The organism is Pantoea sp. 18059, assembly GCF_902706165.1.
Classification (GTDB): domain Bacteria; phylum Pseudomonadota; class Gammaproteobacteria; order Enterobacterales; family Enterobacteriaceae; genus Pantoea; species Pantoea agglomerans.
Genome location: NZ_CACSJS010000011.1, coordinates 1 through 56904, shown reverse-complemented (window position 1 = coordinate 56904; position 56904 = coordinate 1). Strand labels below are relative to the sequence as shown.

Below are 56904 nucleotides of genomic sequence, written 5' to 3'. Positions count from 1 at the left end.
TCCGCTGCCGAGCTTTAACTCGCCGATTGCGCGTCTGGTGCAGGAGTATCCGATCAAATCGCATTCGGTGGTGGCGCACATCCGCCAGGCGAATCGCGGGCAGGTGTCGCTGGAAAATACCCACCCGTTTACCCGTGAGTTGTGGGGCCGTAACTGGACCTATGCGCACAACGGGCAGCTCAGGGGCTATCGGCAGCTGGAGACCGGCACATTCCGGCCGGTGGGCGAAACGGACAGCGAGAAGGCGTTCTGCTGGATCCTGCATCAGCTGGCGACGCGCTATCCACGTACGCCCGGCAACTGGCCTGCGGTATTTCGTTTTATCGGGGAGCTTGCCGGCACGTTGCGGCAGAAGGGCGTGTTTAACATGCTGCTGTCAGACGGCCGTTATCTGATGGCCTTTTGCTCCACCAATCTTTACTGGATCACCCGTCGCGCACCCTTTGGCCGGGCGCAGTTACTGGATCAGGATGTGGAGGTCGATTTTCAGCAGCACACCACGCCGCATGACGTGGTGACGGTGATTGCTACGCAGCCACTGACGGCCAATGAAACCTGGCAGCGGATCGTGCCAGGTGAATGGGCGTTATTCTGCCTTGGAGAGCGCCAGGAATGAACGTGAAGCGGCTTCGGGACTGGCTAAAACCGGTGCCGGGCTGCTGTTCATCACATACTTACCGCTGGCGACATTGACCATCGGCGGCTGATGATATTTAGCAAAGTAAGCATATCCCGGCTGCAGCTGCTGCCAGAAACTGGCATAGGTGGAGTAGCGGTGACGCTGCATATTGCTGTCGGTCATGCGGAATGGATAGATGCTGATGCTGATATCCTGCTGGCCGTTACGCAGCGCGGCATTCACATAGGTAAAAATCTCATCCATATAGGCGTTAGTCATGGCATAGCAGCCAATCGACTTACAGTCGCCATGAATCATCAGGTAATTGCCGCTGTAGCCCTGATTACGATCGTACTGATTCGGAAAGCCGATGTTGATCGCGCGATAAAACCGGCTATCCGGCTTCAGCTGATTCAGCTTCACGTTGTAAAAACCTTCCGGGCTTTTGAAATCGCCTTCACGGCGTTTCGGGCCGAGGCCGCCAGAAAAGTTACAGATGCGGTAGGTGTCCAGCAGGCGGTATTCGTTACCGATTTTGCCGTAGAGTTCGAGCGTGCGTTCTTCCTTGAAGATCTGGATATAGACCGGGGTGCCGAGTAACTGCTTCTTTAATTCTTTGCTGACCGGTGCCGTTGAGACGGGTTCGGGTGTCATTGCCATGCTGAGGGCTGGCAGTAAAATCATCGCAAACAGGAGTGCGATTTTGCCCATGCTGTGTGTACCTTGAGGTGAAGAGAACATGACGCAAAATGTGCGTCTCTGTTTGCATTATCGGAACTGTCCGCTACCGCAGCGCAACATTAAACATTGTCTGTTTTTTTAGCAAGACGGCGTCAGCCAAATTCGCGATTTACTGAAGGATATTCGACCAGAAATTTGTAAACTTTAATCGTCAGCGCGACAAATATTGCAGTTACCCCTGCCAACTGTATACTTATCCAGTGCCGGAGGGGGTATGCGTAAAATCATTCATGTCGATATGGACTGCTTCTATGCCGCGGTGGAGATGCGTGATAATCCCCAGCTGCGCGACATCCCGATCGCCATTGGTGGCAGCCGCGAACGTCGCGGCGTGATCAGCACCGCCAACTATCCGGCGCGCAAATTTGGCGTGCGCAGCGCGATGCCAACCGGCATGGCCCTCAAGTTATGCCCGCATCTGCGTCTGCTGCCAGGACGCTTCGACGCCTATAAAGAAGCCTCCGCGCAGATCCGCGACATCTTTACCCGCTATACGCCGCTGATTGAACCGCTCTCCCTTGATGAAGCTTACCTGGATGTCACCGACAGCCCCCACTGTCACGGCTCTGCCACACTGATGGCGCAGGCGATCCGCGCCACCATCTACCGTGAAACCGGGCTTACCGCCTCAGCGGGCATCGCCCCGATTAAATTTCTGGCGAAGATCGCCTCTGACCTCAATAAGCCGGACGGCCAGTTCGTGATTACCCCGCCGGAGATGTCCGGTTTTCTGCTGACTCTGCCGCTGGCGAAGATCCCTGGCGTCGGCAAGGTCTCGGCCAAAAAGCTGGAAGAGATGGGGCTGGTGACCTGTGGCGACGTGCAGAAGGCGGACTTAGCGCTGCTGTTAAAGCGCTTTGGTAAGTTTGGCCGGGTGCTGTGGGAGCGCAGCAATGGCATTGATGACCGCAGCGTGATCGTTGAGCGCGAACGTAAATCGCTGGGGGTTGAACGGACGCTGGCGGAAGATATCAGCGACTGGGATGCCTGCCTGGAAATTATCGATTTTCTCTACGCCGAACTGGAACGCCGGCTGACGCAGATCCGACCTGACAAGCAGGTGGCGCGACAGGGCGTCAAACTGAAGTTCAGTGATTTTCAGCAGACGACCCAGGAGCATATCTGGCCGGTGCTGAATAAAGAGGACATGATTTCCATCGCCCGTAAAACCTGGGATGAGCGTCGTGCCGGGCGCGGCGTGCGGCTGGTGGGATTACATGTGACGATGGTGGATCCCCAGCTGGAGCGTCAGCTGCTGCTGGGTCTGTAACCGTCAGCCTCACCGACCGGCAAGGCTGACATCCGATTACTTCTTATATTTCGCCGCCAGGGTCGCAAACCACGGTGCGACGAAATCCTCATTGCTGCCCCAGCCCGGAATGATCTTGTTCAGCGACGCGACGTTCACCGCGCCAGGCTGGCTGTTAAGCTGCTGCTGAGAGATCGATGCCGCTTTAAACTGATAAGTCGCTGGCGTCTCTTCACCGGCAATTTTCTTCGCCACCAGACGCATATTCACCGCGCCAATAGTTTTAGGATCCACCGCTACCGTCTGCACCCACGGGCTGTTTTTCTCGCGCATCAGCTGCAAATCCTGGTTCGAGACATCAATGCTGTAGAGCTTGATCTCGGTACGGCCATTCTCCTGCAGCGCTTTGTAAGCGCCCTGGCTGAAGGCATCCCAGGCACCCCAGATGGCGTCGATTTTGCCTTTCGGGTATTTCGCCAGAATCGCGCCAATTTTATTGGCGGTGTCGCCCTGAACGTCAGTTGAAACCGCACCAATCGACTCAAGCTGATGAATGCCCGGATTCTCTTTCAGCAGTTTTTCATACACCACCTGACGGCGTTCCATCGGCGGGAAACCGGCAACCCATAGCTTGACGATGTTCGCCTTGCCGTTGAAATCATGGATGAGCTGGCCCAGCGACAGCTGCGCCAGTGAAGCGTCATCCTGCGCGGTGACGGTGACGCCCGGGATCGGGCTATCCACCGGCGTATCAAACACCGACAGCTTAATGCCTGCATCGGCAATGCGCTTCACCAGTCCGCTGGCGTAGGGCGCTTTACCGTGCGACAGCACGATGCCGTCATATTTCTGGCTGATCGCCTGATTCACGAAATCCTGGAAGCGCGCATCGTCGCCATTGCTGAGGAAGGTGCTGACCTTGAAGCCAAGCTGGCGACCCTGCTGAATGGCACCGGCAACAAACTGGGTGGTGTTGTCATCGGAGCCGAGATTGCGGATCACCGCAATACGGATCGGGCCATCATGACTGGCGATAGCCGCAGGCACCGGCGTGACGGTATCCGCGAAGGCGGCGCTGGCGTTCAGCAGGCTCAGGGCCAGCAGCGAGAGTGTTATTTTTTGCATTGTTATCAACTCCGGTAAACGCGCCTCAGCGGCGCTGGATATAGGTGATCGCCAGTGCTAAAGCCAGCACCAGCCCTTTAATAATGTCCATGGCGTAGTAGGGAACAGAGAGCATCACCAGACCGTTCTGCAGCACGCCGAGGATCACCGCACCGACCAGCGTGCCCAGCGCATTCGGCTTGCCGGAGCCCGCCAGTGAGAAGCCAATCCACGCCGCCGCGACGGCGTCCATCAGGTAGCCGCTACCGGCGTTCACCTGCGAGGAGCCGATACGCGAGGCGAGCAGAATGCCGCCCAGACCGGCCAGCAGTGAGGCGATCACATAAGCCAGCACCCGATAGCGGGTGGTGCGGATGCCGGAGAGGCGTGCCGCTTCCGGATTGCCGCCCAGCGCATACATCCGGCGACCATGTTTAGTCAGTGAGAGCGCCAGCTGCGCGGCGACGGTGACGACCAGCATGATGATGACGATGGTGGGCACCTGGCCGAGCAGGCCAAACGCCGCCGGAATGGTGCCTTCCGCCATATCACCGCTCGGCAGCACCATGTTCTCGGTGATCGATCCGCCAAAGCTGTAGGTCATCGCCACACCCTGAATCACGAACAGTGTCGCCAGCGTTGCCAGCATGTCGGGAATGCGCAGGATCACAATCAGAAAGGCGTTAAACAGCCCGACCAGGGTGCAGAGCGCCAGGGTGAGCAGGATGGCGGTGGTAGTGCCGAAGCCGTACCAGACAAACAGAGAAATCACCAGCGCATTGGCCAGCGAGGCGGTCGATCCGACCGACAGATCAAAGCCGCCAACGGTCAGCGAGATCGAGACGCCGATCGCAATCACCGTGACAATGGCAATTGAGCGCAGAATATTGATGATGTTGTTGGGTTCAAGGAAGCTGTCGGAGGCGAGACCAAAGGCGGCGATCAGGATCACCACCGTGAGCAACATGCCCCATTTATAGAGAAAGTCGAACAACTGGTGACGCCACGGCGAGGCTGTCAGATTCAGGCTGGTTTCTTTGCTGCTCACGCAGGGGTTCCTCCGGTGGAATAGAGCAAAAGCGTCTCTTCGGTGACGTCGCGTGCAGCCAGCTCGGCCACAATGCGTCCATCCCAGAGCACGCAAATCCGGTCGCATAAACCGACCAGTTCAGAAAACTCTCCCGACGCGTAAATGATGCCTTTCCCCTCGCGCGCCAGGTTATCGATCAGGGTGAAGAGTTCGGTTTTGGCTTTGATATCGACGCCTTTCGTCGGCTCATCGAAAATCAGCACGTCGGCGTTGTTGCGCAGCCATTTGCCTATCGCCACTTTCTGCTGATTGCCGCCGGAGAGACGGCGCAGCGTCTGTGCCGGACCGGTGGTGCGCACCTGCAACTGCTGGATAACCTGCTCCGCCCAGCGCCACGCCTGGCGATGGCCAAACAGGCTCCAGCGCGAAAAGCTGTCGTCTGCGCTGACGCTGAGGTTCATTGCCACCGACTCATCAATAAAGATCCCCTCTTTGCGCCGCTCCTCCGGCACCAGCGCCATGCGGCGACTGACGGAGTCATGCGGCGAACGGGGCTGCCACGGCTGGCCATGCAGTTCACCGCGACTGACGCGGCTTTTGCTGGCACCAAACAGCGCCTTACAGAGTTCGGTTTTACCGGCACCGGCCAGGCCTGCAATGCCCAGAATTTCCCCTTTGTGCAATCGTAGCGAGATATCCTGCAGCAGTTGCTCATCATGAAGACCGTCAATCGCCAGCAGCAGCGGCTGAGTTTGCTGCGCACGACGGGCCGGGAAGATATCGGTGAGCTGATGCCCCAGCATCTTCTCCACGATCTGCTCACCGCTCAGTGCCGCCATCGGGCCGGTTTCGATCAACCGGCCATCACGCAGCACCGTCAGCTGGTCACAGATTGCTTTCAGTTCATGGATGCGGTGAGAGATAAACACCACGCCGATGCCGCTGGCCTGCAGGCGACGCACCACAGCAAACAGCCGCTCACTTTCATGCTGATCCAGCGGGGCGGTGGGTTCATCCAGAATCAGAAAGCGGCAGTGGTGTGACAGCGCGCGCGCCAGCAGAATTTGCTGCTTTTCAGCCAGGGTACAGCGCTCCACCAGCCGGTTGACGTCCAGCGCCACGTCGAGCTGAGCCAGCAGCGCCCGCGCCTGACGCCGAACCTCGCCCCAGCGATAGCGGTGGCCAGGCTCTGCCAGCCGATCCAGCAGAATGTTTTCCGCTACGCTGAGCTGCGGCACCAGCGCCACGTCCACTTCCTGCTGAACCAGATGGATACCCAGCCGTTTCGCATCACGCGGCGTACGGATGGAGACCGGCTCACCATCCAGCAGGATCTCGCCGCTGTAGTGGCTGTGCGCACCGGAAAGGATCGCCATCAGCGTTGACTTGCCCGCGCCGTTAGCGCCGGTCAGTGCATGTACCGAATGGCCGTCACTGCGGAAATCCACCGACGATAGCGCGGCAAACCCGCCAAAAGCGATGGAGATGTTACGCATCTCAAGGCAGTTTAACCCTGGCATGTCATTACTCTCCTGAAGAATCACTGGCCGCATTTTTTCCTGAACCTTCAGGCGCGGCAACAGCCGAAAGCGCATAAGCTAGCACGAAATCTTATTAGCCATCCAGACATCTGGACATAATGGCGGCTGTGACCAGCGAAGCGCGGGAAAGCGGCGGAATAACGGGGTAAAGGACGGAAAAGGCAGCGAATTATGCTGGGGGAAAGTCACAGGCATAAAAAAACCAGGCCGGAGCCTGGTTTACTTTTTTTGTGACAGAATTACTTTTCTGGCACCACATTCAGCAGGGTGGTCAGCAGTTTCCAGTAAAGGCCAACGCTTTCGATGTGAACCTGCTCATCCGGCGAGTGCGGCCCGGTGATGGTCGGCCCAATCGATACCATATCCATCTCCGGATACGGTTTTTTGAACAGACCACACTCCAGACCGGCGTGGATCACCTGAATGTTCGGGGTCTTATCAAACAGCGCGATATAGGTCTGACGGGTCAGCGCCATAATGGCGGAGTCCGCATCAGGCTGCCAGCCTGGGTAGCCGCCTTTCGCTTTGGTCTGTGCACCGGCCAGCTGGCCCAGTGAGGTCAGCATCTGCACCACATAATCGCGGCCGGTGTCGATCAGCGAACGGATCAGGCAGTTGATCTCTGCATGATCGGCTTCCATGGTCACCACACCGATATTCAGTGAGGTTTCTACTACGCCTTTCGCCACGTCGGAGTTGCGGATCACACCGTTTGGCATGCTGTTGAGCAGGTTCAGGAAGCGATCGCGGCTGTCAGCGTTCAGAGCATCACCCTGATGCGCCAGCGGCTCAGTGACCAGGGCGATGTTCGGCTCTTTGATGCCGTGCTCATTTTTGATGGCGCTCAGGAAGTGCGCCGCCGCTGATTTCAGCGCATCCGCTTTGTGGCTCTCGACCGCCACGGTAGCGAAGGCTTCACGCGGGATCGCGTTGCGCAGCGTACCGCCGCTGAAGGCCAGCAGACGCAGATCCAGTTCAGCAGCGTGTGCCGCCAGGAAGCGCGCCAGCAGTTTGTTGGCGTTGCCGAGGCCCATATGAATATCGGCACCGGAGTGACCGCCACGCAATCCTTTCAGCGTCAGCTTCAGGGTCTGGAATTCAGCAGGCACCGCTTCACGGGTCAGCGGCAGGGTGGTGACGAAGTCGATACCGCCCGCGCAGCCCATGTAGATCTCACCTTCTTCTTCGGAGTCGGTGTTGATCAGGATTTCTGCCTGCAGCCAGTTGGGTTGCAGACCGAATGCGCCATCCATACCGGTCTCTTCAGTCATGGTCAGCAGCACTTCCAGCGGGCCATGCGTCAGGCTGTTGTCAGCCAGTACTGCCAGCGCAGAAGCCATACCGATGCCGTTGTCCGCGCCCAGCGTGGTGCCGCGCGCTTTCACCCACTCGCCGTCAACCCAGGGCTGAATCGGATCTTTGGTGAAGTCATGAACGGTGTCGTTATTTTTCTGCGGCACCATATCCAGATGCGCCTGTAGCGCAACCGGGGTACGGTTTTCCATGCCTGCGGTGGCGGGCTTACGAATCAGGATGTTGCCGACCTGATCGCGCTCACACCAGAAGCCTTGCTCTTTGGCCCAGCCGACGATGTAACTCGCCAGCGCTTCTTCGTGAAAAGAGGGATGGGGAATAGAGCAGATCTTAGCGAAAATATCCCACAGCGGCTGTGGAGAGAGTTGAGACAATTCAGACACGACAGGTCTCCTGTGTCAGTGTACCGGCGAGGCCGGACATCGCGAGTTTCCAGTGAAAAATCGCCGTCAGAGAATCTGACGAGCCAGGCCCGAGAATATCACTGTTTTCTACCGGGTGCGCTCTCAGACGCGCTAAAAAGCCGCAACCAGTGCGCGGGTGCTGGTTTTTAGTGCGTCAACTCCTTATAATCTCGCGCAACCTTTTCCCCGTTGCACATTTTTACGCCACCTCGGTTGGCTGGGATTTCTATTCTATGAGCGAAAAATACGTCGTTACCTGGGACATGCTTCAGATTCATGCCCGTAAACTGGCCCAGCGCCTGCTTCCTGTTGAACAGTGGAAAGGCATTATCGCGGTGAGCCGCGGCGGTCTGGTACCGGCTTCGCTGCTGGCACGTGAACTGGGTATCCGCTACGTCGATACCGTCTGCATCTCCAGCTATGACCACGATCATCAGCGCGAAATGAAAGTCCTGAAGCGCGCAGAAGGCGACGGTGAAGGCTTTATCGTGATCGATGACCTGGTGGATACCGGCGGCACCGCCCAGGCGATTCGCGAGATGTATCCGAAAGCGCGTTTCTGCACCATTTTCGCTAAACCGGCCGGTCGCTCACTGGTTGATGATTATATTGTCGATATTCCGCAGGATACCTGGATCGAGCAGCCGTGGGATATGGGCGTGGTCTACATCCCGCCGATTGTTAAAAGCTGATTGATATGCATCAGACAACGCCCGGTTTTCCGGGCGTTGTGCTTTCTGTGCCTCGCACCCCGAATTGCCGTACAGTACACTTAGCCATCGCCGTTTCTGTTGCAGGAGAAGTGAGTATGTCGAGCAAAAATCTCAGCGAGGAGTTGTTCAAACCGCGCTTTAAACATCCTGAAACCTCAACCCTGGTTCGCCGCCACCATCATGCTACTTTGGATGTCCACTCAGCCCTGGATGGTGACAGCCAGCGTGGCTGGTATCGTATGCTGAATAAGCTGATGTGGACATGGCGTGGCCTGACGCCGCAGGAGATCAGCGAAGTACTGGCACGTATTGCCATCAGCAATGTTGAACATACGGATGAGACGCTACTCGACACTGTAATCGGTTTTCGCGGCGGCAACTGGCATTTCGAATGGTGTAAACAGGCGGGCATCTGGCAGCAGAAAGCGCTGGAGGCCACCGACGACAGCGAGGCGGGCGACTACTGGCTACACGCGGCGCATCTCTACAGCGTTGCGGCCTATCCCTATATAAAAGGGGATGAGCTGGCCGACCAGGCGCAGACGCTGGCGAACCGCGCCTATGAAGAGGCGACTCAACGCCTGCCGGGCGAGCTGAAACCGCTGACGTTCGCCATTCAGGGTGGCAGCCCGGTTAACGGCTTTCTGCACATGCCGCCTGACGTTGAAGCGCCTTATCCCACCGTGCTGTTCTGTGGCGCGCTCGACTCATTACAGAGCGATCACTATCGCCTGTTCCATGATTACCTTGCACCGCGCGGCATCGCCATGCTGACCATTGATGTGCCGTCGGTAGGCAACTCGGTGAAATGGACGCTGAGTCAGGACACCAGCTTTCTGCATCAGCAGGTGCTGCGCGATCTGAAAAACGTGCCCTGGATCGACCATACCCGCGTGGCGGCGTTTGGTTATCGCTTTGGCGCTAACGTGGCCGTACGACTGGCCTATCTGGAATCGCAGCGGCTGCGTGGGGTCGCCTGTCTTGGCCCGATTGTGCATGCGCTGCTGACGCAGACAGCGTTGCAGGATGAGATCCCGGATATGTATATGGATATGCTGGCGAGCCGGCTGGGCATGGCAACCGCTTCTGACAGTGCGCTGCGTACCGAACTCAATCGATATTCGCTGAAAACTCAGGGATTGCTGGGCCGCCGGACGCCGACACCCATGCTGTCGGGCTACTGGCAAAACGATCTTTTCAGCCCGGAAGAGGAGAGCAAGCTGATCGCTAACTCTTCGTCAGATGGCAAAGCGTTGCTGATTCCGGTGAAGCCGATGATGGCCAGTTTCGACAAGGCGCTGAATGAAATTTGCGACTGGCTGGAGAAGCGTTTAAAAAGGTAACTGGCAAAATTTACAGTATTTGCTACAACTAGTAGCGGAATTCTTCCGGGCTGCCGTTAAGCGAAACATGACATCCCCTGGCCGTCCGGAAAATCAAGGCTGTATAGCGGTCAAAATCTATGGAGATTCAGCATGACGTTACCAAGTGGTCATCCCCGCAGTCGCCTGCTTAAGCGCTTTACGGAGCTTGGGCCTTATATTCGCGATGGGAAATGTGGCGAAACCCGGTTCTTTTTCGACTGCCTGGCTGCCTGCGTTAATGTGAAACCGGCACCGGAACTGCGTGAGTTCTGGGGCTGGTGGATGGAGCTGGAAGCGCAGGCTGACCACTTTACCTATGTCTACCATATCGGTCTGTTCGATAAAGAGGGTGACTGGTCGGTGGCAACCATCAAAGGCAAAGAGAATACGGCGCGCGTGGAAGAGACCTTACGGAATTTCCATACCCGTCTGAAAGCGATGCTGAAAGAGTTCGAGCTGGATCTGATTCCGGCCAGCGATTTCGATGAGAAACCGGTGAAGCTGAGCGCCTGATTGGGTGTTTAGAGATTAAAGGGTGAGTTAAAACGTTTGCCCACAAACTGCTGACAAATCTCAAGTAGGGTGAATCTGGCAGCAACGAATAAGCTCAACACGCAGGGAACATGGGCAGAAGAGGAAAGCGTCCCGCGCCAGGGACAAAAACGCCGGGAGCGTTTTTGAACAACGCAAAGCGTTGGCCCGGCAACGGGCGCACCTCAGGGATGAGGTGCGTAATCGCGCGGGCCGAGCCTGTCAAGGATGACGTCTTTTGCGTCTTTCCGATCTGACCGTGTTCCCTGCGCCAGCTCGATCTCATAGCAGAGCGGGCCAGATGCTGTTAACAAGCAAAGGGCGCGTTGAAAAACGTGCCCTTTTTCATGCTCACACATTCTGTAGCTTATGCTGTGCGGCATTAGCCTGAAATCAGAACTGGTAAGTCACACCCATCGCGACCACGTCATCGTTGTTAATCGACAGCGCGTTGTCATCATCCAGCTGGTTGATTTTGTAATCAACGAAGGCGGACATATTTTTGTTGAAGTAGTAGGTCGCGCCCACGTCGATATATTTCACCAGATCCGCATCGCCGATACCGTTTTCGATATCTTTGCCCTTGGTCTGTACATAGCCAATAGAAGGACGCAGGCCGAAATCAAACTGATACTGCGCCACCAGTTCGATGTTCTGCGCTTTGTTGGCTGCGCCCGCGACGGTAGCACCGGTGTTACGGTTGGTGCCGCTGATTGGTGTCATGTTGCGGGTATCGGTATAGATCGCCGCCAGGTAGACGCTGTTGGCATCATACTTCACGCCTGCGCCCCAGGAATCCGCACGGTCACCGCCGCCATAGGCACGTGCCTGCTGCTGGTTGGTACGGTCAGAAGAGGTGATGGCACTCATCAGGCTCACACCGGAATCACCCAGCGCATAGCCCAGTGAGGCACCGTAGCCGTCGCCATTCTGACGGTTGATGTCGGTGCGGGTGTTGGCGCTGGTGGCGTCGTTTTTACCCTGATACTGCAACGCAAACTTCAGCCCATCGACCAGACCAAAGAAGTTGTTGTTACGGTAAGTCGCCACACCGGTTGCACGCTGAGTCATAAAGTTATCGGAACGGGCTGTACCGTCACCGCCGAATTCCGGGAACACGTCGGTCCAGGCCTCAACGTCATACAGCACACCGTAGTTACGACCGTAATCGACCGAACCATACTGCGAGAATTTCAGACCAGCAAACCCAAGGCGGGTTTTGTTGCCATTGTTGGCGTCGCTGCCTTCGGAGTTATTGACGTTGTACTGATATTCCCACTGACCATAACCGGTCATCAGGTCGTTAATCTGTGTCTGGCCCTTAAAGCCGATACGGGTATAGGACTTGTCTCCATCCTGGCTGGCATTATCGCTGATGTAGTGCTCAGCTTTAACTTTGCCGTATAAGTCCAGTTTGTTGCCATCTTTGTTATAGATTTCGGCAGCCTGCGCGGCAGATGCCAGCGTCAGCGTGGAGAGGATCATGGCCAGTGTGCTTTTCTTCATTTGCTATCAATCCCAATGTGAACGCCGTAAAAAAATGAAAGTTTTTGTAAAGCACGGACTTTTTACCCGTCGGCGATGAACTTTTTATGACACTTTTCATGATTTCTTGTTAACCCTGAACTTTTGGTCTACGTCCTTGTCCGCGTAAATTCGTGCTTTTCCCCCGCTGGCTGTTGGCTTCCTTATCGACTCCTGTTAAAACGTCCTTTCGTAAAAATTTTTCACTACGGCAGGAAATATGAGTGGCAGTCAGACCTTAGTGGTCAAGTTGGGTACCAGCGTTCTCACCGGCGGCTCCCGCCGGCTGAATCGGGCGCACATGGTGGAACTGGTTCGTCAGTGTGCGCAGCAGCACGCGGCGGGCCACCGCATTGTGATTGTGACCTCTGGCGCGATGGCCGCCGGACGCGAACATCTGGGTTACCCCGAACTGCCACCCACCATCGCCTCAAAGCAGCTGCTGGCTGCGGTGGGGCAGAGCCGTCTGATTCAGCTGTGGGAACAGTTGTTCTCAATCTACGGTATCCATATTGGTCAGATGTTGCTGACCCGTGCCGACATGGAAGATCGCGAGCGCTTCCTGAATGCCCGCGACACGCTGCGCGCGCTGCTGGATAACCACATTGTGCCGGTGATCAATGAGAACGATGCCGTCGCCACCGCTGAAATCAAAGTGGGTGACAACGACAATCTCTCGGCGCTGGCGGCGATGCTCGGCGGTGCCGACAAGCTGCTGCTGCTGACCGACCAGCAGGGACTGTTCACCGCCGATCCGCGTAACAATCCTGAGGCTGAGCTGATCAGTGATGTCCATGTGATTGATGATGCGTTGCGTGCCCTGGCGGGCGACAGCGTATCGGGTCTTGGCACTGGTGGCATGTCGACCAAGCTTCAGGCGGCGGATGTCGCCTGCCGCGCCGGTATCGATGTGATCATCGCCTCAGGCAGTCGCAGCGGCGTGATCAGCGATGTTATTGACGGCAAGCCGGTCGGTACGCGCTTTCATGCGCAGCAATCGCCGCTGGAAAATCGTAAACGCTGGATTTTCGGTGCGCCTCCGGCAGGTGAACTCACCGTCGATGATGGTGCGCTGGCAGCAATTATTGAACGCGGCAGTTCGCTGCTACCGAAAGGGATCCGTGCTATCCAGGGGAATTTCTCGCGTGGAGAAGTGATCCGTATCCGCAGTTTGCAGGGCAGGGATATCGCGCATGGTGTTTCACGCTACAACAGCGACGCGATGCGGATGATTGCCGGTCATCACAGCCAGCAGATCAGCGAAATCCTGGGCTATGAATATGGCCCGGTGGCGGTTCACCGCGACGACATGATCGTCAGTTAAGGAGCGGACAATGCTTGAAGAGATGGGAAAAGCGGCGCGCGCCGCAGCTTACACCGTGGCCGATCTGTCGACGGCAGAGAAAAATCAGGTTCTGATGACTATTGCCGACCGTCTGGAGGCGGAAAGCGCAGACATTCTGGCGGCCAATGAGCTGGATTTAGCCGATGCGCGTCAGAACGGCATGAGCGCCGCGCTGCTGGACCGGCTGACACTCAATCCGCAACGCCTCGGCAGCATCGCCAGCGATGTGCGCCAGGTCTGCCAGCTGGCCGATCCGGTGGGGCAATTAATTGACGGCGGTCAGCTCGACAGCGGGCTGCGCATTGAGCGTCGTCGCGTGCCGCTGGGCGTGGTGGCCGTAATCTACGAGGCGCGTCCCAATGTCACGGTGGACGTCGCCACTCTGTGCCTGAAAACCGGCAACGCCGCCATTCTGCGCGGCGGTAAAGAGACCTGGCGCACCAATGCGGCCACGGTACGAGTGATCCAGAACGCGCTCAAACAGCACGGTCTGCCTGCGGCGATCGTTCAGGCGATCGAAAATCCGGATCGCGAGCTGGTGAATCAGCTACTGAAGCTGGATCGCTACGTCGATATGCTGATCCCGCGTGGCGGAGCCGGGCTGCATAAGCTGTGCCGGGAAAATTCGACTATTCCGGTGATCACCGGCGGCATCGGCGTCTGTCACATCTACATTGATGAGACGATGGAGATCGAACCGGCACTTGATCTGATCGTCAACGCCAAGAAACAGCGTCCCAGCGCCTGTAACTCACTGGAGACGCTGCTGGTGGATCAGGCGATTGCCGATCGTTTCCTGCCCGCCTTCAGCGCGCGTATGGCACAGGAAGCGATCGCGTTGCATGCTGACAGCAACGTGCTGGCGCAACTGCAGCAAGGCCCGGCATCGGTCACGCAGGTGAATCCGCAGCAGTACAATGATGAGTGGCTGTCGCTGGATCTTAACGTCAAATTAGTGGCGGATATGGATGAGGCGATCGATCACATCCGTACGCACGGCACGCAGCACTCGGATGCCATCCTGACCCGTAATACCCGCAACGCCGCGCGTTTTGTCCGTCAGGTCGACTCCTCAGCGGTCTATGTCAACGCAAGCACCCGCTTCACCGATGGCGGACAGTTTGGCCTGGGTGCCGAAGTGGCGGTCAGTACCCAGAAACTGCATGCCCGTGGTCCGATGGGATTAGAGGCGCTGACGACCTATAAATGGATAGCATGGGGCGACGATACGCTCCGGCCATAACTGCCATAATTTTTAACAAAGCGGGAGTCTTTCAGAGACTCCCGTTTTTTTTAGCTCCATTTTCCGGTCCAGTGAAAGATAGAGTTTTCTGCGCATCAGCTTAATTTCCGTTCCGGTCTCGTCACTACTGGCCATTATTCTGGCTGATATTCACGCAATTTTTTACGGAACATTCCTGAAAGCCGGGGCTGTACGCGGCCTGAGGCAATATTTTTTGTCCAGCCGCGGGCTGAAGCGGATAATGATTATCAGGAATGCTTGATAAAGCGGTTAGGTAGTAAACGAGCGGTAATATAAAATGAACTGGTAGCAATAATGAAAATAACATCCAGTATCTCTTCTATGGCTGATTATTAACTAATGGTTAAAAAAGAAAGTACAAGACAAGCTTTCACCGCCAGGCTGATAGCGGCCTGTGAGAGTGCCGGCATTGCCGGACATGGACGAAACAAACAGGTTGCCAGGGCTCTGCAGCAGCAAGGCTGTAAGATTTCAACGCCGGGAGTGTGGAAGTGGTTTAACGCGCAGTCAGTGCCGGATGGCGGCAATTTACTGGCTCTCAGCCAGCTGCTGGGCGTCAGGGTTGAGTGGCTGCAATACGGTATGGAACAACCTGCTGAACCGGTGACGCTAAGTGCGCTCACCGGTCAGAAGAATGTGTTTCGGATTGATAGCCTCGACATTGGTCAGCGAAGTGCTGCAGGCCTGCCCGCGCGTGATGAGTTTGTCGAGACTATCCAGGCGATCGAATATGGTCTGGATGAGGCGCGGGTGCTGTTCAACGGGCGCCCGGCGGAAAACATCCGGTTAATCGCTATCAACAGTGACTCCATGGCTGACACCTTTGCGCCGCGCGATCAGCTGTTTGTGGATATCAGCGTGCGGATGTTCGACGGCGACGGCATCTATATTTTCACCCTCGATGAGCAGCTCTATCTCAAGCGCCTGCAGCTGCAGCATAAGAAAATCGCTGTAATATCAGACAATAAGCGCTATGAAACCTGGTATCTCAATCATGATGACGTCACCAGCCTGAAGGTACTGGCCAAAGTGATCATGAGCCAGGCGCGACATTATCAAATCCTCGGTTAAGGCCACTTCTGCCGGTTTTTTCAGGAAGGCTGAAAAAAAAATAATCGGCATAAATTCATAAATTTAACCAGCGGTAAATAAAAAATTAACCAACAGTGTTTGATAAAGCATAAGAACCTGTTAATAATTTGGATATGGATGAACGAAGCAGTTCTTTCAGGGACGAGCCGCTCTTAAACAATTGAGGCGCTGCACAAGCGCGAATCATACCACCACAAAGTTAGTGAACTTTGGGATGGGGTGGATGCGCAAAATGCAGCGTCGTCAGATGCCGTTTATTTCCCCTCGCTTACTTTCCACCTGACTGCTGATGCAGCCGGGCGGCAAGCGTGCGACCGTGATACGCGACATTCGGGCCCGTTCGGTTCGCCGAAAGCTCGCGCCTGCCACCCCATCGCCAAAGACTCATTCACAGGAGGAGTTATGGCGATAATTCACTATGGCAAAAGCGTTTTTATAGGCAACGCACGTACTCGTCGCCACCGGCGGCGCCAACCTCTCAGCAGCCTGACACAGAGCATCGACGAGGCCCTGAACTTCCCAACTGAAACACCCCCCCTGAGACGTGCAGAGCAAATCTGCCAGCGTCAGGTCGCCCCGCGCGTTGACCGCGCAATTACTGCACCCCGCGTCACCAGTCAGGAAACACCCAGTTTCGACAATTGCTGTCTTCCGCACGTTCATCTCTACGCCGTGAGCTGAAACGCGCAGAAAACGCATTTTTCCGTTCCGGCTAACTCTTCGCTTTCTCCAGTTCTCACTGGGCGCAATTTGCTGAATTACTGTTCAGTTTTGCTGCAGGGTCAGTAAGGCCTTCTGCTGCGCCGTGCTGAGTAATGATCAGCGAGCGTTATGTATTTCTTTTCACAAGGCTGAATTGCTTTAACCCGTCATTGAGGAGTCGTTATGAGCCAGATAATCGCAGTACTGAATTTTGAAGAGGGGTATGTCGACACGCCCTATCTCGACACGCTGGGCTTTCCCACGGTGGCCGGCGGCATTCGCATTGGACCCAAGGGGGCGTCTCTGAGTAATTACGCTTTCCGCGTGCCACGGCGCGTCGGTGATGTCTGGAAGCAGTGCATTCTTGAAAACAAAATTCAGGAGATGCAGGGCAGGGAGCTGCTGCGTAATGCGCTGGCGAAGTGCAACGACGCCCGCACCGACGTGCTGCTGAGCATGGCTTATCAGCTGGGCGTCGAGGGCGTCCTGCAGTTCAAAAACATGCTCAGCGCGATCGTGGCTGAACAGTTTAATGATGCGGCTGACGCGATGATGAACAGCCTCTGGGCCCGTCAGACGCCGGGCCGCGCCAGACGTCACGCGGAGATGATGCGCAGCGGAACCTATGCGGTTTACAGGGGGTTGCTATGAGATGGCTCATGTTTCTCACCGCCGTGCTGACGGCAATCATCATTCTGCTGCTGCTGCAGCGCTTTACCACCCTCCAGTTTGTCTCTCATGCCCGTCTGCTTTTCAAAACCTGGTCTGTCTGGCTTGCGTCGCTGGGTTCCATGCTCAGCGCCTGGGCGCAGTCGTTTCCTTCTGCCGCGGTTGATGCCTGGAGTGCACTGCCCGAAGACGTTAAAGCGATTCTGCCGCACAACTACCTCGGGCTGGTGGGCGCCTTCATGGTGGCGATGGGGGTGATTGCACAATTTGTTCGTCAGAAAAACCTGCTCAATGCGAAGGAGCAGTCTGAAGGAGCGAAGCCATGACTCTGATTACCACCTTACTGGGCGGCAGCTGGCACTGGATCGCCGCGCTGGCTGCGGTCATCGCGGCGCTGGGCGCCAGTTATTTCGGCGGCAAGAAAATCGGCAAAGTGCAGCAAAAAGCGCGTTCTGACGTCGATAACGCGCAACAGGAGGCGTCCCGCGTCACCGCGGTAGCGCAACAGCAACAACATAACCGCGAGGAGGCTAACCGTGTGGCGACTGACAACCATAGCCTTGATGACGCTGCTGCTCGCGACAAGCTGCAGCAGTCGAAATACCACAAACCCTGAGCCGGTGGCGATCACCGACTCTGCCTGCGTACTTTTTTCCCCTCTTTATACCTACGGCGATGACGCGCAAAAAATGGACGTTCGTACGGTGCGCGCCATCAACACCCACAACGACATGTGGGACTCCCTTTGCGGCCATCCGGCTGCGGCTAAGTAGTGCGCTGATTTCAGCGCGATATCTCTATGATCCTGAGGAGGATTCTATGATCGAAGTTAACTCTTTTGCTGAACTGCGTACCACTGTTCCACCAAAATCAGGTGAAGTCGCGAGCCTTAAACGCTATTACGATAAGGACTCCAGCTTCCGTGGCGGCGCAGACTTTGTCGGTTTTCTCAGCACCACTCCGCTGAAAGATGATGGCGGTACGGTGGCGGTGGGTAACGGTTTCTACTGGAAGCGCACCATCAACGATCCCGCCGAAGTGAACATTCTGCACTTTGGCGCGAAAGGGGATGGCGTGACCGATGACACTGAAGCCTTTAAGCGGATGCTGGCATGGACACAATCCTACAACGCCTACGCGAAAGCCATTCCGGTGCGTTTTCCGGGGGGCCGCTTCCTGATTTCACCCATCGATATCAGCGATACGGAGTTGTCGTTTTTTGGTCTGGCAGGCGATGATATCGAGCTCGGCTCGGCACCGCGTACCACCATTGTTTCTGATAAAAGCGCGAAAACCGTGTTTAAGGTTAATGCGCGTCGAATCGTCATTAAAGGCATCTGCTGGCATGGACAGGCTAACGCCGGGACTGTCGACACCACGGCCAAAGTCACCGTCACGCCTGAACAGTGCAGTAACACGCAGCCGTTCTTTGAAAATACCATTGTCGGAGGCCAGATCGTCAATATCTTCTGCTTCAAGGCGCAAAGTACCGGGGGAACCGTCTTTAAGCTGCAGGATACGCTCGACAGTAAGTTCGATCAGATTTACAGCTCCAATACCTTTTCACGGGTATTTGATGTCGGCTGGTCAAACACGCCGAAGGGGAACTGGGACCACTCAACCGCCATTGAGCTGTGTAATGCCAACTTCCAGTCGGGCTATGGCGACGCCACGCTCTATATGCCGCGCGTCACTCAGGGGCTCATGCGTAACGTCTGGATTGAGCACACGACTAACCCGGGGGATCTGTCGGATGGCGGCTGGAACATCGAAACGCTCAACATTGAAGATTGCGCCACGCCGCTCAATCTCAATAATGCCCGCGTGGTGATGCGTCATATCAACCTGCAGGCGGGGGCGAAAATCACCAATGATCTGGCCGGAAGTAAGTGGTTATCGACCTTCGAATATGGCTATCGTCGGGATGAGAACTACGGCACGTTCATGACCGGTTCGCTGCGTGCCGGCTACTACAGCGGCTATAAAGTGGTGAACAACACTGATACCGACAACTGGTATCGGCTGGGGCAGCTCTATTTCCCGGCGCCTAACCAGCAATGGGTAATGGAGCTGATCGGGAAAGCGGATGCGACCACGCCCTCCGGCACCGCCGGTTCGCCGGTTAATGTGGTGGGCACCGGTAAAACCCTGATCAACCTCCAGCGACTGGAGACGGTCTGGGCCGATGCTTACCATATGGGGCAGCCTTCCGTGCTGGACATTCGTTATGGCCGGGTAGGGACCACCTATGCCGTAATCTGGGTCAAGCTGAGAGCGAACAGCGGCGAGACCATGTTCAACCTGAAGACGACCGGTCCGACCCGCTTCGATACCGGTTCCTGCTCGCTGTTCCAGGCTGATATGTCGGTGGTTACGGACATCACCAAAATCAGCAACCTGAAACCCGCTGCACGTTTTGGCATGCACAACGGGCTGGCGGGCATCGGGGCCAACGAAAAAGGGGTGGTTACGCTGGCTACTGCTGCGGGTACGCCGACTAATAAGACCGCTCCGACCGGTTTTGTGCTGATCAATATCAACGGCGTTGACCGTAAGGTTCCTTACTACGATTGATGATCGGCATGTTTTGGGCGAGGCTCCGGCCTCGCCCTTTTTTGATCTGACATTATCTCCGCTTCTTTTTACGTCGCCGGGAAAGTCACAGTTGCATTGTGAAGCCAGACAGTCTCCCTGACACAGCCTTTCGCCTTCATCCTCGTCAGCGGGCTGATTGCGATTAATTTGAATTACGGCTTGCGTCACTTTAAGAAGTGTGGCCTAATGAATCGTCGGTTTGATTAACAGACACTATCAAAGTAAGTAACCAAAGCAGTTCTCATCTCTAAGTTTGTCGCGAGACATCCCTTCTTTTTGAGTCTTCTCTTACGTTCTGATTAAAATCTGTTCTCAGGCCATTATGTATGCCGGAAGGCTCGATATATTAAGGATTTAAGCATGTCTAACAAAATTCGCGGTACCGTTAAATGGTTTAACGCAGAGAAAGGCTTCGGTTTCATTTCTCCTGCAGACGGCAGCAAAGATGTATTCGTACATTTCTCTGCAATCCAGGGCACCGATTTCCGTTCATTAGATGAAGGTCAGCAAGTTGAATTCACAGTAGAAAATGGCGCCAAAGGCCCAGCTGCTGCGAACGTTGTTGGTCTCTAAGGACTGAAAATTACTTTTAAATGTCCTCACTGTAGTGGCTCACAGTTTCGTACATCACATTTTGATGTTACAAGAGCCAACCCGCATGGAGCGAAATGCATTTTCTGCAAATCTGTCGTGGTTCAGGTGAACCTGGCAAGGATTGCAATTCAGAGCCAGCTTCGCGCCCTCTGATTAAGGCTAGTGAGCTTTATAGCGTTGTTGCATTTACAGTAATAAAAGGCTGCCTCTGGCAGCCTTTTTTGTTTGTGCGTTTCCTCCTTCTTAAACCTCAAACCTCAAACCTCAAACCTTTGCCTCTTTACCTTCCTGTTTACTTTCACTTTCCCTGTTTAACTTTTACCGCTAACCGCTAACCGCTAACCGCTAACCGCTAACCGCTAACCGCTAACCGCTAACCGCTAACCGCTAACCGCTAACCGCTAACCGCTAACCGCTAACCGCTAACCGCTAACCGCTAACCGCTAACCGCTCTGTTGCCTGTAACCTATCCGCCCTTATCGTCACCATTCTTAAACTGGCCCGCCGAAGCAGGCCGTTGAGAGGGATTAACGCAGTACGGGTTGCAGTGAGAGCTTGCCGGTATTAAATACGCTCATCGCCTGTGCCATACGCTCTGCCTGATCCTGCAGCGCTTGTGAGGCGGCTGACGCTTCCTGTACCAGCGCGGCGTTCTGCTGCGTCACCGCTTCCATCTGGGTAATCGCCTGATTGATTTCATTGATGCCGCTGCTCTGCTCGCTGCTGGCAATGGTGATTTCGCTCATGATGTTTGCCACGCTCTGCACGCTGTTCACCACTTCGCCGATAGTTGAACCGGCGTGTGTCACCAGCTTGCTACCTTCATCGACTTTAGCGACGGAATCTTCAATCAGTACCTTAATCTCTTTGGCCGCTGAGGCTGAGCGCTGCGCCAGATTACGCACCTCACTCGCCACCACCGCAAAGCCACGACCCTGTTCACCCGCGCGTGCCGCTTCAACCGCGGCGTTGAGGGAGAGAATATTGGTCTGGAAGGCGATGGAGTCGATAACGCTGATGATATCGACAATTTTTCGTGAGGAGAGGGCGATCGCTTCCATCTTCTCAATGACCTGCTCCATTACCACGCCACCTTCACGCGCCACGCTGGAAGTGGTTGAAACCAGGTGATTGGCTTCACGCGCGTTGTCGGCATTGTGTTTCACGGTCGACGTCATCTGCTCCATGGCAGAGGCGGTCTCTTCCAGCGAACTGGCCTGCTGTTCGGTTCGGGTCGAAAGATCAAGGTTCCCGCTGGAGATCTGATTAGAGGCCACCGCAATAGTGTCGGAACCGGTACGCACTTCGGTCACAATCGACAGCAGATTATCGTTCATTCGTTGCAGCGCCTGCATCAGGACGCCGGTTTCATCGCGTGAGGTCACCTGCATCTGTGAACTCAGATCGCCTGCGGCAACGCGTTCAGCAACGTCAACCGCTGCAACCAGCGGACGCACAATAGAACGGGTCAGGAAGTAGCCCAGCAGAATAGACGCCAGAATCGCCAGCGCGGAGAAAATCAGCGTAATGGAGATAGCCGACTGACCATTTTCCACAATACCCTGACCTTCACTGCGCAACTGTGCGTCCTGAGAGTTGGCAAAATCCACGGCATCCTGAAGGAATTTGTTCTGGGTGGCGGTCATCGATTTCAGGACATAGGTGCTGGCAGCCTCAAAATCGCCCGCCTTCACCAGGGTGATCAGCTCTGCTTTAACTTTCTCAAAAGCCTGCGAAGAGGCCAGCAGACCGGCGATCTTTTTCTTGCCGACCGGCGTGACCTGAATATCTTCGATCCTTTTCATTGCGCTGTTGGTGCGTTGCGTGGCTTCATCCAGCTGACCATAACGCTTCACATTCATTTCCGGACGTGTCGTGTCGATCACCATGCCGCGCAGGTATTTGATCTGATCGTTGACGCCATCGCGCACATCAAATGCCAGTCGTACTTTCACATAACGATCGTCAACGATCGAGGCGATCGCCGTATTAATGCTGTTAATCCTGGTTATGGATGTCACGCCAATCACTATCAGTAACGTCACAATAATACCGAAGGCTGCTGCGAGCCGCATTCCCACCTTCATATTCTTGATACTGAACATGTTCTCTTCCCCATTTTATTATTAATCAATTTGTTAGCAACACTCAGGTTTCCTGCTGTTGTGCGCAGTGCCTTGCTGATGTCTGTGGTCACAGCCTCAGGCAAAAAGGTGATCTCGCGCATACTGTTATCGGAGCACGAAGTTGTACCTTTAATAATTTTTAAGTAATAACGCCGGGTGAATAAATAGTCAGTAAAAATCATCAGAAATGGTTAAGTAATAACCAGAGGAAATTCAGACAAAAAAAAGGGCTGTCAGCATTGATGCTGACAGCCCGATCCAGACAAGGATGAATGGATTCAGAAAACTAAGAAGTAGAGGCCTGTCCAGAACGCGACGCTTAATGTGACGGCGCTAATCCAGGCCAGCTGGCGTAAACGGCCACGCAGCACCTTTTGACGGGAAGGCGTAGCAGGTGCAGGCGTAACGGGTAAAGTTTCAATGTGCATAGTCGGTTCCTGATCAGGTCAGCCATTCTGCTGGCTAAAAAGTAAAAGCGCGCCGGGCATTCTTAGCGGCCCGCATTCGCTTAGCGGGCAGTGTCGAGAACGTTGAAAATCACGTCTGACAGCTCATTCAACTCAAACTTTGCCACATAGCCATCGGCACCCACTTTGCGCACGTGATCTTCGTTGGCGCTGCCAGAGAGTGAGGAGTGAATGACGACCGGCAGAGCCTTGAGGATCGGGTCACGCTTGATGTTGCGGGTCAGCGTAAAACCATCCATCTCTGGCATTTCCAGATCGGTCAGCACCAGGGCGATTTTGTCGTGAATCGATTCGCCGGCAGCCTGCGCTTCCTGGCTCATCAATTTAATTTTTTCCCAGGCATCCAGACCGGTGTTAAACATCAGCGCCGGAATGCCCATACTCTTCAGACCCTGCTCCAGCAGCTGACGCGCGACTTTGGAATCTTCTGCCACAATCGCCACCGCACCTGGGCGGTAGTTGAAGGCACGCGGTCTGGCTGCTTCCGGTTCGACGCCGCGCACCGATGGGATGATGTCATACAGGATTTGCTCAACGTCCAGCACCATCGCCAGCTCGTTGCTCTGCTTGTCACTGTCCAGGCAGGCGATGCTGGTAATGTTGCGGCCGCCGATACCGGCTTCGGCGGTATGCACCTGGCTCCAGTCGAGACGCACAATGTTCTCGACTGACTCTACGGCAAACGCCTGGGTGTTACGGGCATACTCGGTAACCAGCAGCAGGTTAAGACCGGTTTCCGGCACACAACCCGCCACGGCAGGCAGGTCGATGACCGGAATGAACTGGCCACGAATACTTGCCATACCCAGCAGCGGCGAACGCATGCCTGCGGCTTTGGTGATAGTTGGCATCGGCACAATTTCACGCAGCTTGAAGACGTTAATGCCAAACAGTTCAGACTTGCCTTTCAGCTGATCGGAACCTAAGCGAAACAGCAGCAGCTCAAACTTGTTCGATAACGCGAGGTTCGCTCTCTCATCGATCTCTTTCTGAAAATTATCCATGGTTGCCTCTGCATTAACGCAGCTGGTGAAATAGGGTGTGAACAGGTTATCGGCAGCAAACGGAAAAAGGTGAGAAGAGAAGGGTGAAATAAAACGGACGCCAATTAATGTGCCAGGATTAACCCTGAAGGTTCAACATGGACACCTTTCCAATAAAGGAGTGTGAAATGAAAAAAGTGATTCTGGCGTCGTTGCTGGTGATGATGAGTGCGGGTGTTTCGGCCGAAGAGGGCGGATACAAAGCAGGCGATACGCCACCACCGCAACACAAGCAGGATGCCGGCTATAAAGGTTCAGAAGATACCGGTCAGACGCATATTGATCAGATCCGCGATTTCCGTCAGGGCGGATATGTGACGCTGGAAGGTTACATTGTGAAGAAAGAGCAGGGCGAACGGTATCAGTTCCGCGACAACACCGGCACCTTACCGATTATCGCGCCGAAGAAGACCTTTGATGGTAAAACCTACACCGCAGAAGACAAAGTACGCGTCAGTGGCAAGGTACAGGGCAAAGGGGATAAAACCACGCTGCATGTGACCCAAATCGAAGAGCCGTAACAAACCGGGCGAGGTAATCTCCTCGCCCGTTTTATTTAGTCTTTCAGCAGAATCGCCCGGCAGGTTTTGCCTTTGATTTTGCCCTGCTTGAGTTTAACCAGCGCATTTTTGGCCTGATTCGCCTCAATCGCCACATAGGCGTGGGTCGGCGTCAGGACAATTTTGCCGATCTGCTCGGCACGATAACCCGCTTCACCCGTCAGCGCGCCCAGAATATCTCCCGGACGTATCTTGGCTTTACGGCCACCATCAATGCACAAAGTCATCATAGCTGCAGGCAGCGGCTTGCTGCTGCCCTTTTTCAGCGTGCTGGCAGAGACCCACGGCAGCTTCTGCTGCAGGAAATCTTCCAGCGCATGCGCGCGAGCCATCTCATCGGCAGCAACCAGGCTGACCGCAACGCCATGTTCGCCCGCACGCGCCGTACGACCAATGCGGTGCAGGTGGATTTCAGGATCCCAGGCGAGCTGATAGTTAACCACCATCGCCAGCGATTTGATGTCGAGTCCGCGTGCAGCGACGTCGGTGGCGACCAGCACGCGACCACTGCCGTTAGCGAAGCGGATCAACACGCGTTCGCGATCGCGCTGCTCCAGATCGCCATGCAAAGGCAGGGCGCTGATATCACGCGCGTTAAGTGCCGCGGCGACATCATCACATTCACGTTTGGTGTTGCAGAAGACCACACAGGATGAGGGCTGACGATCGCTGAGCAGGGCTATCAGCAGACCCAGTTTTTCATTGTGGCTGGCTTCGAAAAACTGCTGATCGATTGAAGGCAGTTCGCTGACATCTTCTGTCACCACGCTCAGCGCATCACGCTGAAAGCGGGTGCTGATAGCCGTAATGCCGTCTGGCCAGGTGGCGGAAAAGAGCAGCGTCTGGCGCGAAGCGGGCGTCGCTTCAATGATCGTTTCCATATCATTCAGGAAACCCATCTCCAGCATCCGATCGGCTTCATCCAGGACCAGCGTGCTGAGCTGGTCCAGCTTGAGGTTTTCGCGGTTAATGTGGTCGAGGATACGACCCGGCGTGCCGACCACGATATGGGGCGGATGCACCAGCGAATCACGCTGTGCGCTCATCGGCTGTCCGCCACACAGAGTGAGAACTTTGATGTTGCGGGTGAAGCGCGCCAGCTGGCGCAGCACATTGCCTACCTGATCCGCCAGTTCACGGGTCGGACAGAGAATGAGTGCCTGGGTCTGAAAGCGGGCGCTGTCGATATGGTGCAGTAAACCAATACCAAAGGCAGCCGTTTTACCGCTGCCGGTTTTCGCCTGCGCGCGCACGTCGCGTCCCTGCAGAATGGCGGGCAGCGTAGCGGCCTGCACGGGCGTCATGCTGGTGTAGCCCATCTCGCGCAGGTTTTCGAGCTGGCTGTCGGGAAGCGAATTGAGGGTAGAAAAAGCGGTCACGGGCGCGGCCTCTGAGGCTGAAAGTGTAGGGCATTATTGCGGGGCAAGTCTGGCAGAAAGCACGCCTGACAGCAACGGGAACCTCGATGGTTAGCAGTATGAAACTATATCTGTCAGAGGGCTTAGGAATAGACTGAAGTTTACGGGAGAAAGGTGGTTTATTTTTATAGATTAACCCCGACTCAATGTGATTGTTCCAGGATGAGGATCTTTTGAGGCCAGCGATTATTTGATAAGTAGCCGTTTTTAAATATTTATTTCATTGTTAATCAGATAAATCCTTAACTACTACTCCAGTAATAGAATTAATCATTAAAAAATATCACCACTAGTGCCGATAAAAATCCTGAGCTAATTGCTTTATATTTAGCGCGCCATATTCCTGGTACAACGACCGGTAGAGGGTATTTGCATTGAGTAATCGCATCCAGGGACCACATGAAAATGTGCTTAAAATAGTAGGCCGCGCCGTACTGACACTGCATGTTCATGGAGAGAGCTTATCGGCTGATAAGATCGCTTCGATGATTGCGTGTTATGCGGAAGATGAGCCCTGTGATCAGGAAGATCGTCGCTTATACGCGCTGGCAATGGAACTAATGTCGAATGATAAATGGGCCAAAAGCGCGTAACCCGCACTCCGCTCAGGTAAATGCAGAGCCTCCCTTGTGGAGGCTCTGTTGTTTTTGGGGGGAGTGGGTTTGCGTTGTGGGGCAGGTACTGGCTCCCGGCGCTTTAGGTAAGGTGGTCGTCTGTAACCGGGCCGGAGCCAGCTCGATCTCTCTGCATTTGCTGAGAAGGCTCAGCGCGGGCGATTACGCACCTCATCCCTGAGGTGCGCCCGTAGCCGGGCCAACGCGTTGCGTTGTTCAGAAACGCTCCCGGCGTTTTTGTCCGCAGCCCTGCTGTTTCAGGCCGGGGCCAGCGCAAACACCGGTTTACCGCGCGAGAAGGTCGCGACGACCGGCGAAATCCGTGCCACGGCTTCGGCGGAACAGCTCGCCGCTACCAGCATCATGCTCGCTTCATCGCCCGGTACTGGCCACTGGCGGTCACCCTGGGCTGTCAGCGGCAGCCGATCGTCTGTGGCGATCGCCAGCGCCCGCGACAGCGAGAACTCATCCGATCCCCGATAGAGCTGCGCATAGAGATTCGCTTTTTCCAGCATGCTGCCGGTGCCAAACGGTGACCAGTGATCGATAACGCTGTCGGTGCCGGTCATCACCTTCACGCCCGCTGCCTGTAATTGCGGAATCGGCATGGTCAGCTTGCCGATCGGCAGCGTAGAGGCGACGCTGAACTGCTGCTCCGCCAGCCCTGCGATCATCTTATCCAGCGTACTGCCGGTCAGGGTCGCCAGCGCAAAACCGTGGCTCAGCGTCACTTTGCCCTTCAGCGCCGGATTCTTTGCCACGGTGTCAATCATGTACTGAATCGCCGCCACGCCAGCAGGTGAGGTTTCATGCAGATGTATATCCACGCCGCGCTGATAGTCGAGCGCAATCTGGAACATCGCATCCAGTGACTTCTCCATGGCACCATCGACATTGGTGGGGTCCAGGCCGCCGACATACTCAACGCCGTGCTGCATCGCCTCGCGCATCAGCCCATCAACCTGCGAGTGCAGCAGGCCATGTTGGGGAAAGGCCACAATCTCGCAGGGAAAGGCGGGGTGACGGGCTAATGCCGCCTGCAGATGCTCCAGACTTTGCAGGCCGCTGACCGGATCGATATTGCAATGGCTGCGGGCGCGGGTGGTGCCTTTGGCGTGCAGCAGAGCGATCAACCCTTCGGCGCGCGCCTGAGAGTGCGGCAGCAGTTGCGGAATCAGCACCTGTTCACGCGCAATCATGTCCATGATAGTTTTGCCCTGACGGGGACGCGGAGCCTGCCACGGGCCGCCGTAGAAGGTTTTATCAAGGTGGATATGCATATCCTGGGTGGCGGGCAGCAGCAGGGCATCCTGTGCATCCCACGACGGCAGGGTGCTGTCACCCTGACCGGCGGGTGTCAGCTGGTCAATTTTACCGTCGCGCACGCTGATGTCGTAACGCCCGGTGCGGGTCGCAACGATCTCATCATCCTCACGGATAAAGCCCTCCTCCAGCCGCACATTGCGCAGCAGATAGTGATCCTGCCGGGGCAGGGCGGCGGGCTGGTCGGGATTGATGGAGGACAAAGGTGATGGCGTGGCGGCACTGGCCTGGCCGAGACCGGCGGCCAGCAAGCCGCCTGCGGCGGTCCAGCGGACGCTCTGCCCAAGGAAATCACGGCGGCTCTGCCCAAGGAAATCACGGCGGCTCGGCGAAGAGGAAATAGGCATCAGAGGCTCCTGCAAAGTGAACAAGGTCTTAATCTGACAAACGACGCTCCACCCTGCTGCGTTATTTTCCACTGACGACTATTCGATATCTCACTGCCAGCGCAGCTGGCTGAAGGTTGCCAGGGATTCCGCCAGCTCGCGCTGCAGCGGATCCTGCGGATGACGACAGAACAGCGCCAGTTCGAAGGTATCAATCACCGGCAGACCCTGTTCCGGGCCCAGTACCCGATGTTGCGGCAGGCGGCAGCTGGCGGGCAGTAATGTCAGCCCCAGACCCTGCGCACTGGCGGCGGCCAGCGCGACCAGGCTGGCGCTGCTGTAACTAATGCGCCAGCTACGGCCCAGTGCGTCGAGCGTCTGACACACCTCATCGCGATAGAGCCCCTGCTGGGGAAACAGCACCAGCGGTACCGGCGTCTGCTCAAAGCAGGGCCACTCTGCGCTATCGAGCCACAGCAGGGGTTCAGGACGCGACGCCAGCGGACGCTCGCCAGCGGGCTGTTTAATCAGCATGATGTCGAGCTCTTCACGCTGCCAGGCGCGACGCAGCTCCACCTGCATGCCGCTCATCACGTCCAGCCGAAGTTGCGGATGGTCGCGACTGAAGTGCGCCAGCAAACCGGCCGTGGGCGCGGCGAAATCTTCCGGCACGCCAAGACGCAGCACACCGTCGCGCCACTGGTCACTCAGCACATCGTGCGCTTCCCCATTCAGGGCGATGATCCGCCGGGCGTAGCCTAAAAGCTTCTCGCCCTCTTCGGTGATCTGCACCTGATGCGAGGAGCGGTTCAGCAGCTCTTTGCCGACCATTTCCTCCAGCCGTCGCACCTGCTGGCTGACGGTGGACTGCGACAGGTGCACCCGGTCAGCGGCGCGGGTAAAGCTGGCGGTTTCGCACACCGCGACAAAGCTGAGCAGCTGCTGCGGAGTAAACATCGGCTGACGATTCATATTTCCACTACCTGGCAGAGTAATATTTCATTTCCAGATAGTAGCGACTGCTGCCAGGCTGGCAACTTTTAACTGTGTGGATCTCAGATGAAGAGAGAGAACAACCTGCTGCTGGCGGCGCTGGTGCTGGCCGGGCTCAATATGCGACCGCTGATGACCTCGGTCAGTCCGTTACTCGGCGAGCTGCGGCAGAGCATCGGTCTGTCGCCGCTGGCGGCATCGCTGTTGCCTGCGGTGCCGATGATGATGATGGGTGCCATTGCGTTAGTCAGCGCCCCGCTGATGCAGCGCTTTGCGGTACGTAAACTGCTGCTGGGTGGCCTGGTGCTGCTGTTGCTGGCGCTGGTGAGTCGGCTGTTTGTGGCTGACGGAGGCTGGCTGGTGCTGAGTACTGTGCCGGGAGGGGCGGGCATTGGCATTGTGCAGATGGCGATGCCGGGATTGATCCGTCAGCGATTTGGCAGCCGCAGTGCCGGCGTGACCGGACTGTGGGCAGCGGCGCTGATGGGCGGCGGTGGGATTGGCGCGGCGATCTCGCCGTGGCTGAATGGGCAGCTTGGCTGGCAGGGCGCGCTGAGCAGCTGGGCGCTGCCGGTGGTGCTGGCCATCCTGCTCTGGCTGTTTATCACCACCCCACGTGCAACCCGGACAGAGGCCGCCGCTCTGCCTTCGCTGTGGCGGAAAACCCGCGCCTGGACGCTGGCGTTGAGCTTCGGTCTGGTGAACGGCGGATATGCCATCTGTGTCGCCTGGCTGCCCGATTTTTATCATCAACTCGGCTGGAGCGCGCAGGCGGGCGGGTCACTGCTTGGCATGATGATCGGCTGTCAGGTCACAGGTGCGCTGCTGCTGCCCTTGCTGGCGCGGGGCCGCGATCGCCGTCCGCTGCTGCTGCTGACACTGGCGATGCAGTTCAGCGGCATGCTCGGTTTCCTGTTTGCGCCACAACTGGCACCGTGGCTCTGGGCGGGGATTGCGGGCTTCGGGCTGGGCGGGGCATTTCCGCTGGCGCTGGTGCTGGCGCTGGATCATCTGGAGCAGCCGCAGGCTGGCGCGCGGCTGGTGGCTTTTATGCAGGGCGTCGGCTTTATTATCGCAGGCAGCATGCCGTTTATCGCGGGGCAGTTGCATGCGCTCACCGGTCACTTCACCAGCGTCTGGTTATTGCAGGCGGCGGTCACGCTGCTGTTAATCGTGCTTAATCTGCGTTTCCATCCGCGCAGCTATCAGCACGCCTTTCCTGAGGTGAATCGCTGATTTTGGTCCGACCAATCCCGGCAATATTTTTCTCTGGTTCACACTCCGGGAAAATTCGCGCATCTTCTGTTGCCACAGGTTAACAATGCGTTAACTATCTGTTGCCATAAGCCCCGACAGAGCGGTTTGGTCTGACCAATCCGGGGCAGATGGCACCAGCGCTGCGGCTGCGTGCCACGTCACCTTTTCCTCTGGAGATACTGGCATGCAGATCTGGCAACAAAACTACGATCCGCTGGGTAATATCTGGCTTTCAAGCCTGATCGCACTGATCCCGATTCTCTTTTTCTTCTTTGCGCTGATTAAGCTGAAGATGAAAGGCTACCTGGCGGCCACCACCACCGTGGTGCTGGCGCTGCTGGTGGCGCTGTTTCTCTATCAGATGCCGGTTGCACAGGCGCTGGCCGCCGTGGTGTATGGCTTTCTCTATGGCTTGTGGCCGATTGCCTGGATTATTGTCGCCGCGGTGTTCGTCTACAAAATTTCGGTCAAAACCGGCCAGTTCGACATTATCCGCGCCTCTATCCTGTCGATTACTCCCGATCAGCGTCTGCAGATGCTGATTGTCGGCTTCTCGTTCGGAGCGTTTCTGGAAGGGGCTGCGGGCTTTGGTGCGCCGGTGGCGATTACCGCCGCGCTGCTGGTGGGACTCGGCTTTAATCCGCTCTACGCCGCCGGTCTCTGCCTGATTGTAAATACCGCGCCGGTGGCCTTTGGCGCGATGGGCATCCCGATTATTGTGGCGGGGCAGGTGACCGGGCTGGACAGTTTTGCCATCGGCCAGATGGCCGGACGCCAGCTGCCGCTGCTGACCCTGATTGTGCTGTTCTGGATTATGGCGATCATGGATGGCTGGCGCGGAGTGAAAGAGACCTGGCCGGCGGTGGTAGTGGCAGGGGGATCGTTTGCCATTGCCCAGTTCCTCAGCTCCAACTTCCTGGGTCCGGAGCTGCCCGATATTATCTCGTCGCTCGCCTCGCTGATTTCGCTGACGCTGTTCCTGCGGGTCTGGAAGCCGGTTCGCATCTTCCGCTTTGCGGATGCAGAGGCGAAACAGGGCGATCCGTTGCTGCCACCGCAGAAGTATCGGCTGGGGCAGGTGATCCGCGCCTGGATGCCGTTCCTGTTTCTCACCGCCACCGTCACGCTCTGGAGTATCCCGCCGTTTAAAGCGCTGTTCGCCAAAGGCGGTGCGCTCTATGAGTGGGTGCTGGCTATGCCGGTGCCGATGCTGAATGAACTGGTGGCGCGGATGCCGCCCGTGGTCGGCACTGCAACCCCTTATCCGGCCATCTTTAAGCTGGATCTGGTGTCCGCCACCGGCACCGCCATTTTAATTGCAGCGATCATGGCGATGATTTTCCTGCGCATGAAGCCAAAGGCGGCATTGCAGACTTTTGGTGAAACGCTGAAAGAGCTGGCGCTGCCGATCTACTCTATCGGGATGGTACTGGCCTTTGCCTTTATCTCGAATTACTCCGGGCTGTCTGCGACGCTGGCACTGGCGCTGGCGCACACCGGCCACGCTTTTACCTTCTTCTCACCGTTCCTGGGCTGGCTGGGCGTCTTCCTGACCGGATCAGACACCTCATCGAATGCGCTGTTTGCTGCTTTACAGGCCACGACCGCGCAGCAGATTGGCGTCTCCGATATTCTGCTGGTGGCGGCCAACACCACCGGTGGCGTGACCGGTAAGATGATCTCGCCGCAGTCGATCGCTATCGCCTGTGCGGCGGTCGGGCTGGTGGGTAAAGAGTCCGACCTGTTCCGGTTTACCGTTAAACACAGCCTGATTTTCACCTGTATGGTCGGTGTGATAACCACGCTTCAGGCCTACGTCTTCCCCTGGATGATCCCATGAGCAGCAATGCCGATCCGCTGGTGACGCGCCTGCGGGCCTATATCACCGAACATCAGCTCGAGCCGGGCATGCGCCTGCCCGCCGAGCGGCAGCTCTCTGCGGAGCTTGGCGTCTCGCGCTCCTCGCTGCGTGAAGCCATACAACAGTTGATCAGCAACGGCATGCTGATTAGCCGACGCGGCGGCGGCACCTGGATCCGTCAGCAGCTGGCGCCCTGGTCGGAACAGCGCATCGTCGAGCCGATTCGCCAGCTACTGCGCGACGATCCCGACTACCGCTACGACATTCTGGAAGCGCGCCATGCCATCGAGGCCAGCACCGCCTGGCATGCCGCACTGCGCGCCACCGACGCCGACAAAGAGAAGCTGCAGTACGCTTTCGACGCCACCCTGAAGCTGAAAGAGAGTGACGATCCCGATCTCGCCGCCCAGGCGGATGTGCGCTTCCATCTGGCGATTGCCGAGGCGTCGCACAACGTGGTGCTGCTGCAGACCATGCGTGGTTTTTTTGAGCTGCTGCAATCGTCGGTGATGCAGAGCCGTCAGCGCATGTATACCCAGCCCGCGATTTTCGCCCGCCTGACTGAACAGCATCAGGCGCTGCTCGATGCGATCCTCACGGGCGATGCCGACGCTGCGCGCCAGGCGGCGATGCAGCATCTGGGATTTGTGCACACCACCATGAAAAGCCTGCATGAAGATGAAGCGCGTCAGGCGCGCATCACCCGCTTACCGGATAACGACACACGCAACCCAAAGGAATCTGACTGATGATTATCTCCGCTGCCAGTGACTATCGCGCGGCCGCGCAACGTATCCTGCCGCCGTTCCTGTTTCACTATCTTGATGGCGGTGCCTATGCCGAGCACACCCTGCGTCGCAACGTAGAGGATCTCTCGGATGTGGCGCTGCGCCAGCGAATTCTGAAAAATATGTCGGAACTGAGTCTTGAAACCAAACTGTTCAATGAAACCCTGTCGATGCCGGTTGCGCTGGCACCGGTCGGCCTGTGCGGCATGTATGCCCGCCGGGGTGAAGTACAGGCGGCGCGCGCGGCAGACCTGAAAGGCATTCCGTTTACCCTGTCGACCGTCTCGGTCTGCCCGATCGAAGAGGTGGCCCCGCAGATTAAGCGTCCCATGTGGTTCCAGCTCTATGTGCTGCGTGACCGCGGCTTTATGCGCAATGCGCTGGAGCGCGCCAAAGCCGCCGGTTGCTCTACGCTGGTGTTTACCGTGGATATGCCCACGCCGGGCGCGCGCTATCGCGATGCGCACTCCGGTATGAGCGGCAATCACGCGGCGCTGCGTCGTTACTGGCAGGCGGTCACCCATCCACAGTGGGCGCTGGATGTGGGTCTGCAGGGGCGTCCTCACGATCTGGGGAATATCTCCACGTATCTGGGCAAGCCTACCGGGCTGGAAGATTACATCGGCTGGCTGGCGAATAATTTCGATCCCTCTATCTCGTGGCGCGATCTGGAGTGGATCCGCGAGTTCTGGGATGGACCGATGGTGATCAAGGGCATTCTCGATCCGGAAGATGCGCGTGATGCGGTGCGCTTTGGCGCCGATGGCATCGTGGTCTCTAATCACGGCGGACGCCAGCTGGATGGCGTGCTCTCCTCGGCGCGTGCGCTACCGGCCATTGCCGATGCGGTAAAAGGTGACATCGCCATTCTGGCGGACAGTGGCATTCGCAACGGGCTGGATGTGGTGCGGATGATTGCGCTGGGCGCAGACAGCGTGCTGCTGGGACGGGCATTTATCTATGCGCTGGCAACCCACGGTCAGCGCGGCGTAGAAAACCTGCTGACGCTGATTGAAAAAGAGATGCGCGTTGCCATGACCCTGACCGGCGCGAAGTCGATCGGTGAAATTACCCGCGATTCGCTGGTGCAGGCGGAAGCGTTACTGGCACCGCAGAGCACATCGCCACGTCCCCGCGCGGTGAGTTGAGCCTGCGAAAATGAATGTATTGTCTATACTTAGCTTCTTTACCAACAGGAGGAACGACATGACAATTCATAAGAAAGGTTCGGCGCATTGGGAAGGCGATATCAAAGGCAAAGGCACCGTCAGCACCGAGAGCGGCGTGCTGAGCCAGCAGCCTTATGGCTTTAACACCCGTTTTGAAGGCGCCAAAGGCACCAACCCGGAAGAACTGATTGGTGCAGCGCATGCAGCCTGTTTCTCTATGGCGCTGTCGCTGATGCTGGGCAACGCAGGTCATCCGCCGGAAAGCATTGACACCACGGCCGACGTGTCGCTGGACAAAAAAGGCGATGGCTTTGCCATCACCAAAGTGGCACTGACCAGCACCATCTCTCTGCCAGGCATTGATGAGTCGACCTTCGACGAGATCATCAATAAAGCCAAAGCGGGCTGCCCGGTTTCTCAGGTACTGAACGCGGAAATTACGCTGGATTACACCCTGAACAACTGATGCCGGTAACGGGTCGCCTTTTGGCGGCCCGGGCGTTATGCTATGCCTCACCGGTCCTGTTGCTGACCGGAACAGATGCGCCTTCTGGCGCATCTTCGCTTTCTGACCAGAGGAAACTGAGGTGACGAGATACCGGGCAGCCAAAAAGTACTGGAAGATGGTGCTGGTTCTGTTGTGCATCTGTGGCGCGCTGCTGCTGATTCGCTGGGCTGCCATGATCTGGGCCTGAACAGATGAAGGGGATTGGCCGCCACACGCTGGGCATATTATTAATGGTGATTATTGTGCTGGAAGCGGTTCACTATCTGCTTACTGCCTCATGGCTGCCGTGGCGATAAACGCGCTCAGACAAAGGCATCCTCGCGCCTTTTAGACCGCACATCGCTGCGCGCAATGCGATAAGCCTTGCGCGGATCGCCTACCACAAACTCAAAGGTTGGCGTGTAGTAAAATGGCAGCCAGCCGCCATAGCTGCTCTCCCACTCCCAACGGACGGGGCAGGGCCACAGAATGCCATCATACAAAAGATAGTAAACCCAGCGTCCACCAGGACGACGGGGGCGTGATGTTTTCATGGGATTCACAACGATAATGGTTAACAACAGCTTATATTTTGTACGCTAAAGCGTCAGCTTGCAACGTTACAGCCCTGCTTTATTGAACCTGGCCCTGAATTAGCGATGTACTTCACCGCACAGCAGTACCACATTCGGTCTGACTTTATGAATGCGGTTCGCCATCGTTTCACAGTCGACCTTCGTCGGATAGATGCGCTCTGATACCGGCAGCGCCTCGCAGGCATCGTAGCCGCATGCGCTCACTAACAACACAAATCCTATCAACATAGATCCTCTCCTTTACACGGTCTGGTGGTCCGGACTGTGGTGCTTTTTATCCCTTTTTAACATCCAGTATAGACAAACGTGCCGGGGCGGCATTGTCAGTGTGAGCTATGGTCCGCCAGCCAGGGTGTGATGCGGCGGCCTGTAAGGTGTGTCAGAAGGGGCGGGCCTGGCGCTAGCCTGCGAAATACCAGGCGGGCAGCAGCGCAATCAGGTTATTCAGCGTGTGCAGGAAGATGGGCAGCGCCAGACTGTTACTCCGCAGCCGGGCGTAACAGAGCAGTAGCGAAAACAGCGTCAGGGCGATAAGGGTCTGCCAGTGCACATACTGCGTATGCATCACCGCAAACAGCAGTGAGGTCAGCAGCATACAGGCAAAGCGGCTCCGTGGCGCCCACAGCAGAAAGCCCTGCAACAGAAAACCGCGGAACAGCACCTCTTCAAACACCGGAGCGAGCAGCACGGCGGTGAGCAGCAGAATCAGCAGCGAATTGCGTCCCTGTTGGGCCTGCATCACCAGCCATCCTTCCGGCTGCATGAACTGCATCTGTGCGGCCATCAGAACAAATAGCGCGCCAGTAAACAGCAGAGTTTGCAGCGTGCAGAGTTCACCCAGCGGCAGGTCGGTGCGGCGCTGGCAGTAAAAGCGGTAAAGCGGATAGATAACAGCAAATTCAAACAGGCAGAGCACCGGCACCAGCAGGCCGTCATTACGCAGCACGCTGTAATTAGGGAACAGCGTGATCAGCATGGTAACCAGGTAATAGACCACAAAGCTGCCGACGTAGAACAGCGTCAGTGTCACTCTGTCGGAATTGGTATTCATAGGCGACTCTGCCAGCGAAGGTTAGCGCATAGTAGCAATGCACCAGATCGCTGTCGAGTCAGCCTGTAACACAATATTTAAGCGCAAAATGTTTACCGCAGACTAAACACCCGCGCGCGTGAGCCGATAACTGAGGAAACTAATCTGGTCAGCACTGCATGTTGTATTGCAGGCCCGTCATCTCAAACTCTGACTGTGTAGTGAGCACTCTTAATGACTTCTAACCCTCCGGCGCCACCCTCGCCTCCATTCAGTCATGCCGCTGAAGACCGCACTGTCCGCTTTACGCGGCGCAGCCTGCGCACGCTTTCGCTGCTGCTGTTTGGCGTGCTGGTGCTCTCGATGCTGATGGTGCTGACAATTGCGCAGCGGCAAAACAGCGTATCGGTTGAGCATGACCAGTTGCTGATGCAGCAGGCGTGGAAAAATCGTCAGGAGGCGATGGTCACGGATATCCGGGACTATGCATTCTGGGGCGAAGCCTGGCGCAATCTCCATGTCAGGGTCAACAAAGTCTGGGCTTATGACGAAGAGAACTTTGGTCCGGGCCTCTACGAAGAGTATCACTATGAGGGGGTGTTCGTGGTCGACGGCAACGGTCACACCACGTACAGCGTCATTAATGGGCAACTGGTGGATACGCCGCTGGAAGCCTGGCTGGGAAAAGAGGCTCCAGCGCTGATTGCGGCGGCACGTCAGCGCAACGACGCGGCGATAACCCGTGATGCGCTGATTAATCATCTGCCCGCCATTGTGGTTGCCGCCCCCATCGGCAGCGGCAAACTGACGAATATGCCGCCGATAGCGGGGCCGGCGTCAGTCATGGTGTTTGTGAATCAGTTCACCCCTGCCAAATTACAGGCGCTGGGCGCCACGCTGGATGTGCGCGAACTGCGCCTGCCCGTCAGTGCAGGGGATGCCCTGCGTGAACCGCGGATGGTGCAACCATTACCCGGTGGCGATCTGATTGTGCTGCGCTGGACGCCAAAGATGCCTGGCATGGGCCTGGTCTGGTTTCTGTTGCCACTGCTGATGCTCATGGCGATCATCATTGGCATAATCACCCATCGCGTCAGCCGCCATGCGCTCTCTAATGCGATTCTCTCTGACCGGCGCTTTGCCCTGCTGGCGATCAGTCAGCAGGAGCTGGCCAACAGCGAAGCGCGGTTTCGCGATCTCGCTGAGGCAGCGTCAGACTGGATCTGGGAAACGGACGAAGAGGGTCGCCTCATCTACCTGTCAGCGCGCTTTCAAACCGTGACCGGCCACGATATTACACACTGGCTGGGCCGTCACATCGATCACCTCCTGACGCATCCCAGCCATTCGCTGGTCGCCTGGCTGCAGCGTCAGGAGGAGGAGGGGCAACAGATGCCACTGCGCTGTCAGTTTATGTCGGCGCACGGCAACCGCCGTATCGGCCAGCTGGTCGCGAAAACAATCTGGCATGAGGCGCGACGTATCGGGTTTCGCGGCACGGTATCGGACATCACTCAGAGCATGGAAGCCGAGGCGCGCATTCATTTTTTGTCGCGTCACGACGTCTTAACCGGCCTGTCGAACCGCGTACAGCTGCAGGAGTTTCTGACGCTCCACCTTGAGCTGCCTGATGGCGCTGCGCCGCTGACGCTGATTACCCTCGATCTCGATCAGTTCAGGCCGATTAATGAAACCTGGGGCCATGCGGCGGGCGATGAGGTGCTGAGCCAGATAGCGCAGCGTCTGAAGCGCTGTATCGGCCCGCAGGAGCTGGTGGCGCGGCTGAGTGGCGATGAGTTTGTGCTGGTATTGCGTGAAACGAACCGTGAGCGGGTCGATCAGCGTTGCGCACAGCTGGTGCACGAGGTTCAGCAGCCCATCAGCACCGGCCAGCATGTCCACTATCTCACCGTCAGCATGGGGATTGCCTGTGTACCGCAGGATGCCAGCCATCCGGAAGCGCTGCTGCAAATGGCTGATATCGCGCTGAATGAAGCGCGCGAAGCGGGACGCAATCAGTGGGTCTGGTATGCCAATGAGATGGCCAGTCAGCGTGAGGATAAGCGTGAAATGGCGCGGCGGATTGAGAAAGCGCTGAAGAACAATGAATTTCGCCTGCACTACCAGCCCCGCTATCAACTGCTGACGGGTCAGCTGGCAGGTGCTGAGGCGCTGATTCGCTGGCAGATTGCGCCGGATGAGTGGATTACCCCCGATCACTTTATTCCGCTGGCGGAAGAGAGCGGTCTCATCGCCACCATCAGCGACTGGGTGTTGATGCGCGCGTGTGAGGATGCGCTGGGATGGGGGGGCGATCGCTATGTTTCGGTTAATATTTCGCCCATGGAGTTCCGCACCAGCGATTTAGTGCAGCGGGTTGCGGATGTGCTGGCGAAAAGTGGCCTGCCGGCTACGCGGCTGGAGCTGGAGATCACGGAGAACGTGACCTTTGAACATCCGCAGCATGCGCTGGAGGTGATGCAGGGTTTACGGTCACTCGGGGTAAGGTTAACCGTTGATGATTTCGGCACCGGCTATGCGGCCCTGGGCTACCTGAAGACCTTCCCGTTTAATGGGCTGAAGATCGATCGCTCCTGGATGAAAGATTTCCCGGAGTCGCAGCAGGCACAATCGGTGGTCGCGGGGATTATTGCGCTGGCACGCGCCTTTGCCCTGACAATTACGGCTGAGGGGATTGAGACAGAAGCGCAACTGAACCAGCTAAAACAGCTCTCGTGCGAAGAGGGGCAAGGCTACTTCCTCGGTCGACCGATGCCGCTGGCTGCATTCAGTACGCTTCTGGAAAGAACCGCGCAGAACCAGGCTGAACCCGTTTAACGGACTTTAACCGCCACGGCGGTCATCAGCATTGCGCAGACGACAAAAATAATCAGTTCCATCATGACCTCCACAGGGCTAAGACTATTCTTAATATTGTAGTGGTCCGCTGTGCTTTTTTTAGGCAATGAGTGCGATTAATCTTAAAAGATGACCTGTGCTGCGACCCGTTTAATGCTGCTGTAACAACTTTACTTTTTAGGGGTTCAGGTCAGCAGGTGCGCTTTGCTACTCTTGGGGCAGGGTTTTACACGTCCAACAGGAGAATAAACGTGAAATTTTATGGAAAAGGGCTGCTGGTAATGGGGCTGTTTGCATTAACCGCCTGTCAATCTGCCTCTAAGCCCGATACCGCCAGTGTGGCGCAGGATCCGGAAGCTGACCGCTGTGGTGCCTCTCAGTTTCAGAATTATGTCGGTAAACCGTTAACCGCGCTGCAGGGTCAGCACTTCGAACAGAAGGTCCGCGCCATTCCCTATAATTCTGCCGTCACCATGGACTTCAACCTTAATCGGCTGAACTTCCTGGCTGACAAAAATGGCAATATCAGCTCAGTTTATTGTGGTTAACGGCAAAGATGTCATAGGTTTGTCATAACGGCAGGCGAGGATAGCAGCGCGTTTAAGAAACTTCCTCGTCACACAATAGATAGTGCTCGTCTTGTTTATTCCCGCCCGGCGGGAATTTTTTTAGCGGCTTCGGGCCGTAACAGGAGCAGAGAAGATGAAACGCATAATCGGGGCACTTCTGCCCGCATTGTTACTCAGCAGCACACTGGCGCAGGCTTCCAGTGAAGAGGCCTGGCAAAAGAGCCGTCAGGTGATGGTGCAGGCCTGCATTAACGCCAGTCATCTGAGCAAAGTAAAGGTGCTGGGCGAGGCGATCGAGTATGACGACAACACGGGCTACAGCGCACTGTTGCTGGAAGGACGCTATCCCCAGCCGCAGATGAAAAATAAGCGTGGACGGGAGCTGTGCCTGTTTCAGCGCAGCAGCGGACGGGCCAGTATCAGCGAAGCGGATAAATTGCGCTGGGTGAAGTAGGTGGTGGGTTTACGCCTCCGGCTGCGTGTCGATTAACTGCGCCAGCAGGGTGCGATAACGCTGCAACTGCGTCTCGTCGCCTTCCACTTCCAGTTTATCGATAACCCGCGCAATAAGGGCTTTATTGGTGGCGGGTTCTCCCGCTTCCATTATTTCACGCAGAATCACCGCCAGCAGATCGGACTCAGGCGGTATCCGCCAGTCCGGGCTGTTAAAATAGTCGCTGATAGCACGGCTGGCGCTGTCAGGTTGTACTCTCATTACCCACCTCCGCTAAAACAAGACCCCCTCCCTTACACCTGAGCATAAGGGCGTTTAACCATGAAATAAGCTGGTTCGCCTCAGCGTAGCCGGACGGTCTGCACCGTTTTTTGCGGAGGATGTCGCGCCGATTAAAAAGATTGCTATACCGCCGCGGCTGGCGGTTTTTTAAACATAGAAGCGGGGTGAAGAGTTGTCAGTAACAGAATGACATATTTTTCTATATTGACGGGCCGGATTGAGGGAGATCGGGTCTGGCCAGACCATCGCCCGCGTGCTTCGCGCTAAAAACCCGGTGGGCTGGAAAATTTGCGCCGGTGATTGCGCTGAATCAAAGAGGAAACCGGTCTTTTGCCATTTGTGCCATGTTTTGTCGGTCACGCTGAGAATAGCCGCGTTAGACTGAACATTCCCTCTCTTTAAAATATCTGCTCATGCCACGCACTATAGAACCCTGGAAGATAAACCTGATCTCGGTCTGGTTTGGCTGCTTTTTTACCGGCCTGGCCATCAGTCAGATCATCCCGTTTCTGCCGCTCTACCTTGAGCAGCTTGGCGTAACCGGTGGCGAATCACTGAGCCTCTGGTCGGGTCTTACCTTCAGTATCACCTTTGTGGTTTCGGCGGCCGTAGCCCCGCTGTGGGGCAGTCTTGCCGATCGCAAAGGCCGTAAGCTGATGCTGCTGCGCGCCGCTTTTGGCATGGGCGTGGTAATTCTGCTACAGGCTTTTGTCACCGAAGCCTGGCAGTTGTTGCTGCTGCGTGCCCTGATGGGGCTGACCTCCGGATATATTCCCAACGCCATGGCGCTGGTGGCCGCTCAGGTGCCGCGTGAACGCAGCGGCTGGGCGCTGAGCTGTGTCTCAACCGGTCAGATTGGCGGGGTGATTCTGGGACCGATGCTGGGCGGGCTGCTGGCAGACTGGGTCGGTTTGCGTACGGTGTTTATTGTCACCGCAGCGCTGCTGATGGTAAGCTTTCTGGTGACGCTGTTCCTGATCAAGGAGACCGGTTACACCCCGGTGAGTAAAAAGGAGAAGCTCAGCGGACGCGAGGTTTTCCGCTCGCTGGATAATCCAAAACTGATGCTCTGCCTCTTTTTCACCACCATGGTGATCCAGATGTGCAACGGATCGGTGAACCCGATCCTGACGCTCTTTGTGCGGGAACTGGCACCCACCGCTGAGAATATCGCTTTTCTTAGCGGGGTCATTGCCGCGCTGCCTGGCGTCTCTGCACTGCTGGCCGCGCCTCGTCTGGGACGACTCGGCGATCGCATCGGTACGCAGCGTATCCTGCTGGCAACGATGGTCATCTCGCTGCTGCTGTTTATCGCCATGTCGTTTGTCACCAGCACGACACAGCTGGGGGTATTACGTTTTCTGCTGGGCTTTGCCGATGGCGCGATGATGCCCGCGGTGCAGACGCTGCTGGTGCGTCACTCGCGTGACAACATCACCGGCCGGATCTTCGGCTATAACCAGTCCTTTATGTATCTCGGCAATGTCGCGGGTCCGCTGCTGGGCGCCGCGGTGTCGGCGGTGGCCGGTTTCCGCTGGGTCTTTTTTGCCACCGCCGTGGTCGTGCTGATTAACGTGCTGTTTCTGAAGCGCTTTTACCGGCGTCCGAAGACAGATCTGCCCGCGTCGGCTGGCAAATCGTCAGTTCAGCCTGCCAGCGCTGCTGAGTCAGTAAAAACTCAGGACTGACGCTGGGGCTCCAGGAGTCATCGCCGCCGACACCCATGTGGCAGGCATCCAGATGCAGCCAGCAGCCCGCTTCCGGACGCAGATGGTGGCGGTGTGATGCCTCCCGCAACTGCTCCAGGCTAAAACGGCTCAGTGAGAAAGCGAAATCGCCGCTGACCTGCCAGCTGCCGCTGTCGAGCTGACGGGTGCCGCAGCGCAGACCGTTCTCACCCGGGAAAACATAAGGCGTTGAGAGCTGATCCAGCGGCAGCTCCCAGCGGGAAAACTGCGCGGCCAGCTGGCGATCGGGATAGTTTTCATGCGGACCCAGGCCGAGCCAGCTCACCTGTTGTGGTATCTGCGTCAGCTCACAGCGTAATCCGATGCGCGCGGGCGGCGGCAATCCACGCGACTGCTCAACGGAAAGCTGCAACTGCAACTCACCCTGCGCATTGATCAGATAACGTTTACGGCTGATAAAGGCGATCTGGCCATGGGCGAGCCAGCTGTGCAGCGTCTCAATCTGCACCGCCTGTGGCAACGCATTCGCCGTCATCGACACCAGCTGGCTGCTCATCTGGTCATAACCCGCTGCTTTCCAGCGCTCGACCCAGGCATTGGGATCAACCCGTTCCGCTTCGCTGGTGCCGATGTCATTGTCCAGCGGGGCGCGAATAAAGCAGTCCTGAAGCGGTGAAAGCAGTGTGGGCTGTTCATCCACAAACCACTGCGTCAGTTCGCCGCTGTGGCGTGAAAAATGCCAGCGTTGCTGCTGATGGGTGATGACAATCTCACGGGTATCATCGTGCAGGCCCGGTGCGTGGCCGCTCTCCGGCTTTGATGGCAGCGCCAGCGATGATGGCAGCGCCCATTGGTGCCAGGCGACACGCCAGCCAGCTTCGCTCCATTGGGTCGGTTGAATCTGATGAACCGCGACGTTCAGCCAGCATTCGCCCTGTAATGCTGGCGGTGACGGCAGCGTGATCCGCTGCTGGCCCTGTGGAACGATATCCAGCGGCACTTCTCCTTCCGTTACTACACGACCCGCCTGTTCGATGCGCCAGCGCAGCACTTCGTTGTCACTGTGGCGGAACAAATAGTCGCTGCTGACCGTAAAGCTCAGCGGATCGCCGGGATCGACGTCAAACTGCCAGAACTGCTGGGCGCACTGCGCCTCATAAAGCGCCGGATGCGGCGTGCGATCGGCAAATACCAGCCCGTTCATACAGAACTGTCGATCGTTGGGTTTATCGCCAAAATCGCCGCCGTAGGCCTGCCAGGGTTCGCCCTGATCGTCATAGCGGGTCAGGCTCTGATCAACCCAGTCCCAGACGAAGCCGCCCTGCAGACGCGGAAACTGGCGGAAGGCCTGCCAGTACTTAGCAAAACCGCCAAGGCTGTTGCCCATGGCATGCGCGTACTCACACAGGATGAGCGGACGCGTCTCACCCGGCAGACCGATCCACTTTTTCAGCGACCATTTCGGCACCGCCGGGAAGGGCTGATCTTCATCAACCCTGGCATACATCGGGCAGATGATATCGGTAGCAGCGGTATCCGCACCGCCGCCTTCATACTGAACCGGACGCGTTGGATCGCTGCTTTTTACCCAGCGGTAGAGCGCATCGTGCGTGGCACCATGTCCTGACTCATTGCCCAGCGACCAGATAATAATGCTGCAGTGATTACGATCGCGCTGCACCATGCGCGTCACGCGTTCGCTATAGGCAGCGAACCAGCGGGGATCATCGGAGAGCCGGTTCATCGGCTGCATGCCGTGGGTTTCGATATTGGCCTCATCCACCACATAAAGCCCATACTGATCGCACAACCGGTACCAGAGCGGATGATTAGGATAGTGTGAACAGCGCACCGCATTAAAATTGTGCTGCTTCATCAGCTCAATGTCGCGGCGCATCGTCGCCTCATCCACCACCTGACCGCGCTCCGGATGATGTTCATGACGGTTGGTGCCACGGATCAGCAGCGGTTTGCCGTTCAGGCAGAGCAGGCCGTTATCGATGGTGACCTGACGGAAGCCGACATCATAGGCTTCCACCTCGATCAGCTGTTGATTCTCATCCAGCAGCGCCAGCGTGGCGCGATAGAGATGGGGTGTTTCGGCACTCCACAGCGCAGGCTGTTCCACCGGCAGGCTGAGCAGGGCGCGTTCGGGATAGTGACCCCGCTCGTCAATAATGGCACTGCCCAGCGGCTGCTGACACTGAGCAATCTGCTGTTCACCCTGCCACAGTGTCAGGCGCAGCTGATAGCGCGAGCTGACGTCAGCTGGCAGAGCAACACGAACCCGGGCACGCAATTCGGCACGGTAAAACTCCGGGCTGAGCCGGGTTTCCAGCTGAACATCGGCCAGATGCACCTGCGGTTTATGCATTAACGTGACGTCGCGGAAAATGCCGCTCATTCGCCACATATCCTGATCTTCCAGATAACTGCCGTCGCTCCAGCGCAGCACCATTACTGCCAGCCGGTTTTTGCCCGGCCGCAGATAAGGCGTCAGGTCGAATTCAGCGGGCAGACGACTGTCCTGAGAGTAGCCAATCCAGTGTCCGTTGCACCACAGGTGAAAGGCCGAGTTTACGCCGTCAAAAATGATGCGTGTCTGCCCATTATGCAGCCAGGCTGCGTCAGCGCTGAATGTGAGCGAGTAACATCCGGTTGGATTCTCTGCGGGGACCAGTGGAGGAGTAACCGGAATCGGATACTGCACGTTGGTATAAATGGGCGCATCGAAGCCGTGCATCTGCCAGTTGGCCGGAACCGGAAGGGTCGTAGTGTCCGGCAGATCCTGCAGTAACCAGCTGGCCGGAACCGCTTCAGGCTGCGTAAAATAACGGAAACCCCACTCTCCGTTGAGGCTCTGAAGTGACGCCGAGGGGCTGTCATCCCGCGCGGCTGCTACATCTCGCCAGCTGGCGAATGGCGGGTGCGCATCCAGCCGATGCAGCGAGGTCACGACCGGATTTTCCCAGTCGCGCCGGGAGAGGATGTCACTAAAAGCAGCCTGAGAGAGAGTCATGTTTATATCCTGTAAATGTAATGCGCTCACAATGCGCAAAATTACGCCGCCTGTAAAGTGTTCACCCTCCCGATTTGCACAAATAATTTGTGCTGTAATCCAGCCGGGATGTTGAGATTGTGCCGCCTTAATGGTGGTAAATCGTTAAGTCTGGTCAGCAAAGATGAATAGTCGCCGGATGCGGAAGAATCTCACTTGTCGCCATGCAGGTGGCTCCATACACTCAGCCCGATTTCATCACCCTGAGGTAGATATGGTACGAATCTTTAAGCTGGCTGCCGTTGTGGCATTGGTTACTGCATTAAGCGGATGTATTTTCCCGCCTCCAGGCGGCGGTGGCGGTGGCTGGGGCGGACACGGCGGCGGACCAGGCCGCGGATTTGTCGATCCTCGCTAAGCGAAAGACCGATTTCGGGCGGGCGAAACGTTTGACCATAGCGTTGATTGCAGGGAAAACGTTTCGCTCGCAAGGTTAGCCGGAATCGTCTGAGCAGACGGTGAGGAATGCGGGCTAACTCACTGAAAAAAGTAGCGGTTACCCTCTGTTTTTTTAACCAGCGTGGTGATAATTTCAGCTTTTCTCCACCGCTGAGATAACAGCATGAAAAACCTGATTGCTGAATTGCTGGTAAAGCTGGCTGAAAAAGAGGCGACAGCCAAAGAGCAGATGGCGCAAATCGAAGCGCTGGAGATTGTTGTTACCGCGCTGGTTCGCAAGCTGGAGCCGCAACAACATCTGGCTATAACCACCAGTATTGAGACCGCAATAGACAATGTGGCCGATGCCGAAGATGAAAATGCGCAACTGCTGCGCAATTACATCGAAAAGTTACTCCGCCATCCTCGTCAGTAACAATCCCAGTGCCAGACTGGAATGGGATCTTCACATCACTTTGACCTGAAACATTTTCCGCTTTGCTTATTCGCTGCCAGAATAACAAAGGACAATCCACTGTGGAGATACCAAGATGAAAGTCGGTTTAATGGCGATGATGATGGCGGGCCTGCTGGTCAGTGGACTGGCCGGTGCGGCGGAAAAGACCCCGCAGCAGGAGAAGATGACGATGTGTAACCAGCATGCTAAATCACAGGATCTTAAAGGGGATGCGCGCAAAACCTTTATGAGTGAATGCCTGAAAAAGGACAGCAAGCTGTCGCAGATGTCACCGCAGCAGATGAAAATGAAAAGCTGTAACGGCGAAGCTGGTGATAAAAAACTGGCGGGCGATGCGCGTAAAACCTTTATGAGCCAGTGCCTGAAAAAAAGCTGATTATCCCCACGGTCACGCAGGTGGCCGCTTCTCCTTTCCGCGCAATGCTGATTAAATTCCCTTCTATAACAGCATGTTAAACTTCTGATAAGCATTCATCGCCAGGCTTCCCGGTTCTTTTGCCACACTTACTGTTTGTGGGGATTTGCGCAGCACTCTGTTTTGCCGCGCAGCACAAGACAAGAACCGTTAAAGGAGCCATGTCGTGAACTATCAATTTACCGTCGACCTGAACGATCTGCCCCAGCGCCAGCCGGTTAAAAAAACGCTCGGCGAGGTGGAAGTGTTGCTGATCCGCGAAGGCGACAATGTACGTGCTTATCAGGCGAAATGCCCGCACGCAGGCGCGCCGCTGGAGCAGGGCGCGATTTGCGGCGATCGGCTGGTCTGTCCGTGGCACAAAGCCGCGTTTAATCTGGCCAGTGGAAAAATGTGTGAACCGCTGGCGTTAGCCGATCTCAAACAGTATCCGCTGCGCATTGAAGAGGGTCGGGTGCTGGTGAATCCTAAAGCGATGTCGCCCGCGGCGCCGATTGGCAGTGGAGCAGCCGCACCGGTCTATGTGGTGCTGGGTGGTGGAGCGGCGGGCAGCGCAGCGCTGTGGCGTCTGCGCCATGAAGGCTTCAAAGGCCGCGTGATTCTGGTTGAGCGGGAAGCGGATGCGCCTTACGACCGCACCGCGCTGACCAAATTTGTGCCGTCGGGCAAAATGGATATCAGCGAGGTGCCGCAGCTGCTGAAAGCGGATGTGATGGATCACGTTGAACGACTTCAGGCTACCGTGAGTCGCCTGGATGCTCAGCAGCAACGGCTGATCTTTGAGGATGGCGAGACGCTCGCCTTCGACAAACTGCTGATCGCCAGCGGCGCGTCGCCAGTCCGCCCCGATTTGCCGGGCAGCGATCTTGATGGGGTCCATCTGCTGCGCAGCAAAGCGCAGACCGATGAGCTGCTTCAGGCGGTGGATGCCAGTCATAAGATCGTGATTATCGGCAACAGTTTTATCGGCACCGAACTGGCGTCGGCGCTGCGTAATCGTGACATTGACGTGACGGTAATCGCCCGCCAGGCGTTGCCCTTTGCTAAACAGTTTGGCGATCAGATTGGCCGCTATTTCTATCAGCTGCATGAGCAGAACGGCGTGAAGTGGGTGCAGGGCGAGATCGAAGCACTGCAGGGCGACCAGCAGGTGAGTGGCGTGCAGCTCAAGGGCGGACGGTTGCTGGACGCGACGGTGGTGCTGTTTGCCACCGGGGTCGAACCGGCTACCGACTTTATCCACGATCTCCCGCTGGCAGAGGATGGCAGCCTGCAGGCGGATGAGCAGTTACGGGTCGCTGACAATATCTGGGTGGCGGGAGATATCGCCACGTATCCGTCGGCACAGGGGCCGCTGCGCATTGAGCACTATCGCGTCGCGCATCAGCAGGGACAAACCGCCGCATGGAATATGCTGGACCAGACCGTCGCGTTTGATCGTGTGCCGTTCTTCTGGACTACGCAGTATGGCACCCGTTATGAGTATCTGGGCCATGCCAAAGAATGGGATTCATTCCAGCTGCTCGGCTCGCTGGAGGATAAAAAGTTTATGGCGTTTTATGGCCAGCAGGGGAGGCTGGCGGCAATCTGCTCATGCGGCGTGTATACGCTGACCGCTGAGCTGGTGGAGCGGATGCAGCAGCCGATGACGTTTGCCGACGCGGTGGCGCTCTGTCAGGAACAGATCCGTTAATATCTGTTAAGCTGGAGGCAAGGCGGGCCAGCGTGCGGGGCCGCCTTGCACATCCTTTGTTGAGCGGTTAGCTGCGGCTCAGTTTCTCTGACTTCGCCATGCACTGCAGCATCGCTTCCATCACCGCCGAGCGCATGCCTTTCTCTTCCAGCACTTTCACCGCTTCGATGGTGGTGCCGCCCGGAGAGCAGACCATATCTTTGAGTTCAGCCGGATGTTTTCCGGTGGTCAGCACCATCTGCGCCGCCCCTTTCACCGCCTGTGCAGCAAACTGATAGGCCTGAGCGCGTGGCATGCCGCCCAGTACGGCCGCATCGGCCATCGCTTCGATAAACATAAACACGTAGGCCGGCGCAGAACCGCTGACGCCGACCACGGAGTGAATCAGATATTCATCCACCACGGCCGCTTTGCCGAAGCTCTCAAAAATCGCTATCACCTCGTCGATTTCCGCCTGCTCAACCAGCACGTTGGGCGTGACCGAGGTCATGCCTTCGCTGACCAGCGAGGGAGTATTCGGCATCGCACGGACAATTTTACGATCGTAACCCAGCACTGATGAGAGCGAATCGAGCGTCACCCCAGCCGCAATCGATACCACCAGCGCCTCTTTTTTCAGGCTGCCTGTCAGCTCTTTTAAGACTTTCAGAATGACATTGGGTTTGACCGCGCCGAACAGGATGTCCACTTCACGCGCCAGCGCTTCAGCGCTCTCCGCTGCGTTGATACCATACTGCTCTGCCATCGCCTGGTTGGTCTCTGCTTTGCGATCGTAAACGAAGATATCAGACGGGGCGATTTTGCCGCTGTTGACCAGTCCGCCGATAATGGCTTTCGCCATATTTCCCCCGCCGATAAACCCGATTTTCTTTGCCAGCATCGCCATCTCCTTAGGACATTATTCGTTTTTCTCAGTGAGCTAGCTTACTTCAGCCAGCCTGAATAACAAGTCAGCCGGGCGCAGGCTGGAAAGCACGCCGCAAATAAAATTTGCCATTTAAGGGGAACCCGGCAAGATCTTACTCTTCTCTGACTGTAAGGAATCATGATGTTTATCTGGGTCGATGCCGATGCCTGTCCGAATGTAATCAAAGAGGTGCTCTACCGCGCAGCCGACCGCACCGCAACTACCATCACTTTTGTGGCGAACCAGTTTCTGCGTGTGCCGCCCTCACCGTATCTGCGCACCCTGCAGGTGCCTGCCGGATTTGATGTGGCGGACAATGAGATCGTCAGACGTTGTCAGCCAGGCGATCTGGTGATCACCGCCGATATCCCGCTGGCAGCAGAGGTGATTGAGAAGGGTGCGGCGGCGCTGAATCCGCGCGGCGAGCGTTACTCACCGGCGACGATACGTGAACGCCTGACGATGCGGGATTTTATGGATACCCTGCGGTCAAGTGGGGTGCAGACCGGCGGCCCCGCGGCGATGAGTCCGCGTGACCGCCAGCAGTTTGCAAATGAGCTGGATAGCTGGCTCACCCAGCAGAAACGCTGAAGTTAAACGAAGCTGTCGTCGTCGTAATCGTTGCCGCCAAAATCATTGAGATCGCTGTTGTCGGCATAATTACTGTCCCAGCCCGTATTCTGGTCGAGGAAGGCGTTGTCGTTACCGCCGTTAAAGGTATCGGCATTGTCATCGCCACCGTTGAAGGTGTTGAGATTGTCATTCACATCGGGCAGGGGTGGCTCATTGATGATGTTCACAATCTCTTCCGGCTGTGAATGGTGGAACATGCTGGTCAGCATATCGGCCATCACCACACCGCCCGCCACACCCACAGCTGTCTGCAGTGCGCCGCCGAGGAAACCGGTGCCGCGTGGTGCAGGCGCTTGTGCAGGCGCATATTGCGGCTGAGCCGGTTGCTGTGGCGCACTGTTCCACGGTGACGATTGCTGTTGCTGCTGCACAGGCGGCTGCTGACGCGAACCGCTGCCAAACAGCCCGGACAGAAAGCCGCCGCTGCTCTGTGCAGGTTGCTGCTGCTGTTGCTGGGCCAGCTGGCTTTCCAGCGCCGATACTTTCTCATTGAGTTTTTTCAGCGCCGCTTCCTGAATCAGGATCGCCTGTGCCATGTAGTAAGGCGCGCCCGGCTGCACCTGCAGATGCTGGTTAATCAGTTGTTCGGCAGCGGCATCGCGTGCCACGGTCTGGCTTTCAGCCTGTTTCAGACGGCTGAACAGCCCTTCGATCAGTTGTTGTTCTTCGCGTTGCATGATGACTCTCCTGTGGCGATTGTTACCAGTATATGTGGGCGCCAGCGTGAAAAGTAAAATCGGGGCAGTAAGCAAATATTGCCGACGCATTTTAGCCGCTCTTTTGCGGAGTTTTTATCGCTCTGTTACGGCCCTGATGCACAAAACGTGCATGCATTTCCCCTTGAAAACACAAAGATTGTCGCTGTTCAGGGGACGAAAATGCGTAAATCGTGCCTGACAGGTAGAGGCCATAATAATTTCCAGTTATTATGCGTCGCATTAATAAGCTCACCATGCAGCCGCATCGCGCGGTCAGGCGGAGGAACGGCCCTGATGTCACTACCCATCTTTTTGATTGGCGCTCGCGGTTGCGGCAAAACCACGGTCGGCGAGGCGTTGTCGCGGGCGCTGGGCTACGCCTTTACGGATACCGATCACCATCTGCAACTCAGCACGCAGCGGAGCGTGACGGAGATTGTGGCGGAGGAAGGCTGGGAAGGTTTCCGCGCCCGTGAAACGGAATCGCTTAAAGCGGTGACGGCACCCGGAACCGTCATTGCCACCGGCGGCGGCATGATTCTGGCTGAAGAGAACTGTCGTTTTATGCAGGAGCAGGGCCAGGTGATCTGGCTTAGCGCGTCCCCCGAGGTGCTGGCAGAGCGGCTGGAAAGTGAACCTGAAGCGGCCCAGCGTCCGACCTTAACCGGCCGTCCGATTGCTGATGAGATGAGTGATGTGCTGCGTGAACGTGCGCATCTCTATCAGGCTGCGGCCCATCATCAGGTGAATGCGATGCAATCGCCCGAGTGCGTGGTAGAGGAAATTTTGCTGTCACTCTCTCTGGCGCGCGCCAGCTAACCCTCAGATTTTTCCCGCTTTGATCCCGCTTCAGACGGCATTGTCTATACTTATCCTATGACAGGCAGCGGCCTGTCCTGTGGAATGTTATTCAGACAAGAGGGACACAGTATGCCGACCAGACCACCGTATCCACGTGAAGCGAAAGTTGTGCCAGTTGAAAAGGGCACTGAAGGTAATAAAGTAACCTCTTACGAATTGCGTGCTGATCATCCCAAACCGAATTCATTAATCAGTGAGCACGAAACGGAAGAAGAAGCGCGTGACGCTAAAGCGCGCTACGAAGACGTTGAAAAAGAGTAAAGCTTCACTGCTGGCAGGGACGCCAGCCTGTTACACCGGATAACTGCTTATTACTGACCCGCCTGACGCTGTGCCTGAACGACGCCTCTTTTTTTCTCCCCCCCTGAAGTCGATCAGGTTATTTAAGAAGCGAAATTGACGCAGATTTACTGTCGAATGCTCTCTGCGTATGCTTCTGTTCTGCACTCTCCTTGTCTCACCAGATAAAGCCCCGCTAATCATTTTTATCCCCTTATTTTCTCTGCTGCCGATCTCTGTGTGAGTCAAATTGTCGCTTGACCGATTCAGCGCCACGCTTTATTTTCATCAAACCAACAGAGGAACTTAGTTCCATATAGTGGAACACGTAACATGACCACACTTGAAAATGCTGCCGCCGTACTTCGATTGTTTCAGCACAAAGGTGTGACGCAGGGGCATGTTGGTCTCTCATTCAGTGAGGTGGTTGAGGCGTTAAACCTGCCAAAAAGCACCGTTTCGCGTCTGCTGGCCACCATGGAAAGTCAGGGGCTGCTGGAGCGGAATGCGGATACGCGCGGTTATCACATTGGTCGCGTATTGCTGGCTGCCGCCGGACATTATCTTTCGGCACCGCTGGTTGACAGCGTTTCAGCGGCGATGGTCAGGCTGGCTGCGAAGACCGGCTGCATGGGTTACGTGTCGAAGCTCGACGGGCGGGAAGTATTAGTGATGCGTATGTTTCATGGGCGTCACTTTACGCAGATGGTCACGCCACCGGGCAGTCGGATGCCGGCTGCCGCGACCTCGACCGGCCGGGCGCTGTTAGCGCAGTTAAGTGATGAAGAGGTGCTGGCGCGCTTCCATGATCAATGGCAGGTCGCATCAGCGAACTCGCCGCAAAGTCCTGAGGCACTCTGTGCCAGACTGGCTGAGATCCGCCAGCAGGGCTGGTCACTGGCCCGAAATGAATCGCTGCCAGGCATCAGTTCGCTGTCAGTTATTGTTCATAACAAACATCATGGCGAAACGGTGGCACTCTGCCTGTCGTTTCCGTCTATGGAGTCTGAACCGGGTTTCCCGTCAGAGCTCCTTGAAGCATTACGCGCAACGGCCACTGAGATGACCGAAAAATATGGCGCGTAACTTCACACCGTTTTTATCGGCGTAGTACTTTCGCCACACCAGGGAAAACAAAGGCCTTCGGGCCTTTTTCTTTAAATCTGATCGCCACGCTTTACGCAGCACTCCGGTTGCCTGTGTCCGTCTCTCATTGCCTCCTGTATCGGTTCAGCATGCGGAGGGACGACCATCTGTAGTGGCTGTTGCAATCTCTGTGCGCATCAGAGCAGTGAAACTGATAACCGGCGTAAACCGGCCAGCAGGCGGGTAGACGTTATTTCATTTCTTCTGGACAAGGACTGGCGGGGACATATGGAACGGGTAAATCCGATTAAGCACGTTGGCGTGGCACTGGTTTTAATTCTTCTCTCCATCGCGGGTGCCATTATTGGCATTCAGCTGATTACCACCATTGGCGTAACGCCTAACACCTCTATTATCGGCGCGCTGTTTGCCATGCTGCTGGCGCGTATTCCGCTGCAGGCATTTCGCCGTTATCGTTCAATTGAAATCCAGAACCTGGCGCAGACCGCCATCTCTTCAGCCACCTTTGGGGCGGCGAACAGTCTGTTGATGCCGATTGCCGTGCCCTGGGCGCTGGGTGAACCGCAACTGGTCCTGCCGCTGTTCTGTGGCGTCAGCGCCGCGATGCTGTTGGATGCCTGGCTGCTCTATCGGCTGTTTGATACCCGCGTCTTTCCGGCCAGTAATGCCTGGCCACCGGGCGTTGCGGCAGCAGAAGCGATCAAAGCGGGTGATAAAGGCGGACGCCAGGCGTGGCTGCTGGTGCTGGGCATCGTGGGTGGCGTCGTCGGTGCCATGCTGAAGATCCCGATGTCCGCCTTCGGCACCGCGTTTATCGGCAATATCTGGGCGCTGTCGATGCTCGGCATCGGTTTTCTGCTGCGTGCCTATGCGCAGCCGGTGGCCGGTATTGATATTAATGCGCTCTATATTCCGCATGGCGTGATGGTCGGTGCCGGTCTGGTAGCGCTGATTCAGGTCGTGATGGTGATTCGCAGCCGCAAAAATGATGCGCTGGTGGTGAGCCGCAATGGCAATGAGGTGCAGCGGGCGCTGGGTTTCGGCAGCGTGGGTTACATCGTGATTTCGGCGCTGCTGGCGCTGGCGGGCGGCCTGTGGAGTGAGATGGGCATCGCGATGCTGCTGCTGTTTGTTCTTTATGCCGCGTTTGCTGCTTTCGCCCATGAACTGATTGTCGGCATTGCCGCTATGCACTCCGGCTGGTTCCCGGCCTTTGCCGTGGCGCTGATTACGCTGATTATCGGCATTCTGATCGGCTTCCCACCGCTGGCGCTCTGCCTGCTGTGCGGCTTTACCGCCGCCACCGGTCCGGCGTTCGCCGATATGGGTTATGACCTGAAGGCGGGCTTTATCCTGCGCGGCAACGGTGCCGATCTGCAGCAGGAGCTCTGGGGACGTCGTATTCAGCTCATCGCAGCTATGATCGCCTTTGTTGTGTCGATTCCGCTGGTCTGGTACGCCCATACCTTCTTTTTTGCTGACAACCTGCTGCCGCCTGTAGCGCGGGTGTATGCCAAAACCATTCAGGCGGGTGCCGAGCCAGGTATCGCCGGGAATCTGCTGATGTGGGCGATTCCGGGTGCGATTATTCAGTTGATCGGCGGGCCGAAACGCCAGCTGGGCGTGCTACTCGCCACCGGTTTATTAATTAATAACGCCATGGCGGGCTGGGCAGTGGTGGTAGGGATCGCCTTACGCATTGTAATCATCCGGATCTGGGGCGAGCGGGGCCGGTCGCCTATGGAGGTGATGGCGGCAGGCTTTATTGCCGGTGATGCCCTCTACAGCTTCTTTCATTCGCTGTTTGCCAGCAGCAGCAAGAAATAAAAGGATAAAGCATGAGTTTGCAGCAGACCCTAGCGGTTTTTGAGTTACTGGATAGCGCCCACATTGACGGACAGCAGGTGGTGGATCTCTTCGCGGCGTATCCTGATGTTGATGCCCGCTTTACCCGTGTCTCCGGTCCCAAAGGCCGCACCGATTTTGTGCGCATTGATATTCCGGGGACGCAGGGCAAATCAGGCGGCGGCAGTGCACCGACGCTGGGGATTATTGGTCGCCTTGGTGGCATCGGCGCTCGTCCTGGTCGTATCGGCATGGTGTCAGATGCGGATGGCGCGATCGCGGCCGTTGCCAGCGCGCTTAAACTGGCGCAGATGCAGAGCAAAGGCGACAGGCTCGATGGCGACGTCATCATTACCACCCATATCTGCCCGGATGCGCCAACGCGGCCGCATCTGCCGGTCGATTTCATGGACTCGCCGATTGACGATGTCACCATGAATGATAATGAAGTGGTGGCGGGTGTGGATGCGATTCTGTCAATCGACACCACCAAAGGTAACCGCATTATCAACCACAAAGGCTTTGCCCTGTCGCCGACGGTGAAAGAGGGCTACATCCTGCGGGTTTCGGAGGATCTGCTGCGCATCATGGAGATGACCAGCGGCCGTCCGGCGGTGACCTTTCCCATCACCACGCAGGATATTACACCTTACGGCAATGGGGTTTATCACCTCAACAGCATTCTGCAACCTTCTACCGCCACGGATGTGCCGGTGGTGGGGGTGGCGATCACTGCCGAGTCGGTGGTGCCGGGCTGCGGAACCGGCGCCAGCCATGAAGTGGACATTGCGGCAGCGGCGAAGTTTGCCATTGAGGTGGCCAAGGAGTTTGGTCGTGGAACCTGTCACTTCTACGACGCCGAAGAGTATGCGCGGCTGATTTCGCTCTATGGCAGCCTGGCGCATCTGCGTCACCGGAATCACTAAGATGACGAAACCACTGGTAACGCTGACTATCGGCCAGTCTCCGCGCAGCGATATTCTGCCGCTGCTGCGGCAGCATCTGCCGGATGCGCTGACCGATCACGCCGGTTTACTGGATGGACTCAGCGCGGCAGAGATTGCCGCACGCTTCGCGCCAGCAGCGGGCGACCGGGTTCTGGTGTCGCGGCTGCAGAGTGGTGAACAGGTGCGGCTGGCGGCCTCGAAAGTGGAGCAGGGATTGCAGCGCAAAATCAGTGCGCTGGAACAGGCGGGCTATGCGACCATTCTGCTGCTCTGCACCGGTGAATTCAGCAGGCTCCGCACCCAGCGTGCGCTACTGCTAGAGCCGGATCGCCTGATTCCACCGCTCATCTGCGCCATGGTGCAGCAGCAGCGGGTCGGCATTGTCGTGCCGGTTGAGGAGCAGATTGTTGAGCAGGCAGGTAAGTGGCAGCAACTGCCCGCGCAGCCCTGCTTTGCGGTCGCCAGTCCCTATCAGGGCGATCAGGCAACCTTCGCCGATGCTGCAAACAGTCTGAAAGCGCAGGGCGCAGCGCTGGTGGTGCTCGACTGTATGGGTTATCACCAGCAGCATCGGATAGGGTTACAGCAGCGGCTGGGCGTACCGGTTCTGCTCTCTAATCAGCTGGTGGCGCGCCTGGCGGCGGAGTTGCTTCCCTGAGTGAAGAGATCACAAACGGCCATCATTTCGCGTGACAGATCAGCGGGTTCCCTTCTACACTGCCAGACACACAACATGTGCTCTGGAGAACTATTATGCTCAACGTTAGTGAGTATTTTGACGGAAAAGTTAAGTCTATCGGTTTTGACAGTGCGAGCACCGGACGTGCCAGCGTGGGCGTAATGGCTGAAGGCGAATACACATTCGGTACCGGCCAGCCGGAGGAGATGACCGTGGTCAGCGGCTCGCTTAAGGTATTACTGCCAGGTGAAACCGAGTGGAAATGGTTTGAAGCGGGTTCGGTGTTTAACGTGCCGGGTCACAGCGAATTTCATCTGCAGGTTGGCGAGCCAAGTTCCTATCTCTGCCGTTACCTGAAAGATTAAAAACATGGCCGCTTAGCGGTAATGCTGGTCAGTTAAGATTAGATTTGTAAAAGCTGCCACGGTCAAACGTGGCAGCTTTTTTTCCGGGCGAGCCAGCCGCAGTGCGGGCCAGCGCGCCTCTGCTGCTGCCGGGCCGTCCTCGCGCCGCTCACGCGGTACCTTCGGCTTTGACGTCGTGCCGACGAACCGTTCGGGGATCGGCCCTCCCTGGCCGGCCCCGAACTGTCCACGCTTCCCGGCGTGGACTTCTGGCCCG

57 protein-coding genes (1 of these 57 only partly in view) are annotated in these 56904 nt (G+C 56.7%); 37 read left to right on the top strand and 20 right to left on the bottom strand.

Features of this window, described 5'->3' with window-relative positions; genetic code table 11:
• Positions 1–616: the 3' portion of a class II glutamine amidotransferase gene (locus GVJ63_RS20915; RefSeq protein WP_010255181.1), read on the top strand. The gene continues 152 nt to the left of window position 1, outside the view; 616 of the gene's 768 nt are visible here — the last part of the coding sequence; its start codon lies off the left edge, out of view; it ends in the stop codon at positions 614–616.
• Here the strand turns inward: GVJ63_RS20915 and dpaA are convergent.
• Positions 587–1330, bottom strand: coding sequence for a peptidoglycan meso-diaminopimelic acid protein amidase (gene dpaA, locus GVJ63_RS20910; protein WP_010255183.1), 744 nt, complete (start codon positions 1328–1330; stop codon positions 587–589). The genes GVJ63_RS20915 and dpaA overlap by 30 nt on opposite strands.
• A 244-nt stretch (positions 1331–1574) precedes the next feature.
• Here dpaA and dinB point away from each other — a divergent pair, with 244 nt between their 5' ends.
• Positions 1575–2630: a DNA polymerase IV gene (gene dinB, locus GVJ63_RS20905; protein WP_022625176.1), complete on the top strand. Its 1056-nt coding sequence runs from the start codon at positions 1575–1577 to the stop codon at positions 2628–2630.
• Positions 2631–2666: 36 nt separating this feature from the next.
• Here the strand turns inward: dinB and GVJ63_RS20900 are convergent, their stop codons facing one another.
• The 4 genes from GVJ63_RS20900 to pepD all read right to left on the bottom strand — a co-directional run bounded on the left by GVJ63_RS20900 (position 2667) and on the right by pepD (position 7981).
• On the bottom strand, positions 2667–3734 hold the full coding sequence (locus GVJ63_RS20900; RefSeq protein ID WP_010255186.1) for a sugar ABC transporter substrate-binding protein: 1068 nt from the start codon (positions 3732–3734) through the stop codon (positions 2667–2669).
• Between the two features lie 25 nt (positions 3735–3759).
• Positions 3760–4761, bottom strand: a complete 1002-nt coding sequence (locus GVJ63_RS20895) for an ABC transporter permease (RefSeq protein WP_010671160.1) — start codon at positions 4759–4761, stop codon at positions 3760–3762.
• Positions 4758–6263, bottom strand: coding sequence for a sugar ABC transporter ATP-binding protein (locus GVJ63_RS20890; RefSeq protein WP_031292786.1), 1506 nt, complete (start codon positions 6261–6263; stop codon positions 4758–4760). The genes GVJ63_RS20895 and GVJ63_RS20890 overlap by 4 nt, the downstream gene beginning before the upstream one ends.
• A 260-nt stretch (positions 6264–6523) precedes the next feature.
• Positions 6524–7981 (bottom strand): beta-Ala-His dipeptidase, encoded by a 1458-nt coding sequence (pepD, locus tag GVJ63_RS20885; RefSeq protein WP_010671162.1) that lies wholly within the window; start codon positions 7979–7981, stop codon positions 6524–6526.
• A 254-nt stretch (positions 7982–8235) separates the two neighbouring features.
• Between pepD and gpt the strand changes: the two genes are divergently transcribed.
• From gpt to crl, 3 genes are all read left to right on the top strand, one after another.
• The gene (gpt, locus tag GVJ63_RS20880; RefSeq protein WP_009091894.1) at positions 8236–8694 is read left to right on the top strand and encodes a xanthine phosphoribosyltransferase; all 459 of its coding nucleotides are present in this window, start codon (positions 8236–8238) and stop codon (positions 8692–8694) included.
• Between the two features lie 116 nt (positions 8695–8810).
• Positions 8811–10058, top strand: a complete 1248-nt coding sequence (frsA, locus tag GVJ63_RS20875) for an esterase FrsA (protein ID WP_159227318.1) — start codon at positions 8811–8813, stop codon at positions 10056–10058.
• A gap of 132 nt (positions 10059–10190) precedes the next feature.
• Positions 10191–10592 carry a sigma factor-binding protein Crl gene (gene crl, locus GVJ63_RS20870; RefSeq protein WP_003851176.1) on the top strand — a complete coding sequence of 134 codons (402 nt, stop codon included), beginning with the start codon at positions 10191–10193 and terminating at the stop codon, positions 10590–10592.
• 411 nt (positions 10593–11003) lie between these two features.
• Here the strand turns inward: crl and ompC are convergent, their stop codons facing one another.
• Entirely contained in the window at positions 11004–12116 is a 1113-nt protein-coding gene (ompC, locus tag GVJ63_RS20865) for a porin OmpC (RefSeq protein ID WP_010255197.1), read from the bottom strand.
• Between the two features lie 238 nt (positions 12117–12354).
• Here ompC and proB point away from each other — a divergent pair, with 238 nt between their 5' ends.
• The 10 genes from proB to GVJ63_RS22430 all read left to right on the top strand — a co-directional run bounded on the left by proB (position 12355) and on the right by GVJ63_RS22430 (position 20548).
• Positions 12355–13458: a glutamate 5-kinase gene (proB, locus tag GVJ63_RS20860; protein WP_010255198.1), complete on the top strand. Its 1104-nt coding sequence runs from the start codon at positions 12355–12357 to the stop codon at positions 13456–13458.
• Between the two features lie 10 nt (positions 13459–13468).
• Positions 13469–14722: a glutamate-5-semialdehyde dehydrogenase gene (gene proA, locus GVJ63_RS20855; protein WP_033766601.1), complete on the top strand. Its 1254-nt coding sequence runs from the start codon at positions 13469–13471 to the stop codon at positions 14720–14722.
• A 360-nt stretch (positions 14723–15082) separates the two neighbouring features.
• The gene (locus GVJ63_RS20850) at positions 15083–15814 is read left to right on the top strand and encodes a S24 family peptidase (protein WP_010255201.1); all 732 of its coding nucleotides are present in this window, start codon (positions 15083–15085) and stop codon (positions 15812–15814) included.
• 423 nt (positions 15815–16237) lie between these two features.
• Positions 16238–16516 (top strand): hypothetical protein, encoded by a 279-nt coding sequence (locus GVJ63_RS22595; protein ID WP_071778625.1) that lies wholly within the window; start codon positions 16238–16240, stop codon positions 16514–16516.
• Between the two features lie 204 nt (positions 16517–16720).
• Positions 16721–17188, top strand: a complete 468-nt coding sequence (locus tag GVJ63_RS20840; protein ID WP_010255203.1) for a glycoside hydrolase family protein — start codon at positions 16721–16723, stop codon at positions 17186–17188.
• On the top strand, positions 17185–17532 hold the full coding sequence (locus tag GVJ63_RS20835; RefSeq protein WP_010255205.1) for a hypothetical protein: 348 nt from the start codon (positions 17185–17187) through the stop codon (positions 17530–17532). Before GVJ63_RS20840 ends, GVJ63_RS20835 begins: the two co-directional genes overlap by 4 nt.
• On the top strand, positions 17529–17822 hold the full coding sequence (locus GVJ63_RS20830) for a hypothetical protein (protein WP_010255207.1): 294 nt from the start codon (positions 17529–17531) through the stop codon (positions 17820–17822). Before GVJ63_RS20835 ends, GVJ63_RS20830 begins: the two co-directional genes overlap by 4 nt.
• 203 nt (positions 17823–18025) lie before the next feature.
• Positions 18026–19780: a glycosyl hydrolase family 28-related protein gene (locus tag GVJ63_RS20825; RefSeq protein WP_010255209.1), complete on the top strand. Its 1755-nt coding sequence runs from the start codon at positions 18026–18028 to the stop codon at positions 19778–19780.
• Between the two features lie 381 nt (positions 19781–20161).
• Positions 20162–20374 (top strand): RNA chaperone/antiterminator CspA, encoded by a 213-nt coding sequence (cspA, locus tag GVJ63_RS20820; RefSeq protein ID WP_003854408.1) that lies wholly within the window; start codon positions 20162–20164, stop codon positions 20372–20374.
• A gap of 3 nt (positions 20375–20377) precedes the next feature.
• On the top strand, positions 20378–20548 hold the full coding sequence (locus tag GVJ63_RS22430; protein WP_085978710.1) for a cold-shock protein: 171 nt from the start codon (positions 20378–20380) through the stop codon (positions 20546–20548).
• 374 nt (positions 20549–20922) lie between these two features.
• Here GVJ63_RS22430 and GVJ63_RS20815 read toward each other — a convergent pair whose 3' ends face one another.
• The 3 genes from GVJ63_RS20815 to GVJ63_RS20810 form a co-directional block, all read right to left on the bottom strand.
• Positions 20923–22500, bottom strand: a complete 1578-nt coding sequence (locus GVJ63_RS20815; RefSeq protein WP_010255214.1) for a methyl-accepting chemotaxis protein — start codon at positions 22498–22500, stop codon at positions 20923–20925.
• Between the two features lie 299 nt (positions 22501–22799).
• The gene (locus tag GVJ63_RS22285) at positions 22800–22949 is read right to left on the bottom strand and encodes a hypothetical protein (RefSeq protein ID WP_022625169.1); all 150 of its coding nucleotides are present in this window, start codon (positions 22947–22949) and stop codon (positions 22800–22802) included.
• A gap of 80 nt (positions 22950–23029) precedes the next feature.
• Positions 23030–23992: a chemotaxis protein gene (locus GVJ63_RS20810; protein WP_010255217.1), complete on the bottom strand. Its 963-nt coding sequence runs from the start codon at positions 23990–23992 to the stop codon at positions 23030–23032.
• A 167-nt stretch (positions 23993–24159) separates the two neighbouring features.
• Between GVJ63_RS20810 and GVJ63_RS20805 the strand changes: the two genes are divergently transcribed.
• Positions 24160–24552: a YgiW/YdeI family stress tolerance OB fold protein gene (locus GVJ63_RS20805; RefSeq protein ID WP_010255219.1), complete on the top strand. Its 393-nt coding sequence runs from the start codon at positions 24160–24162 to the stop codon at positions 24550–24552.
• A gap of 35 nt (positions 24553–24587) precedes the next feature.
• Here the strand turns inward: GVJ63_RS20805 and dbpA are convergent, their stop codons facing one another.
• From dbpA to GVJ63_RS20785, 3 genes are all read right to left on the bottom strand, one after another.
• Complete coding sequence (dbpA, locus tag GVJ63_RS20800; RefSeq protein WP_010255222.1) at positions 24588–25970, bottom strand: ATP-dependent RNA helicase DbpA; 1383 nt, start codon at positions 25968–25970, stop codon at positions 24588–24590.
• Between the two features lie 910 nt (positions 25971–26880).
• Entirely contained in the window at positions 26881–28293 is a 1413-nt protein-coding gene (locus tag GVJ63_RS20790) for an amidohydrolase (RefSeq protein ID WP_159227317.1), read from the bottom strand.
• Between the two features lie 90 nt (positions 28294–28383).
• A complete protein-coding gene (locus GVJ63_RS20785; protein ID WP_010255227.1) occupies positions 28384–29244 on the bottom strand; it encodes a LysR family transcriptional regulator in 861 nt (286 codons plus the stop codon).
• 87 nt (positions 29245–29331) lie between these two features.
• On the opposite strand from GVJ63_RS20785, the gene GVJ63_RS20780 reads away from it, so the two are divergent.
• The 6 genes from GVJ63_RS20780 to yniD all read left to right on the top strand — a co-directional run bounded on the left by GVJ63_RS20780 (position 29332) and on the right by yniD (position 35035).
• Positions 29332–30501: a cyanate transporter gene (locus GVJ63_RS20780; RefSeq protein ID WP_045140740.1), complete on the top strand. Its 1170-nt coding sequence runs from the start codon at positions 29332–29334 to the stop codon at positions 30499–30501.
• 205 nt (positions 30502–30706) lie between these two features.
• On the top strand, positions 30707–32362 hold the full coding sequence (gene lldP, locus GVJ63_RS20775) for an L-lactate permease (protein WP_010255230.1): 1656 nt from the start codon (positions 30707–30709) through the stop codon (positions 32360–32362).
• Positions 32359–33132 (top strand): transcriptional regulator LldR, encoded by a 774-nt coding sequence (gene lldR / locus GVJ63_RS20770; protein WP_010255231.1) that lies wholly within the window; start codon positions 32359–32361, stop codon positions 33130–33132. Before lldP ends, lldR begins: the two co-directional genes overlap by 4 nt.
• Positions 33132–34319 carry an FMN-dependent L-lactate dehydrogenase LldD gene (gene lldD / locus GVJ63_RS20765; protein WP_010255232.1) on the top strand — a complete coding sequence of 396 codons (1188 nt, stop codon included), beginning with the start codon at positions 33132–33134 and terminating at the stop codon, positions 34317–34319. The genes lldR and lldD overlap by 1 nt, the downstream gene beginning before the upstream one ends.
• Positions 34320–34377: 58 nt before the next feature.
• Positions 34378–34806 (top strand): OsmC family protein, encoded by a 429-nt coding sequence (locus tag GVJ63_RS20760; protein ID WP_010255233.1) that lies wholly within the window; start codon positions 34378–34380, stop codon positions 34804–34806.
• Between the two features lie 121 nt (positions 34807–34927).
• On the top strand, positions 34928–35035 hold the full coding sequence (yniD, locus tag GVJ63_RS22590) for a small membrane protein YniD (protein ID WP_022625163.1): 108 nt from the start codon (positions 34928–34930) through the stop codon (positions 35033–35035).
• 115 nt (positions 35036–35150) lie between these two features.
• On the opposite strand, the gene GVJ63_RS20755 is transcribed toward yniD, so the two are convergent.
• The 3 genes from GVJ63_RS20755 to GVJ63_RS20750 all read right to left on the bottom strand — a co-directional run bounded on the left by GVJ63_RS20755 (position 35151) and on the right by GVJ63_RS20750 (position 36474).
• The gene (locus GVJ63_RS20755) at positions 35151–35381 is read right to left on the bottom strand and encodes a hypothetical protein (RefSeq protein ID WP_031292783.1); all 231 of its coding nucleotides are present in this window, start codon (positions 35379–35381) and stop codon (positions 35151–35153) included.
• Positions 35382–35480: 99 nt separating this feature from the next.
• Positions 35481–35651 (bottom strand): hypothetical protein, encoded by a 171-nt coding sequence (locus GVJ63_RS22280; protein ID WP_003850083.1) that lies wholly within the window; start codon positions 35649–35651, stop codon positions 35481–35483.
• Between the two features lie 172 nt (positions 35652–35823).
• Entirely contained in the window at positions 35824–36474 is a 651-nt protein-coding gene (locus GVJ63_RS20750; RefSeq protein ID WP_010255238.1) for a CPBP family intramembrane glutamic endopeptidase, read from the bottom strand.
• 213 nt (positions 36475–36687) lie between these two features.
• Here GVJ63_RS20750 and GVJ63_RS20745 point away from each other — a divergent pair, with 213 nt between their 5' ends.
• From GVJ63_RS20745 to GVJ63_RS20735, 3 genes are all read left to right on the top strand, one after another.
• Positions 36688–39291 carry an EAL domain-containing protein gene (locus GVJ63_RS20745; protein ID WP_159227316.1) on the top strand — a complete coding sequence of 868 codons (2604 nt, stop codon included), beginning with the start codon at positions 36688–36690 and terminating at the stop codon, positions 39289–39291.
• A gap of 272 nt (positions 39292–39563) precedes the next feature.
• Positions 39564–39860, top strand: a complete 297-nt coding sequence (locus tag GVJ63_RS20740; protein ID WP_062758274.1) for an I78 family peptidase inhibitor — start codon at positions 39564–39566, stop codon at positions 39858–39860.
• 154 nt (positions 39861–40014) lie between these two features.
• A complete protein-coding gene (locus tag GVJ63_RS20735) occupies positions 40015–40335 on the top strand; it encodes a hypothetical protein (protein ID WP_010255244.1) in 321 nt (106 codons plus the stop codon).
• Between the two features lie 9 nt (positions 40336–40344).
• Here GVJ63_RS20735 and GVJ63_RS20730 read toward each other — a convergent pair whose 3' ends face one another.
• Positions 40345–40596, bottom strand: coding sequence for a biofilm development regulator YmgB/AriR family protein (locus tag GVJ63_RS20730; protein WP_010255246.1), 252 nt, complete (start codon positions 40594–40596; stop codon positions 40345–40347).
• Positions 40597–41030: 434 nt separating this feature from the next.
• Between GVJ63_RS20730 and GVJ63_RS20725 the strand changes: the two genes are divergently transcribed.
• Entirely contained in the window at positions 41031–42305 is a 1275-nt protein-coding gene (locus tag GVJ63_RS20725) for a multidrug efflux MFS transporter (protein WP_072171237.1), read from the top strand.
• On the opposite strand, the gene GVJ63_RS20720 is transcribed toward GVJ63_RS20725, so the two are convergent.
• Positions 42187–45324: a beta-galactosidase gene (locus GVJ63_RS20720; protein WP_159227315.1), complete on the bottom strand. Its 3138-nt coding sequence runs from the start codon at positions 45322–45324 to the stop codon at positions 42187–42189. The genes GVJ63_RS20725 and GVJ63_RS20720 overlap by 119 nt on opposite strands.
• A gap of 601 nt (positions 45325–45925) precedes the next feature.
• Between GVJ63_RS20720 and iraP the strand changes: the two genes are divergently transcribed.
• The 3 genes from iraP to GVJ63_RS20705 all read left to right on the top strand — a co-directional run bounded on the left by iraP (position 45926) and on the right by GVJ63_RS20705 (position 48327).
• Positions 45926–46177, top strand: coding sequence for an anti-adapter protein IraP (iraP, locus tag GVJ63_RS20715; protein WP_010671173.1), 252 nt, complete (start codon positions 45926–45928; stop codon positions 46175–46177).
• 115 nt (positions 46178–46292) lie between these two features.
• Positions 46293–46595, top strand: a complete 303-nt coding sequence (locus GVJ63_RS20710; protein WP_010255256.1) for a PsiF family protein — start codon at positions 46293–46295, stop codon at positions 46593–46595.
• Between the two features lie 205 nt (positions 46596–46800).
• On the top strand, positions 46801–48327 hold the full coding sequence (locus GVJ63_RS20705) for an FAD-dependent oxidoreductase (RefSeq protein WP_159227314.1): 1527 nt from the start codon (positions 46801–46803) through the stop codon (positions 48325–48327).
• 67 nt (positions 48328–48394) lie between these two features.
• Here the strand turns inward: GVJ63_RS20705 and proC are convergent, their stop codons facing one another.
• Positions 48395–49207, bottom strand: coding sequence for a pyrroline-5-carboxylate reductase (proC, locus tag GVJ63_RS20700; RefSeq protein WP_010255263.1), 813 nt, complete (start codon positions 49205–49207; stop codon positions 48395–48397).
• A 168-nt stretch (positions 49208–49375) separates the two neighbouring features.
• On the opposite strand from proC, the gene GVJ63_RS20695 reads away from it, so the two are divergent.
• On the top strand, positions 49376–49825 hold the full coding sequence (locus GVJ63_RS20695; RefSeq protein WP_010255266.1) for a YaiI/YqxD family protein: 450 nt from the start codon (positions 49376–49378) through the stop codon (positions 49823–49825).
• A 2-nt stretch (positions 49826–49827) separates the two neighbouring features.
• Here the strand turns inward: GVJ63_RS20695 and GVJ63_RS20690 are convergent, their stop codons facing one another.
• Complete coding sequence (locus tag GVJ63_RS20690; protein ID WP_010255269.1) at positions 49828–50544, bottom strand: DUF2076 domain-containing protein; 717 nt, start codon at positions 50542–50544, stop codon at positions 49828–49830.
• A gap of 315 nt (positions 50545–50859) precedes the next feature.
• Between GVJ63_RS20690 and aroL the strand changes: the two genes are divergently transcribed.
• The 7 genes from aroL (at position 50860) to ppnP (ending at position 56648) form a co-directional block, all read left to right on the top strand.
• Positions 50860–51384 carry a shikimate kinase AroL gene (gene aroL / locus GVJ63_RS20685; RefSeq protein ID WP_010255270.1) on the top strand — a complete coding sequence of 175 codons (525 nt, stop codon included), beginning with the start codon at positions 50860–50862 and terminating at the stop codon, positions 51382–51384.
• Between the two features lie 111 nt (positions 51385–51495).
• Positions 51496–51687, top strand: a complete 192-nt coding sequence (locus tag GVJ63_RS20680; protein ID WP_010255272.1) for a YaiA family protein — start codon at positions 51496–51498, stop codon at positions 51685–51687.
• 351 nt (positions 51688–52038) lie between these two features.
• Positions 52039–52791, top strand: a complete 753-nt coding sequence (locus tag GVJ63_RS20675) for an IclR family transcriptional regulator (RefSeq protein ID WP_010255274.1) — start codon at positions 52039–52041, stop codon at positions 52789–52791.
• Between the two features lie 288 nt (positions 52792–53079).
• Positions 53080–54639 carry an OPT/YSL family transporter gene (locus GVJ63_RS20670; protein ID WP_010671176.1) on the top strand — a complete coding sequence of 520 codons (1560 nt, stop codon included), beginning with the start codon at positions 53080–53082 and terminating at the stop codon, positions 54637–54639.
• A gap of 11 nt (positions 54640–54650) precedes the next feature.
• Complete coding sequence (locus tag GVJ63_RS20665) at positions 54651–55583, top strand: DUF1177 domain-containing protein (RefSeq protein ID WP_010671177.1); 933 nt, start codon at positions 54651–54653, stop codon at positions 55581–55583.
• Position 55584: 1 nt separating this feature from the next.
• Positions 55585–56262: an AroM family protein gene (locus GVJ63_RS20660; RefSeq protein ID WP_010671178.1), complete on the top strand. Its 678-nt coding sequence runs from the start codon at positions 55585–55587 to the stop codon at positions 56260–56262.
• Positions 56263–56357: 95 nt separating this feature from the next.
• On the top strand, positions 56358–56648 hold the full coding sequence (gene ppnP / locus GVJ63_RS20655; RefSeq protein WP_009091800.1) for a pyrimidine/purine nucleoside phosphorylase: 291 nt from the start codon (positions 56358–56360) through the stop codon (positions 56646–56648).
• Between the two features lie 12 nt (positions 56649–56660).
• On the opposite strand, the gene GVJ63_RS22420 is transcribed toward ppnP, so the two are convergent.
• A partial coding sequence (locus GVJ63_RS22420) for a hypothetical protein (RefSeq protein WP_235038369.1) occupies positions 56661–56904 on the bottom strand: 244 nt, incomplete at its 5' end.

Bases quoted from the DNA above. Each gene is read 5' to 3' on its own strand.
- proC (WP_010255263.1), bottom strand. From the start codon at position 49,207: ATGCTGGCAAAGAAAATCGGGTTTATCGGCGGGGGAAATATGGCGAAA.
- GVJ63_RS20830 (WP_010255207.1), top strand. From the start codon at position 17,529: ATGACTCTGATTACCACCTTACTGGGCGGCAGCTGGCACTGGATCGCC.
- GVJ63_RS20840 (WP_010255203.1), top strand. From the start codon at position 16,721: ATGAGCCAGATAATCGCAGTACTGAATTTTGAAGAGGGGTATGTCGAC.
- gpt (WP_009091894.1), top strand. From the start codon at position 8,236: ATGAGCGAAAAATACGTCGTTACCTGGGACATGCTTCAGATTCATGCC.
- lldD (WP_010255232.1), top strand. From the start codon at position 33,132: ATGATTATCTCCGCTGCCAGTGACTATCGCGCGGCCGCGCAACGTATC.
- GVJ63_RS20815 (WP_010255214.1), bottom strand. From the start codon at position 22,500: ATGTTCAGTATCAAGAATATGAAGGTGGGAATGCGGCTCGCAGCAGCC.
- GVJ63_RS20680 (WP_010255272.1), top strand. From the start codon at position 51,496: ATGCCGACCAGACCACCGTATCCACGTGAAGCGAAAGTTGTGCCAGTT.
- cspA (WP_003854408.1), top strand. From the start codon at position 20,162: ATGTCTAACAAAATTCGCGGTACCGTTAAATGGTTTAACGCAGAGAAA.
- GVJ63_RS20900 (WP_010255186.1), bottom strand. From the start codon at position 3,734: ATGCAAAAAATAACACTCTCGCTGCTGGCCCTGAGCCTGCTGAACGCC.
- proB (WP_010255198.1), top strand. From the start codon at position 12,355: ATGAGTGGCAGTCAGACCTTAGTGGTCAAGTTGGGTACCAGCGTTCTC.
- GVJ63_RS22285 (WP_022625169.1), bottom strand. From the start codon at position 22,949: ATGCACATTGAAACTTTACCCGTTACGCCTGCACCTGCTACGCCTTCC.
- GVJ63_RS20745 (WP_159227316.1), top strand. From the start codon at position 36,688: ATGACTTCTAACCCTCCGGCGCCACCCTCGCCTCCATTCAGTCATGCC.
- GVJ63_RS20755 (WP_031292783.1), bottom strand. From the start codon at position 35,381: ATGAAAACATCACGCCCCCGTCGTCCTGGTGGACGCTGGGTTTACTAT.
- GVJ63_RS20735 (WP_010255244.1), top strand. From the start codon at position 40,015: ATGAAACGCATAATCGGGGCACTTCTGCCCGCATTGTTACTCAGCAGC.
- GVJ63_RS20805 (WP_010255219.1), top strand. From the start codon at position 24,160: ATGAAAAAAGTGATTCTGGCGTCGTTGCTGGTGATGATGAGTGCGGGT.
- dinB (WP_022625176.1), top strand. From the start codon at position 1,575: ATGCGTAAAATCATTCATGTCGATATGGACTGCTTCTATGCCGCGGTG.
- GVJ63_RS20850 (WP_010255201.1), top strand. From the start codon at position 15,083: ATGGTTAAAAAAGAAAGTACAAGACAAGCTTTCACCGCCAGGCTGATA.
- GVJ63_RS22595 (WP_071778625.1), top strand. From the start codon at position 16,238: ATGGCGATAATTCACTATGGCAAAAGCGTTTTTATAGGCAACGCACGT.
- GVJ63_RS20785 (WP_010255227.1), bottom strand. From the start codon at position 29,244: ATGAATCGTCAGCCGATGTTTACTCCGCAGCAGCTGCTCAGCTTTGTC.
- GVJ63_RS20810 (WP_010255217.1), bottom strand. From the start codon at position 23,992: ATGGATAATTTTCAGAAAGAGATCGATGAGAGAGCGAACCTCGCGTTA.
- GVJ63_RS20660 (WP_010671178.1), top strand. From the start codon at position 55,585: ATGACGAAACCACTGGTAACGCTGACTATCGGCCAGTCTCCGCGCAGC.
- GVJ63_RS20825 (WP_010255209.1), top strand. From the start codon at position 18,026: ATGATCGAAGTTAACTCTTTTGCTGAACTGCGTACCACTGTTCCACCA.
- ppnP (WP_009091800.1), top strand. From the start codon at position 56,358: ATGCTCAACGTTAGTGAGTATTTTGACGGAAAAGTTAAGTCTATCGGT.
- lldR (WP_010255231.1), top strand. From the start codon at position 32,359: ATGAGCAGCAATGCCGATCCGCTGGTGACGCGCCTGCGGGCCTATATC.
- frsA (WP_159227318.1), top strand. From the start codon at position 8,811: ATGTCGAGCAAAAATCTCAGCGAGGAGTTGTTCAAACCGCGCTTTAAA.
- GVJ63_RS20670 (WP_010671176.1), top strand. From the start codon at position 53,080: ATGGAACGGGTAAATCCGATTAAGCACGTTGGCGTGGCACTGGTTTTA.
- GVJ63_RS22280 (WP_003850083.1), bottom strand. From the start codon at position 35,651: ATGTTGATAGGATTTGTGTTGTTAGTGAGCGCATGCGGCTACGATGCC.
- ompC (WP_010255197.1), bottom strand. From the start codon at position 12,116: ATGAAGAAAAGCACACTGGCCATGATCCTCTCCACGCTGACGCTGGCA.
- iraP (WP_010671173.1), top strand. From the start codon at position 45,926: ATGAAAAACCTGATTGCTGAATTGCTGGTAAAGCTGGCTGAAAAAGAG.
- GVJ63_RS20695 (WP_010255266.1), top strand. From the start codon at position 49,376: ATGTTTATCTGGGTCGATGCCGATGCCTGTCCGAATGTAATCAAAGAG.
- GVJ63_RS20710 (WP_010255256.1), top strand. From the start codon at position 46,293: ATGAAAGTCGGTTTAATGGCGATGATGATGGCGGGCCTGCTGGTCAGT.
- GVJ63_RS20665 (WP_010671177.1), top strand. From the start codon at position 54,651: ATGAGTTTGCAGCAGACCCTAGCGGTTTTTGAGTTACTGGATAGCGCC.
- lldP (WP_010255230.1), top strand. From the start codon at position 30,707: ATGCAGATCTGGCAACAAAACTACGATCCGCTGGGTAATATCTGGCTT.
- proA (WP_033766601.1), top strand. From the start codon at position 13,469: ATGCTTGAAGAGATGGGAAAAGCGGCGCGCGCCGCAGCTTACACCGTG.
- GVJ63_RS20835 (WP_010255205.1), top strand. From the start codon at position 17,185: ATGAGATGGCTCATGTTTCTCACCGCCGTGCTGACGGCAATCATCATT.
- GVJ63_RS20730 (WP_010255246.1), bottom strand. From the start codon at position 40,596: ATGAGAGTACAACCTGACAGCGCCAGCCGTGCTATCAGCGACTATTTT.
- GVJ63_RS20720 (WP_159227315.1), bottom strand. From the start codon at position 45,324: ATGACTCTCTCTCAGGCTGCTTTTAGTGACATCCTCTCCCGGCGCGAC.
- aroL (WP_010255270.1), top strand. From the start codon at position 50,860: ATGTCACTACCCATCTTTTTGATTGGCGCTCGCGGTTGCGGCAAAACC.
- GVJ63_RS20725 (WP_072171237.1), top strand. From the start codon at position 41,031: ATGCCACGCACTATAGAACCCTGGAAGATAAACCTGATCTCGGTCTGG.
- dpaA (WP_010255183.1), bottom strand. From the start codon at position 1,330: ATGGGCAAAATCGCACTCCTGTTTGCGATGATTTTACTGCCAGCCCTC.
- GVJ63_RS20760 (WP_010255233.1), top strand. From the start codon at position 34,378: ATGACAATTCATAAGAAAGGTTCGGCGCATTGGGAAGGCGATATCAAA.
- GVJ63_RS20690 (WP_010255269.1), bottom strand. From the start codon at position 50,544: ATGCAACGCGAAGAACAACAACTGATCGAAGGGCTGTTCAGCCGTCTG.
- GVJ63_RS20675 (WP_010255274.1), top strand. From the start codon at position 52,039: ATGACCACACTTGAAAATGCTGCCGCCGTACTTCGATTGTTTCAGCAC.
- GVJ63_RS20790 (WP_159227317.1), bottom strand. From the start codon at position 28,293: ATGCCTATTTCCTCTTCGCCGAGCCGCCGTGATTTCCTTGGGCAGAGC.
- GVJ63_RS20780 (WP_045140740.1), top strand. From the start codon at position 29,332: ATGAAGAGAGAGAACAACCTGCTGCTGGCGGCGCTGGTGCTGGCCGGG.
- crl (WP_003851176.1), top strand. From the start codon at position 10,191: ATGACGTTACCAAGTGGTCATCCCCGCAGTCGCCTGCTTAAGCGCTTT.
- GVJ63_RS20890 (WP_031292786.1), bottom strand. From the start codon at position 6,263: ATGCCAGGGTTAAACTGCCTTGAGATGCGTAACATCTCCATCGCTTTT.
- GVJ63_RS20750 (WP_010255238.1), bottom strand. From the start codon at position 36,474: ATGAATACCAATTCCGACAGAGTGACACTGACGCTGTTCTACGTCGGC.